Source organism: Sorangiineae bacterium MSr11954, assembly GCA_037157815.1.
GTDB classification, from domain to species: Bacteria; Myxococcota_A; Polyangia; order Polyangiales; family Polyangiaceae; genus Pendulispora; species Pendulispora albinea.
Map to the genome: position 1 here is coordinate 11058477 of CP089984.1, position 57671 is coordinate 11116147.

The 57671-nt window shown below is 67.8% G+C and carries 45 protein-coding genes and 1 pseudogene (2 of these 46 cut by a window edge); 18 read left to right on the top strand and 28 right to left on the bottom strand.

All coding sequences use genetic code 11. The features are described 5' to 3' along the window. Together dapF and LZC94_43360 are read right to left on the bottom strand one after the other, a co-directional pair. Positions 1 to 788: the 5' portion of a diaminopimelate epimerase gene (gene dapF, locus LZC94_43355; protein ID WXB14650.1), read on the bottom strand. It extends 43 nt beyond the left edge of the window; 788 of the gene's 831 nt are visible here — the first part of the coding sequence; the start codon lies at positions 786 to 788; its stop codon lies beyond the left edge, outside the window. A gap of 81 nt (positions 789 to 869) precedes the next feature. Beyond that, on the bottom strand, positions 870 to 1259 hold the full coding sequence (locus tag LZC94_43360; GenBank protein ID WXB14651.1) for a DUF167 domain-containing protein: 390 nt from the start codon (positions 1257 to 1259) through the stop codon (positions 870 to 872). A 111-nt stretch (positions 1260 to 1370) separates the two neighbouring features. On the opposite strand from LZC94_43360, the gene aroB reads away from it, so the two are divergent. The 5 genes from aroB (at position 1371) to LZC94_43385 (ending at position 6445) form a co-directional block, all read left to right on the top strand. Beyond that, positions 1371 to 2939: a 3-dehydroquinate synthase gene (gene aroB, locus LZC94_43365; protein WXB14652.1), complete on the top strand. Its 1569-nt coding sequence runs from the start codon at positions 1371 to 1373 to the stop codon at positions 2937 to 2939. Between the two features lie 322 nt (positions 2940 to 3261). Next, the gene (locus LZC94_43370) at positions 3262 to 3846 is read left to right on the top strand and encodes a hypothetical protein (protein WXB14653.1); all 585 of its coding nucleotides are present in this window, start codon (positions 3262 to 3264) and stop codon (positions 3844 to 3846) included. Between the two features lie 63 nt (positions 3847 to 3909). Then, positions 3910 to 4227, top strand: coding sequence for a cell division protein ZapA (locus LZC94_43375; GenBank protein WXB14654.1), 318 nt, complete (start codon positions 3910 to 3912; stop codon positions 4225 to 4227). Continuing rightward, the gene (locus tag LZC94_43380) at positions 4224 to 5474 is read left to right on the top strand and encodes an 8-amino-7-oxononanoate synthase (GenBank protein WXB14655.1); all 1251 of its coding nucleotides are present in this window, start codon (positions 4224 to 4226) and stop codon (positions 5472 to 5474) included. Before LZC94_43375 ends, LZC94_43380 begins: the two co-directional genes overlap by 4 nt. 35 nt (positions 5475 to 5509) lie before the next feature. Continuing rightward, the gene (locus tag LZC94_43385; protein ID WXB14656.1) at positions 5510 to 6445 is read left to right on the top strand and encodes a dethiobiotin synthase; all 936 of its coding nucleotides are present in this window, start codon (positions 5510 to 5512) and stop codon (positions 6443 to 6445) included. 24 nt (positions 6446 to 6469) lie between these two features. Here the strand turns inward: LZC94_43385 and mgrA are convergent, their stop codons facing one another. After that, positions 6470 to 7507, bottom strand: coding sequence for an L-glyceraldehyde 3-phosphate reductase (mgrA, locus tag LZC94_43390; GenBank protein ID WXB14657.1), 1038 nt, complete (start codon positions 7505 to 7507; stop codon positions 6470 to 6472). 155 nt (positions 7508 to 7662) lie between these two features. Between mgrA and LZC94_43395 the strand changes: the two genes are divergently transcribed. Then, positions 7663 to 8445 carry an arginase family protein gene (locus tag LZC94_43395; GenBank protein ID WXB14658.1) on the top strand — a complete coding sequence of 261 codons (783 nt, stop codon included), beginning with the start codon at positions 7663 to 7665 and terminating at the stop codon, positions 8443 to 8445. A 6-nt stretch (positions 8446 to 8451) separates the two neighbouring features. Here LZC94_43395 and LZC94_43400 read toward each other — a convergent pair whose 3' ends face one another. Next, the gene (locus LZC94_43400; protein WXB14659.1) at positions 8452 to 9081 is read right to left on the bottom strand and encodes an ABC transporter ATP-binding protein; all 630 of its coding nucleotides are present in this window, start codon (positions 9079 to 9081) and stop codon (positions 8452 to 8454) included. A 105-nt stretch (positions 9082 to 9186) separates the two neighbouring features. Here LZC94_43400 and LZC94_43405 point away from each other — a divergent pair, with 105 nt between their 5' ends. Then, the gene (locus LZC94_43405) at positions 9187 to 10149 is read left to right on the top strand and encodes a MoxR family ATPase (protein WXB14660.1); all 963 of its coding nucleotides are present in this window, start codon (positions 9187 to 9189) and stop codon (positions 10147 to 10149) included. Here the strand turns inward: LZC94_43405 and LZC94_43410 are convergent. Continuing rightward, positions 10121 to 10678, bottom strand: coding sequence for a hypothetical protein (locus LZC94_43410; GenBank protein ID WXB14661.1), 558 nt, complete (start codon positions 10676 to 10678; stop codon positions 10121 to 10123). The two genes, LZC94_43405 and LZC94_43410, sit on opposite strands and share 29 nt — an antisense overlap. Before the next feature lie 253 nt (positions 10679 to 10931). On the opposite strand from LZC94_43410, the gene LZC94_43415 reads away from it, so the two are divergent. After that, positions 10932 to 11765, top strand: a complete 834-nt coding sequence (locus LZC94_43415; protein WXB14662.1) for a DUF58 domain-containing protein — start codon at positions 10932 to 10934, stop codon at positions 11763 to 11765. 2 nt (positions 11766 to 11767) lie between these two features. Continuing rightward, positions 11768 to 13963 carry a DUF3488 and transglutaminase-like domain-containing protein gene (locus LZC94_43420; GenBank protein WXB14663.1) on the top strand — a complete coding sequence of 732 codons (2196 nt, stop codon included), beginning with the start codon at positions 11768 to 11770 and terminating at the stop codon, positions 13961 to 13963. Here LZC94_43420 and LZC94_43425 read toward each other — a convergent pair. After that, positions 13950 to 14453: a hypothetical protein gene (locus LZC94_43425; GenBank protein WXB14664.1), complete on the bottom strand. Its 504-nt coding sequence runs from the start codon at positions 14451 to 14453 to the stop codon at positions 13950 to 13952. The genes LZC94_43420 and LZC94_43425 overlap by 14 nt on opposite strands. 234 nt (positions 14454 to 14687) lie before the next feature. After that, entirely contained in the window at positions 14688 to 17300 is a 2613-nt protein-coding gene (clpB, locus tag LZC94_43430; GenBank protein WXB14665.1) for an ATP-dependent chaperone ClpB, read from the bottom strand. Between the two features lie 169 nt (positions 17301 to 17469). Between clpB and LZC94_43435 the strand changes: the two genes are divergently transcribed. Continuing rightward, positions 17470 to 18063 carry a Uma2 family endonuclease gene (locus LZC94_43435; protein ID WXB14666.1) on the top strand — a complete coding sequence of 198 codons (594 nt, stop codon included), beginning with the start codon at positions 17470 to 17472 and terminating at the stop codon, positions 18061 to 18063. Between the two features lie 76 nt (positions 18064 to 18139). Here the strand turns inward: LZC94_43435 and gyrB are convergent, their stop codons facing one another. From gyrB to dnaN, 3 genes are all read right to left on the bottom strand, one after another. Then, positions 18140 to 20677, bottom strand: coding sequence for a DNA topoisomerase (ATP-hydrolyzing) subunit B (gene gyrB, locus LZC94_43440; GenBank protein WXB20322.1), 2538 nt, complete (start codon positions 20675 to 20677; stop codon positions 18140 to 18142). A 339-nt stretch (positions 20678 to 21016) separates the two neighbouring features. After that, positions 21017 to 22147, bottom strand: coding sequence for a DNA replication and repair protein RecF (gene recF / locus LZC94_43445; protein ID WXB14667.1), 1131 nt, complete (start codon positions 22145 to 22147; stop codon positions 21017 to 21019). A 77-nt stretch (positions 22148 to 22224) separates the two neighbouring features. Continuing rightward, positions 22225 to 23358: a DNA polymerase III subunit beta gene (dnaN, locus tag LZC94_43450; protein WXB14668.1), complete on the bottom strand. Its 1134-nt coding sequence runs from the start codon at positions 23356 to 23358 to the stop codon at positions 22225 to 22227. Between the two features lie 510 nt (positions 23359 to 23868). Here dnaN and LZC94_43455 point away from each other — a divergent pair. Then, positions 23869 to 23970: pseudogene (locus tag LZC94_43455) on the top strand (hypothetical protein). Between the two features lie 133 nt (positions 23971 to 24103). Then, positions 24104 to 25006, top strand: a complete 903-nt coding sequence (locus tag LZC94_43460; protein WXB14669.1) for an MBL fold metallo-hydrolase — start codon at positions 24104 to 24106, stop codon at positions 25004 to 25006. Between the two features lie 145 nt (positions 25007 to 25151). On the opposite strand, the gene LZC94_43465 is transcribed toward LZC94_43460, so the two are convergent. The 12 genes from LZC94_43465 to LZC94_43520 form a co-directional block, all read right to left on the bottom strand. Further along, a complete protein-coding gene (locus LZC94_43465) occupies positions 25152 to 26720 on the bottom strand; it encodes a tetratricopeptide repeat protein (protein WXB14670.1) in 1569 nt (522 codons plus the stop codon). After that, complete coding sequence (locus LZC94_43470; GenBank protein ID WXB14671.1) at positions 26717 to 27358, bottom strand: RNA polymerase sigma factor; 642 nt, start codon at positions 27356 to 27358, stop codon at positions 26717 to 26719. Before LZC94_43470 ends, LZC94_43465 begins: the two co-directional genes overlap by 4 nt. Beyond that, positions 27343 to 28368 carry a hypothetical protein gene (locus LZC94_43475; protein ID WXB14672.1) on the bottom strand — a complete coding sequence of 342 codons (1026 nt, stop codon included), beginning with the start codon at positions 28366 to 28368 and terminating at the stop codon, positions 27343 to 27345. Before LZC94_43475 ends, LZC94_43470 begins: the two co-directional genes overlap by 16 nt. A gap of 396 nt (positions 28369 to 28764) precedes the next feature. Then, the gene (locus LZC94_43480; GenBank protein ID WXB14673.1) at positions 28765 to 29778 is read right to left on the bottom strand and encodes a hypothetical protein; all 1014 of its coding nucleotides are present in this window, start codon (positions 29776 to 29778) and stop codon (positions 28765 to 28767) included. 100 nt (positions 29779 to 29878) lie between these two features. Further along, positions 29879 to 31297, bottom strand: coding sequence for a hypothetical protein (locus LZC94_43485; protein WXB14674.1), 1419 nt, complete (start codon positions 31295 to 31297; stop codon positions 29879 to 29881). A 61-nt stretch (positions 31298 to 31358) separates the two neighbouring features. Next, the gene (locus LZC94_43490) at positions 31359 to 32135 is read right to left on the bottom strand and encodes a zinc ribbon domain-containing protein (GenBank protein WXB14675.1); all 777 of its coding nucleotides are present in this window, start codon (positions 32133 to 32135) and stop codon (positions 31359 to 31361) included. Next, entirely contained in the window at positions 32128 to 34986 is a 2859-nt protein-coding gene (gene ccsA, locus LZC94_43495) for a cytochrome c biogenesis protein CcsA (protein ID WXB14676.1), read from the bottom strand. The genes LZC94_43490 and ccsA overlap by 8 nt, the downstream gene beginning before the upstream one ends. A 57-nt stretch (positions 34987 to 35043) precedes the next feature. After that, positions 35044 to 36123 carry a pyridoxal phosphate-dependent aminotransferase gene (locus LZC94_43500; GenBank protein WXB14677.1) on the bottom strand — a complete coding sequence of 360 codons (1080 nt, stop codon included), beginning with the start codon at positions 36121 to 36123 and terminating at the stop codon, positions 35044 to 35046. Positions 36124 to 36129: 6 nt separating this feature from the next. Beyond that, positions 36130 to 36717, bottom strand: a complete 588-nt coding sequence (locus tag LZC94_43505) for a hypothetical protein (GenBank protein WXB14678.1) — start codon at positions 36715 to 36717, stop codon at positions 36130 to 36132. Continuing rightward, positions 36717 to 37847, bottom strand: a complete 1131-nt coding sequence (locus LZC94_43510; GenBank protein WXB14679.1) for a FliM/FliN family flagellar motor switch protein — start codon at positions 37845 to 37847, stop codon at positions 36717 to 36719. Before LZC94_43510 ends, LZC94_43505 begins: the two co-directional genes overlap by 1 nt. 5 nt (positions 37848 to 37852) lie before the next feature. Continuing rightward, positions 37853 to 41641, bottom strand: coding sequence for a tetratricopeptide repeat protein (locus tag LZC94_43515; protein ID WXB14680.1), 3789 nt, complete (start codon positions 41639 to 41641; stop codon positions 37853 to 37855). Beyond that, entirely contained in the window at positions 41638 to 45438 is a 3801-nt protein-coding gene (locus LZC94_43520) for a DUF3857 domain-containing protein (protein ID WXB14681.1), read from the bottom strand. Before LZC94_43520 ends, LZC94_43515 begins: the two co-directional genes overlap by 4 nt. On the opposite strand from LZC94_43520, the gene LZC94_43525 reads away from it, so the two are divergent. Further along, positions 45388 to 46422 (top strand): decaprenyl-phosphate phosphoribosyltransferase, encoded by a 1035-nt coding sequence (locus tag LZC94_43525; protein WXB14682.1) that lies wholly within the window; start codon positions 45388 to 45390, stop codon positions 46420 to 46422. The two genes, LZC94_43520 and LZC94_43525, sit on opposite strands and share 51 nt — an antisense overlap. 1 nt (position 46423) lies before the next feature. Continuing rightward, positions 46424 to 47191 (top strand): CPBP family glutamic-type intramembrane protease, encoded by a 768-nt coding sequence (locus LZC94_43530; protein ID WXB14683.1) that lies wholly within the window; start codon positions 46424 to 46426, stop codon positions 47189 to 47191. On the opposite strand, the gene LZC94_43535 is transcribed toward LZC94_43530, so the two are convergent. Genes LZC94_43535 through LZC94_43545 form a run of 3 tightly spaced genes read right to left on the bottom strand, consistent with a single transcriptional unit; the run spans position 47164 to position 50130 of the window. Further along, a complete protein-coding gene (locus tag LZC94_43535; GenBank protein ID WXB14684.1) occupies positions 47164 to 48390 on the bottom strand; it encodes an MFS transporter in 1227 nt (408 codons plus the stop codon). The two genes, LZC94_43530 and LZC94_43535, sit on opposite strands and share 28 nt — an antisense overlap. A 20-nt stretch (positions 48391 to 48410) precedes the next feature. Continuing rightward, positions 48411 to 49193 (bottom strand): TlyA family RNA methyltransferase, encoded by a 783-nt coding sequence (locus tag LZC94_43540; GenBank protein ID WXB14685.1) that lies wholly within the window; start codon positions 49191 to 49193, stop codon positions 48411 to 48413. Positions 49194 to 49209: 16 nt separating this feature from the next. Next, on the bottom strand, positions 49210 to 50130 hold the full coding sequence (locus tag LZC94_43545) for a helical backbone metal receptor (GenBank protein WXB14686.1): 921 nt from the start codon (positions 50128 to 50130) through the stop codon (positions 49210 to 49212). A 389-nt stretch (positions 50131 to 50519) separates the two neighbouring features. Between LZC94_43545 and LZC94_43550 the strand changes: the two genes are divergently transcribed. After that, the gene (locus LZC94_43550) at positions 50520 to 51665 is read left to right on the top strand and encodes a hypothetical protein (GenBank protein WXB14687.1); all 1146 of its coding nucleotides are present in this window, start codon (positions 50520 to 50522) and stop codon (positions 51663 to 51665) included. Positions 51666 to 51702: 37 nt separating this feature from the next. On the opposite strand, the gene LZC94_43555 is transcribed toward LZC94_43550, so the two are convergent. Continuing rightward, positions 51703 to 52071, bottom strand: coding sequence for a hypothetical protein (locus LZC94_43555; GenBank protein WXB14688.1), 369 nt, complete (start codon positions 52069 to 52071; stop codon positions 51703 to 51705). 450 nt (positions 52072 to 52521) lie between these two features. Next, positions 52522 to 53373: a hypothetical protein gene (locus tag LZC94_43560; GenBank protein ID WXB14689.1), complete on the bottom strand. Its 852-nt coding sequence runs from the start codon at positions 53371 to 53373 to the stop codon at positions 52522 to 52524. Positions 53374 to 53405: 32 nt separating this feature from the next. On the opposite strand from LZC94_43560, the gene LZC94_43565 reads away from it, so the two are divergent. Genes LZC94_43565 through LZC94_43575 form a run of 3 tightly spaced genes read left to right on the top strand, consistent with a single transcriptional unit; the run spans position 53406 to position 56348 of the window. Continuing rightward, the gene (locus LZC94_43565) at positions 53406 to 54230 is read left to right on the top strand and encodes a fumarylacetoacetate hydrolase family protein (GenBank protein WXB14690.1); all 825 of its coding nucleotides are present in this window, start codon (positions 53406 to 53408) and stop codon (positions 54228 to 54230) included. A 10-nt stretch (positions 54231 to 54240) separates the two neighbouring features. Next, positions 54241 to 55113 carry a formylglycine-generating enzyme family protein gene (locus LZC94_43570; GenBank protein WXB14691.1) on the top strand — a complete coding sequence of 291 codons (873 nt, stop codon included), beginning with the start codon at positions 54241 to 54243 and terminating at the stop codon, positions 55111 to 55113. Then, a complete protein-coding gene (locus LZC94_43575) occupies positions 55110 to 56348 on the top strand; it encodes a competence/damage-inducible protein A (protein ID WXB14692.1) in 1239 nt (412 codons plus the stop codon). Before LZC94_43570 ends, LZC94_43575 begins: the two co-directional genes overlap by 4 nt. Before the next feature lie 21 nt (positions 56349 to 56369). On the opposite strand, the gene LZC94_43580 is transcribed toward LZC94_43575, so the two are convergent. Then, positions 56370 to 57671: the 3' portion of a hypothetical protein gene (locus tag LZC94_43580; protein WXB14693.1), read on the bottom strand. Its footprint extends 162 nt past the window's final position; 1302 of the gene's 1464 nt are visible here — the last part of the coding sequence; its start codon lies beyond the right edge, outside the window; the stop codon is at positions 56370 to 56372.

Sequence of the window (57671 nt, forward strand, 5' to 3'; positions counted from 1 at the left end):
GGGCCGCGCATGCGCGCAGGGCCGCCCTCGGCGGTGACCCAAATCGTGAGCTGGCCGCCCGGGAGCTTCACCGTGACCGGCTCGCCCCACGAGGCGAGACCGCGCGCGCACGCCGCGCCCACCGCCGCGCAGGCGCCGGTTCCGCACGCGAGCGTGAGGCCGACGCCGCGCTCCCATACCACCAGGTCGATGAAGCTCCGATCTTTCACGTCGGCGAAGCCGATGTTGGCGCCCTCGGGAAACGCCTCGTGCGTGGCCAGCCGGGGGCCGATGCGGTCGATGATGGCGGCGCTGGGTCGCCGGAGCGAGACGGCGTGCGGGTTTCCAACGTCCACGCCGAGGAGGTCGACCTCGGCCCACTCGGAGGGCTCACCCGTGAGCCCGAGCCGAAGATCGCCCAAGATGCGCACGGGTCCCATGCCGACGGTGACGTCGGCGCCCAGCGCGTCCGGGGTGAGCCCGACCGCGCACGTCCGCGGGCCGGCGTCCGTCTCGTAGACCACTTGGTGTTGCGCACCGACGGCAGGACGCGTGCGCGCTACGTGGAGCGCCATGCAGCGAATGCCGTTGCCGCACATCTCGGGGATGCTTCCGTCGGCGTTGAGCACGCGCATCCGGGCGGCATGGTTCGCTTCGCGCGGCGGGAGCACCAGGATGACTCCGTCGGCGCCGATGCCGAAGCGGCGGTCGCAGAGCTGGGCCGCCTGTTCGGGGGAGACGTCGTGATCGCTCTGGGCGTCCACGATGATGAAGTCGTTGCCGATGCCTTGGTATTTGTCGAAGTCCATGACGGATCCCCGAGCGTACGATCATTTTGCGGTTGCGGCACGGATCGCATCCGCGCGGCGCGCTCGGATTTGCGCGCGCGCTCAAGGAGCGTTCGGACGGAGCCGCCGCTCGATCTCCGACGGCGAGAGACCGGTGACCTCCACCAGCTTTTCGCGTGAGCTCGCCCCGCGCGCCAGCCGAACGGATTGCCGGCCGACCCCGAGCACCTCGGCGAGAAAGCGGAGGAGCTCCTGGTTCGCCAGACCGTCGGCGGGCGGCGCGGCGATGCGGACGTCGAGCACGCCGTCGCGCACGCTGGCGATGGCGCTTCGTTGAGCCCGCGGTCGCGCATGAACGGCGAAGCGAGCCACGCCATCGGCGGTGGTGGTGACGGAGAGCGCGAGGCTGCGGGCCGCGTCGCTTTCGACGGGCGCGGGTGCATCCGGGTAGGAACTTCGGCCCGGGCGGACTACGCTCGACTTTCCGATCATGTCGCGATTTCGCGGGCCCACCTCGAGAGAATCGCACGGACCGCGCCCTCTCGCGAATGCGGGGACGGTCACCGCGCGCGAGCGACCCCTTCTTGGCCAGGAGTGAACAACGTGCGTTCGATTGTGCTGAGTGGATTCATGGCGACGGGCAAGAGCACCGTCGGTGCGCGCCTTTCGGCGAGGCTCGGTGTTCCCTTCGTCGACACCGACGCGGTCATCACCAAGGCGGCCGGCAAGTCCATCCCGGAGATCTTCCGCGACGACGGCGAGGCGGCCTTTCGCGCGCGCGAGCTCGAGGTCGCGCGCTCCCTGCTGCTCGACGGCACCCCCCGCGTGATCGCGTTCGGCGGCGGAACCGTCACCTCGCGCGAGGTCCGCCATCTCGCGCTGGAGCGGGCCATCGTGGTCACCCTCGCCGCCCGTCCCGAGACGATCGTGGCGCGCGCCGGGGATACCTCCGGCCGCCCCAACTTGATGGCCCCCGATCCGGCCGCGCGCGTGCGCCACCTGCTCGAGTCGCGCGCAGCGGCCTACGCGGAGTGCCACGCGACCCTGCAGACCGACGACGTCGACGCAGACGCCCTGGTCGATGCCATCGTCCACCTGGCCCAGCGCGACCCCATCGTGGTGCCGCTCGGCGAGCGAACCTATGTGGTCGACGTAACCTTGGACGATCCCGCGCGGGTCACCGACGCGCTGGCCCGCCTCGCGCCGTCCTCGCTTCTGGTCGTTACCGACGCCCATGTCGAGCGAGCCCGCGGGCGCGCGCTCGAGGCCGCGCTTCACCCGCTCACCCTTCCGCAGACCCGGGTGTCGCTCCCACCGGGCGAGGAGCAGAAGGTGCTGCCGACGGTGGGCACCATCTGGGATGCAGGCCTGGGTGCGGGCATCGACCGCAACGCGGCCGTCGTTGCGTTTGGCGGTGGGGTGGTGGGCGATTTGGCGGGCTTTGCAGCGTCGACCTTGTTGCGCGGCATCGATTGCGTCCAGATTCCGACCACGCTCCTCTCGATGGTCGACTCGTCGGTGGGCGGAAAGACCGGCTTCGATCACCCGGTGGGCAAGAACGTCATCGGCAGCTTCCATCAGCCGCGGGCCGTGGTCGTCGACCTGGCGCACCTCACCACCTTGCCGGAGCGGGAGATTGCCTGCGGCATGGCGGAGGTCGTGAAAATCGCCGCCATCGCCGACGCTCCCTTGCTCGACGCCATCGAAGCGGCGGGCGAGCTATCCGCACGGACCCTGGACCGCCTGGTGCCCATCGTCCGCGGCGCCATCCTCGCCAAGGTGCGCATCGTGCGCGACGACGAGCGCGAGGCCGGGCAGCGCGTTCTGCTCAACTTCGGCCACACTTTGGGCCACGCCATCGAGGCGAACGGCCGCTACTCACGCTACCGCCACGGCGAGGCGGTCGCGCTGGGGACGGTCCTCGAGCTGGTGGCCGGCGCCAAGCTGGGGCTGACCTCCCCGGAGCTAGTCACCCGCGTGCGCACCTTGCTGGAGCGGCTACACCTCCCGACGCACATCGACCCCGCCGAGCTCTCCGCCTCCTTCCGCTTCCTCGGCAGCGACAAGAAGCGCCGCGGCGGGAGCATCCGCGTGCCCTTCGCGACCACCGCTGGCCAGTCCCACGTGCAAGACATCACCAGCGAAAAGCTGCGCTGGGCGGTCACCGAGTAACGACGACACCCTGGCTCCGCGCCCGCGGCACGACGGGCGCGTTCGAGCATTTGCGGCCGCCGACGGATGCGTTCGAGCCGGCACGATGTTCGCGGGGCGCCTTTCCGGCACCTGCGGCGGGGGCCTTTCCGGCGTGTGCAGCAGGCGCGCACCTGGAGTCCACGTGACGTTTTCCCGCGTACGTTCCGGCACCGGCGACGGGCGTCTTCAAAGCCCCGCGCCGCTCGCGCGCGCTTGCGCGCCCTACCGGCCTTCGCGACACACCTTCCGCACCCCCGCGCGGACGACTGTGTACGAATTCATTGCCCGCAACGCGGAAGCGGTGGAACATCGCCCTCCCGTGCTCACCCGGCGAACCCTCCCCACGGTCGCGCTGTATCTCGCCGCAATCACTTGGACCTCCGGGCCCGCGCAAGCGGCACCGCAAATCAGCACAGGCGCGACCATCGGCGGCGCCGTCACCGATCTCCGCTTGGACGACGGCCCCCACTCCGCCTTTCACCTCGGCGCCCGGGGCGACCTGTTTCTCCTTCGAAACAGCGAGCGCGATATTGGCGTCGGCCCCTTCGTCGAAGTGCTGACCGCCGCCTTCGACACCCTGGAGACGGGCGGCGGCGCCTCGGTGCTGCTCCCCATCTTCTCGTCGTTTCCCGTGATCCTCTCGGGCGGCGCCTACGCCCGTCGAGCCCCATCGCTGGGTTGGGAGGGGGGCGTCTCCACGACCCTGTTCTTTGGGGCCATGGGGTACAACTTCCACTCCACGTATGAGATGCAGAACGGCCTCTTCGTCTCCGGCCGCTACGGCTTGGGGGACGGCCACCAGGGCGATGTCATCATTGGCGCACGACTGGATTTGATGCTTTTTGCACTCCCGGCCATCTTCCTCTACGAGGCCATCGCGCACTGACGCGCGACGGCGCGCGCTGACGCGTTTGTGGTGGGAAAGCCCAGGCGGGACTATGGTGGGTCGATGGATCGTCGCGCCATTCAGCTGCAGATCGGCGGACAACGCTACAAGGTGCACAGCACCTCGTCCGAAGCCGAACTGACCCGCTTGGCCGCAGCGGTCGATGCCAAAGTTGCCGAGCTCACCCCCCGCGGGCGGGCGCCGGCCGATCAAACGATCGTCCTCGCGGCGATCGCGCTTGCGCATGACCTCGAGCAAGAACGGGCGCGACGGCGAGTGTTCGAGGTCAAAGTTCGAGATCTTCTTCGACGCATTCTTCTGCGGATCGACAACGCGCTCGAGTCCAACACCGCGGAAGAGGAAGGTGCACGTTCCGAATGATATCCGTGGATGGTGGCGCAGAGAGCCAGGGCCGGGGAGTCGATCCCCACGACGACGAGGAGGCCCCGGCCATGTTTCACGTGAAACATTCTCTCGGCGATAGCGATATTCCCGTCTCCAGCCAGGTTCCCCCTGCCCTGGCCCATCTCTCCGACGCCATCGACGATCTCCGGCGTCGCGACCTGCTCCGTGAGCGCCACGCCCCGCTCGACCCGACCTCCGTCTCCTTCTGCTCCAACGATTACCTTGGCCTTGCGAGCGCCCCCCTCACGGGGCACACCCCCCGCGGCGCCGGCGCCTCCCGCCTCCTTGCCGGCGAGCGCGCCGCCCACGGCGATCTCGAGCGCGCCCTTTCCCGCTGGCTCCGCACCGACGACACGCTCCTCTTCTCCAGCGGCTATGCCGCCAACCTTGGAACCGTCGCCGCGCTCGCTCAGCCGGGCGATGTCATCATCAGCGACGCCTTGAACCACGCATCGCTCATCGATGGCTGTCGCCTCTCACGCGCCCAGGTCGTCGTCACCCCCCACCTCGATCTCGAGGCCGTGGCACGCGCCATCGACGAGGCCGGCACCCGCAGAGTTTGGGTCGTCGTGGAGTCCTACTACGGCATGGATGCCGACTCCCCCGACCTCCTTGCGCTGCGGGCCCTCTGCGACCGCACCGGAGCCGCCCTTATCGTCGATGAGGCGCACGCCCTTGGCATTTTTGGCCCCGATGGACGCGGCCGATGCGCCGAGGTCGGTGTCGTCCCCGATGTTCTCATGGGCACCTTGGGCAAGTCGTTTGGACACAGCGGAGCGTTCGCCGCCGGATGCCGAACCTTGACCACATGGCTCTGGAACCGAGCCCGCTCCTTTGTCTTCTCCACCGGCATCAGCCCTGCCCTCGCGGCCAGCGCCAAGCGCGCGCTCGACCAATCCATCGCCGAGCCTTGGCGGCGGCGGACCGTCCTCTCGCACGCCAACCACCTCCGCGAGTCCCTCGACGCGATGGGCCTCACGGTCCTGGGCTTCGGGCACATTCTTCCCATCGTCATCGGCGACGCCGCCGCAGCCGTCGCGGCGGCGAGCTCCTTGGCCGCCCATGGCCTCCATGTGCACGCGGTTCGACCGCCCACGGTGCCGATTGGGACCTCGCGGCTCCGGTTGACGGTGACCGCACGTCACACCGATGCCCACATTGAAAACGCCATCCGGGCTCTTAGCCTTGTCCTTGCCACTTCTCTCGAAGAGCCCAATCCTTAGGTAAGGGGCTTCGGTCTACGAAGGGGGGGTTCGCCTTGAAACGCATTGTCGTCACCGGCACGGGTAGCAGCGTCGGAAAAACGCATCTTACCTGCGCACTGGCGCGCTCCTTTGCCGCCCAGAAGCTGCGCGTCGCCGCCTTCAAACCCATCGACACGGGCATCGAGCCGGCAGGCGGCGATTATACCGATTCCGGGCAGCTCGCCGCCGTCTCAGCGTTTCACGTGAAACGTTGGCTCGACCCCGTCTACATATTTCGCGAGCCGCTCTCGCCCCATCTCGCCGCCCGCCGCGCCGGAATTTCCCTCGAGCTCCAGCCCGTCCTGGACGCCCTTCGTCTCTTCGACGGGCTGGACCTCAACATGGTCCTCGTCGAGCTGGCCGGCGGTCTCTTTAGCCCGCTCAACTCCAAAGAGACCAACGCCGACCTGGCGCTGGCCATCCACCATGCCGCCGTTCGCGCTTCCGCCACGGCCGCGCTCCAGGCTGCTCCGCTCACCCAACAAATCGCGGTCACCGCCCAGTCCGGCGCTGCAGGCAGCCCGGCCGCCGTGATCGATGCACCTGGCACGACCTCGGGCACCTGGTCCTCCTCGGCGGCTGTCTCCTCCGATAGCTTCCCCGCCACCAGCTGGTCGCGCGCAGACTCCTTTCCTCCGGGCGAGACACCCGCCAGCGGCCCTGCCACCCAGGATGACTCCCTGCCGCGCATCCTCCTCGTCGCACCCGATCGAAGCGGCGTCCTTCACGAGATCGCCGCCACCACCCGCGCGGCGGAGGCGCTCGGACTACCGCTCACCGGCATCACGTTGGTCATGCCGGAACATCCGGATGCCTCCACCGGCCTCAATGGCCCCGAGATTGGCTATGTCACCTCCGTGCCCTATCTCGGGACCTTGCGCCGCGCCCCCATCGACGTTCTCGCGAATGACCTCAAGCTGAGCGGCTTCCTCAACCGTCTCTTCGCGTAGGCATCCGCACCGCGGTGGCGGCGACTACGACTCGCTCGAGCGCGCCCAGAGGTTGATGCCCGCCTCGGTCGCGTGTCGGTCGATTTCCGACAGCTCTTCCGACGTAAAGCGGAGGTTCTGCAGCGCCGCCACGTTCTCCTCGAGCTGGGCCACCGAGCTCGCGCCGATCAGGGTGGACGTCACCCGCGCGTCGCGGAGGGACCATGCGAGCGCCATCTGCGCCAAGCTCTGCCCGCGTCTCTTGGCCACCGCGTCCAGCGCGCGGATCTTCGCCAGGTTCTCCGACGAGAGCATCGTGGAGCCCAGTGAGCTCGGACGGCTGGCGCGCGAGCCCTCGGGGATACCCGTAAGGTACTTGTCGGAGAGCATCCCCTGCGCCAGCGGCGAGAAGCCGATGCACCCCACGCCCTCCTGGGCCAAGACGTCGAGCAGCTCCCGCTCGATCCACCGGTTCAGCATCGAGTACGACGGTTGATGAATCAGCAGCGGCGTACCCATCGAACGTAGGATCTTTGCGGCCTCCGCCGTCTTCTCCGGCGAGTACGACGAGATGCCGGCGTAGAGGGCCTTACCCTGCCGCACGGCGGCATCGAGCGCGCCCATCGTCTCCTCCAGCGGGGTGTCGGGGTCGTAGCGGTGGGAGTAGAAGATGTCCACGTACGCGACCCCCATGCGGGCCAAGCTCTGGTCGAGGCTCGCGAGCAGGTACTTGCGCGAGCCCCAGTTGCCATACGGGCCGGGCCACATGTCGTAACCGGCCTTGGTCGAGATCACGAGCTCGTCCCGGTACGGACGCAGGTCCTCCGTGAGCAGCCGCCCGAAGTTCTCCTCGGCCGACCCGTACGGCGGGCCATAGTTGTTCGCCAAGTCGAAGTGCGTGATCCCGAGGTCGAACGCGCGCCGCACGATCGCGCGCCCCGTCTCGAAGGGCCGGTCGCCTCCAAAGTTGTGCCACAGGCCAAGGGAAATCAGCGGTAGCTTCAACCCGCTTCGCCCCGTTTGCCGGTAGGTCATGCGCTCGTAGCGGTCCGCGGCCGCGATGTACTCCGTTCCGTTTCCCATGCGGTCAACGTATCCGAAGCCATGCGTTTGCGCGAAATCCGATGGATTTTCGTACTCTGTTGCTCGGGCAACGACTTCACGTTTTCGTGGGTGGAAGGCTGAGGTACCTTCACCTGGACGCGTCTCGCACGTGTACCCTCGCCTCCCCGAGCACCATGAGCATTCTTCTCGTTCCGTACCATCAGGATGAGCGTCTCGCCGGCGCGAGCTTCCCCCTTGCGCCCGGTCGTGCTGTGACCACCGTCGCGCCCGAGCTTCCCCAGGGCGAGCTTTGGCCGCGCTTGCGTGCGCTCTACACGGCGGTGGCCGATGCGGTCGAGCGCGACATTCACGCGCGCGCGGACGACTCGCGGCGGGCGACGCCGATGCCGATCGTCGTGTCGGGCGACTGCCTCGTCTCCCTCGGCATCGTTGCGGGCGTTCAGCGCACGGGCGCCGATCCCGCCATCGTTTGGTTCGACGCGCATGGCGATATGCACGCGCTTCACACGTCGACCTCGGGCTATCTCGGCGGCATGGCGCTTCGCTTCGTGCTCGGGGGTCACCCGGAGCTCGCGGCGCACCACCTCGGGCTGCGCGCCATTCCGGAGGAGCGCGCGACGCTCGTCGATGCGCGCGATCTCGACCCGGCGGAGCGCGACTACTTAGCGACCGGCCGCGTTCGCCGGTGCCAGGTCGATGAAATTCGCCCGGACATCCTTCCGGACGGACCCTTGGTGATTCACTTCGATGTCGACGTCATCGATCCCGAGGAGCTCCCCGGCCTTCGCTTCCCTGCCCCGCACGGGCCCTCCGCATCCACCGTTCTCGCCGCGGTCCGGCGCATCCGCGATACGGGCCGGGTCGTCGCGATGCACGTCTCGTGTCCTTGGTACGTGCCCATGGGATCCCAAAACGACGTTCGCGCGCGCCTCCTCGAAGAAGCGATCGGCGGCTAGGACCCGCTAGGACACCACGCGACCGCGTTCGAGCCGCACGTGCACATCGCCCACGCGCGCGAACGCCGGATCGTGGGTCACCAGGATGACGACCGCGCCGCGTTTGGCCTCTTCGCGCACCACGCGCTCGAGCCGCTCCGTCGAGCGCGCGTCGAGGCCCGCGGTGGGCTCGTCGAGCAAGACCAACGATGGCGCGTGCACCAGCGCTTTTGCCACCGCGATGCGCTGCCGTTGTCCGCGGGAGTACGTTCGAATGGGACGATCGCCGAAGGACGCAAGATCGAAGCGTTCACATGCTTCGCGCCATCCTCGCTCGGCCTCGATGCCGCGCAGCTTCGCGGCCAGCATCACATTTTCGCGGCCCGACAGATCGCCGTAGGCGAGCGTCTCGTGGCCGACCCACCCGAGCACCGCGCGCACTTCGGCGTTCGTTTTCCCCAGCGCCCCGTGGTCGACCTCGCCCAAGGTCGGGCGGGCCAGGGTGCCGAGGATGCTCAGCAGCGTGGATTTTCCCGACCCGTTCGCCCCCTCGATGACCGACACGCGCCCCCCTTCGAAGCGCGCATTGACCCCTACCAGCGCACGAACCGGCCCATACGTTTTGGTCACCCCGCGGAGCTCGACGGATAACGACACGCGCCAGAGCCTCGCCTGACTGGAATCGCAGCGCAACCTTCCAATCGACTTCACGAAACGGCGCACGAGGCCGTGTTCGTTCGCGGGACGTGCTATTCTCAGCCTATGACCGCTGCGGCTGCGGTGATCTCCAACGAGCTGCCGACACTCCAGAAGCTACGCCACGCGGTCGAAAGCGCCCTCGAAGGGAAGCATGACGCCGTCGAGCTTGCCTTGGTCGCGCTGCTCGCGCGCGGGCACCTGCTCATCGAAGACGTACCCGGCGTCGGCAAAACCACCCTCGCGCGAGCCCTCGCCCGCTCCGTTGGTGGCGAGCTGCGCCGTGTGCAGTTTACAAGCGATCTTCTCCCCAGCGACGTGCTCGGCGTCTCCGTGTACGACCAGCGCTCCGGGGAGTTCGTCCTTCGCCAGGGGCCCGTCTTCGCCAACGTGCTCCTCGCCGACGAGATCAACCGCGCCAGCCCGCGCACCCAGTCCGCGCTGCTCGAGGCCATGAACGAGGGCCAGGTCTCCCTCGACGGGCAGACCATGCCCCTGCCCGACCCGTTCTTCGTCATCGCCACGCAAAATCCGCAGGATTTCGCGGGGACCTTTCCGCTCCCCGAGTCGCAGCTCGATCGCTTTTTGGTGCGCGTTCGCATCGGATACCCGCCCCCGCAGGTCGAAATGCGCCTCCTGCTCGAAGGCCACACCGACACCGCGCGCGACGTCTCCGTCGTCCTCGATCCCGCGCGCCTGGTGGCGCTGCAGCGCGAGGTGCACCGCGTCGCCTTCGATCACGCCCTCGGCAGCTACCTGCACGCGCTCATTCAAGCCACCCGCACCGCGCCCACCCTCTCACTCGGCGCATCCCCGCGCGGGGCCATCGCGCTCGCCAACGCCGCGCGTGCCCGTGCTCTCCTGCGCGGTCGCAACTACTGCATCGCGGATGACGTCCACGATCTCGCCGTCCCCGTGCTGGCGCATCGCATCCGCCTCGCCACCCACGCCGAGGGCTTCATGCCCACGCGCGACGAGGCCGAAACGGCGCTCCGCGAAATCATCGGTCGCGTTCCCGTTCCTCTCTGATCCGCCTCTGCGCCATGCCCCCGAACGCGGCTCCCACGTCGACCCCGGAACCCTCGCCAAAGGCGAGTTCGGCCGCCGCCGCGTCGGACGAGTCGGCCGCTTCGACGGCGCCCGAGTCGGCGGCGCCTGCACCGGCGTCGGGTGAGTCGCCCTCGGGGTCGGCTGCCGCCGCGGCCGGCGAGCCGTCTGCTTCGACGGCGCCCGCATCGACCGCGTCGTCTGCCTCGCTCGGGCGACCGTCCGCCGCTTCCACAGCGCCCGCATCGACCGCGTCGTCTGCCTCGCTCGGACGACCGTCGGCCGCTTCGACGGCGCCCGCATCGACCGCGTCGTCTGCCTCGCTCGGGCGACCGTCGTCTGCGCCGTCGACACCCGATTCTCCCGTTTCACCGCCTTCCGCCGCTGCACCGCCTTCCGCCGCTGCACCGCCTTCCGCGGCTGCACCACCTTCCGCCGCGGCACCGACTTCCGCCGCGGCGCCGGCGTCGGCCGGATCACCGCCCTCGACCGCGGCCTCCACGTCCCCCAAGCCAGCTCCCCCGGCACGCGACCCGCGTCGCGATCCCCGACGCCCCGACGCGCTCCACGCATCGCCTCCTCTGCGCACCTTCGTCAACGAGCCGCCCGCGCCCACCGGCATTTGGGGACGCATCCGTCATTTCTTCGTTCCACCGCGGAAGCTCAAATTCACACGCGAGGGAAAGTTCTTCGTCGGCATTACCCTTGGCGTCGGATTTGCGGCCATCAATACCGCCAACAATCTCCTTTATCTCCTCCTGGGAATGCTGCTCGCGCTCATCGTCGTCAGCGGCGTCATGAGCGAGATTTCTCTGCGCGATCTCACCGTATTGAGACGCCTCCCGCTTCGCGCCCAAGTCGGCCGCGCACACCTGGTCGAAATCGAAGTTTACAATCATAAAAAGCGCGTCCCGTCGTACGCCATCGAGGTCGAAGATCTGCGCTCGGGGCAGCCCGCCGACAAACGCTGTTTCTTCCTCAAAATCAGCCCCACATCCGCGCAAGTAGCCGCGTACCGGCGAACGCCCAGCAAACGCGGTCGCGATCTTCATATCGGCTTCCGCATTGCCACGCGTTTCCCCTTTGGTCTCTTCGAGAAGTCGCGCGAAATCAAAGCCGAAGGTGAGCTGATCATCTACCCCGCCGTGGACCCCGTGAAGCTCCGCCCCCACCCGCTCGGCCGCGTCCCCGGCACCGATGGAACGTTCGGCCGCGGCTACGGCGACGACTTTCTCGGCCTCCGCTTGATGCGCGACGGCGAAGACCCGCGCGACATCCAGTGGAAGAAGACCGCCGCCGTGGGCCAGCAGGTCCTCCGCGAGCGCGCCCGCGAGGCCCGCCCCGACGTCTCGCTCACCCTCGACACCTCCCGCCCCGAGAACGCCGGCGACGATTGGGATGCTCGCTTCGAGCGCCGCATCCGCGAAGTGGCATCCCGCGCGGTGGCGCATTTGAAGCGCGGCGACTCGGTCGCCATTCGAACCAGCTCCGGCGATGTGGCCCGAAGCGACCGATGCGCCGGCGCCGACCCCGTGCTCCGCTTTCTCGCGCTGGTGCCCTCGATCTCCACGCGCCTCGCCACCCGCCGCAAGACCTGACGATGCGCTTCGGACTCGTTCACCGCCTGATGACCGATGCCCTGGCCACCCTGGGCATCCTCGCCATCGTGAGCACCGCGGCCCTCAGCCCGTGGACCAACGCGCTGCTCATGTTTGGTCTCATCGGCGCGCTCCTGGTCCCCGAGCGCTGGCAAAGCCGCCCTGCCCTGCGCCACCTCGCCTCCGCCGGCCCGCTCGTCATCTTCGTCATTCAAGCCGCGCGCCTCGTCGCCGGCCGGCCCATGCTCGACGTCTCCGTCGAGTTTGCTGCGCTCCTCCAGATCGTACGCCTCGCGACCCGCCGCGGGGCCGCGCACGATCAGCAGATCATCGTCCTGGCGCTCCTGCACTTCGTCGCCGGCACGGTGCTCGGCGGAGGGCTCACCTACGGACTTTGTTTCCTCGGCTTCCTCGTCGTGGCCCCCGGTGCGCTGGTGCTCAGCCACCTGCGCCGCGAGGTCGAAGGAAACTACCGTCAAGGCGCGCGCGATCGCACCGGGCTCCCGGTCGACGTCCCCCGCATTTTGCGCAGCCGGCGCGTGGTGGGCCGCGGGTTCCTCGCGTCCACGTGCCTCATCTCGGTCCCCATCTTCCTCTTTACGGCGGCCCTCTTCGTCCTCTTTCCCCGCGTGGGGCTGTCGCTCCTTCTCCTGAACCACCCGCGCCCCGGGCGCATGGTCGGCTTCTCCGACCGGGTCGACTTGGGCGACGTCGGCGCGCTCCGCACGGATCTCTCGTCGGCCGTCGCCCTTCGGTTCGATGTGCCGGATCTTCCGGAGCCGCGGCCCTCGCGCATGGTCTTGCGCCTCCGCGGGACTGCCTTCGACGCCTATGACGGCCGCGCATGGCTTCGCACGCAGGCCGAACGACGCGTGGCCGACCGCGCCTTGCCCGGCTCCGAGATGTACCCGCTGGTCCGCACCCCGGACCCCGAGCACGATCGCCGCGTCACCTTCGACCTCGAGTCGCTCGATCCGCCGGTGGTCTTCCTGCCGCCGCGCACCATCGCCTTGCAGCTCCATGCGCCGAGCCAGCCCATCTTGGCCGACGCGCTCGCGCTCCAGCGCGGCCCCGAGGGCGAGGTGCGCTACTCCGGCGAGAACGCGCGCGGCCTTCGCTACGACGCCTTCCTCGCCAAGGACCGCGAGCCCATCACCGAATCGCTCTCCTTGCACGATCGCGCGCGCTACCTCGCGCTCCCGCCCGGGCTCCCGACCCGCCTTTCCATGCTCGCCCACGAGTGGACCGACGAGCTACCCAACGACTTCGCCAAGGCCAAGGTCGTCGAGGAGAAGCTCCGCACCACGTACAAATACGACTTTGGATCGCCGTCGGGCGGGACCAAGCAGCCCGTCGACCACTTCCTCTTCGAGTCCAAGCGCGGTCACTGCGAGTTCTTCTCCACCGCCATGGCCGTCCTCCTCCGCGAGATCGGCATCCCCACCCGCAATGTCACGGGCTTCGTCGGCGGAACGTACAACCGCTTCGGCCGCTACTACGCCGTTCGCCAGGCCGACGCGCACTCGTGGGTCGAGGTCTACATCGACGATCCGCTCCACCCCGGGTGGCACACGTTCGATCCAACACCCCCGGCCGGCGCGCAGCCGCTCGAGGACACCACGGGCGCCGTCGTCTACATGCGCGATCTCGTGGAGGCGCTCTCGCAACGGTGGAACCGCTATGTCGTGGGCTACGATCTGCGCACGCAGGTGCACCTCTTCGAGGACGCCACCCGCCGCTACGAGCGGTTTCGCGTGCAGACGGGGCTCAATCACGGCCCGCTCGGGTACCTCACGCGCGCACCCGTGCTGGCCGCGCTCCTGCTCCTCGCCTCGTTCGTCGCGTACATTCTATGGAAGCGCCGCCGGCGGGGAAGGCGAACCACGGAGCGCGCGGGGCCCAAGACGTCGACCGAGAAGCGCCTGGAGAGCGCCGCAGCCCTCTACCGTGCCCTCGATGGCGCACTTTCCGCGCAGGGCATCGGACGGCCTGCGGCGCTTCCACCGCTCGCCCACGCGGAGCATCTGCGCAGGAACCAACATCCGCTCGCCGACGAAATTTTCGCGCTGACCGAGCTCTATCTCGAGGCCCGCTTCGGGGGTGTGTTTCTAACACCTGAAGCAACGCGCGATTTTGAGCGGCGGGTGCGCATGATTCGCGCGACCCGCCCCGACAACACCAACGTCACACGAGTGTAACGTGTGTACGGTCGCCGTCGCGCGATGCGCGCGCGATTCCGCTCAAGGCGTCGGCCGAGGGACGCGCCATGCGCCCGTCGAACTCCAGATCCGGGCGGCCGCGTTCGATCCAGGCGACGACGACCGGCGCCTGGGCACGCTCCGTCACCTGATGGTCACGAAGCTCCACCAAGTCGATCCGCACGCCCTGGCGCAACTCGGCCGCGGTGACCGCGCGTTGCATCGACGCAACGGGCTTGGCACCGGGACGATGCGGATCGCGATGTCCATCGTAGGTCTGCACGATCAGCCGATAATCTTCGTCGGCCCGCAGATCTCGAAGTCCTCCGTCCGCTGCACGAACCTCGGCGTGCACCGTGGCTGCGGCAGCGTCGACACCGAACGTGGTGGCGGCGAGGATCGCCATCCACGAGACGTTCTTCTGCGCCAGGCGCGCGATGCGCGCGACCCGGGGCAACTTGCCATTCACCGTTCGCTTGCGGGATGCCATGGGAACGCCGACTACTTCTGCGAAAGGCGTGCCACTCTTGGAAACCACTCGGTTCCTTTCGCGCATGCTGTTTCTACGCGCCAAAAGCCCGAAGGTTTTGCGGCAGACGTGCTTCGGGCCCGCAACCTGGAACCAAGTTGCGAGCCCGAAGCCACCGCGACCCAACGCCTGTGAAGCAACCGGTGGGGGGCGTGTGTGTCTCAAGCGACACACAACGCATTTCCGCCCCGCCAACTAATTTTGGATCTCGGATCGAAATGTCAGCCCATCGCTCCCGCGGTCCACGAGGATGGTCGTTCCGGCCGGAAAATCGCCCGCAAGAACTCGCTTCGCCAGTGGATCCTCCAGGTAGCGCACCATGGCGCGCTTGAGCGGGCGGGCGCCGTACTGCGGATCCCAGCCCACCTCGCCGAGGTAGTCCTTGGCCGCATCGGTCACCTCGACCCTCAGGTCGCGCCGATCGAGCCGCGCTTGGAAGCGTCGCAGCTGGATGTCGACGATGGACCGGATCTCGGTGCGCTTCAGCGGCTCGAACACGACGATCTCGTCGAGCCGGTTCACGAACTCCGGCCGGAACGCTTTGCGCACTTCATCCATGGCCGCACGGCGGAGCAGCTCGCGCTTGTCGTCCGGCTCAAAGTCTCCGCGCGCTTCGATGGCCTGCATCTGCGCGGAGGCGATGTTGCTCGTCAGGATGATCACGGTGTTCTTGAAGTCGACCGTGCGCCCTTGCCCGTCGGTGAGGCGGCCGTCGTCGAGCACCTGGAGGAGCACGTTCCACACGTCGGCGTGGGCCTTCTCGACCTCGTCGAAGAGGACCACCGAGTAGGGACGGCGACGCACGGGCTCGGTGAGCTGGCCGCCTTCCTCGTAGCCGACATAGCCCGGCGGCGCGCCGATCAGGCGCGAAACCGTGTGCTTTTCCATGTACTCGCTCATGTCGAGGCGCAACATGGCGCGCTCTTCATCGAACAGGTACTCGGCCAGCGCGCGCGCCAGCTCCGTCTTGCCGACGCCCGTGGGGCCCAGAAAGAGGAAGCTCCCGATGGGCCTCCGATCGTCGCCCAAACCGGCCCTGGAGCGCCGCACGGCGTTGGCCACGGCCTCCACGGCCGCTTCTTGGCCGACCACCCGCTTGCGCAGGGCTTCTTCGATGTGAAGCAGCTTCTGCATTTCGCCTTGGAGCATCTTGGTGATGGGGATACCCGTCCACTTCGACACGATGGCGGCCACGTCGTTGTCCGTGACCTCCTCGCGCAAGTACGACGTCTTCTCCTGCACCTTGCCCAAGGTGCGCCGCAGCTCCTCGATGCGCTTGTCGAGCTCGGGGATCTTCCCGTACTTGATCTGCGCGGCCCGACCGAGATCGCCCACGCGCTCCGCGTTCTCCTGCTCGGCGCGAAGGGTCTCCAGCTCCGGCTGCGCCTTCCGAATCTGCTCGATGATCTCCTTCTCGCGGAGCCATTGCGCGCGCATGGCGCTCGACTTTTCCTCCAGCTCCGCCAGCTCCCGGCCCACAGCCTCGAGCCGCGCCTTGGAGGCCGGATCGCGCTCCTTCTTCAGCGCTTGCTGCTCGATCTGCAGCTGCATCACCTTGCGCTGAAGGGAGTCGATCTCGGACGGCATGCTGTCGACTTCCATTTTGATCTTCGCGGCCGCCTCGTCGATCAAGTCGATGGCCTTGTCCGGGAGGAAGCGCTCGGTGAGGTACCGATCCGAGAGGGTGGCCGCCGCCACCAGCGCCGCGTCTTGGATGCGGATGCCGTGGTGAATCTCGTAGCGCTCCTTGAGGCCGCGCAGGATGGCGATGGTGTCCTCCACCGTCGGCTGGGACACGAACACCGGCTGGAAGCGCCGCTCGAGCGCGGCGTCCTTCTCGATGCGTTTTCGATATTCGTCGAGCGTGGTCGCGCCGATGCAGCGCAGCTCTCCGCGCGCCAGCGCGGGCTTCAAGAGGTTCGCGGCATCCATCGATCCTTCGGCCGCGCCTGCGCCGACGATGGTGTGGATCTCGTCGATGAACAGGACGATCTGTCCTGCCGCGGTCTCCACCTCTTTGAGCACAGCCTTGAGCCGGTCCTCGAACTCGCCGCGGTACTTCGCGCCCGCCACCAGCGCGCCCATATCGAGCGACACCAGGCGCTTGTTCTTCAGCGACTCGGGCACGTCGCCGCGCACGATGCGCTGCGCGATGCCCTCGACGATGGCGGTCTTGCCGACGCCCGGCTCACCGATGAGGACGGGGTTGTTCTTGGTGCGGCGCGAGAGCACCTGCATCACGCGGCGGATCTCTTCGTCGCGTCCCACCACCGGATCGCTCTTTCCCTTGCGGGCGGCGTCGGTGAGGTCGCGCGTGTACTTGTCGAGCGCTTGGAATTTCCCCTCGGGATCGCGGTCGACCACGCGTTGACTCCCGCGCACCGTGGCGAGCGCCGCGAGCAAGCGGTCGTAGTTGACCTTACCCGATTGCTCCAAGAGCGATTGCACCTCGCGATCGCTCTTGGCCATGGCGAGCAGGTAGTGCTCGACCGATACGAAGTCGTCTTTGAGCGACTTCGCTTCGTCCTCGGCGCGGCGCACCATCTCCAAGGTCCGGCGTGAAAGACCTGGCTCGGCGCCGCCCGAAACCTTGGGAAAACCGTCCAACCGGCGCTCCGCCGCCGCGGCCAACTGCGCGGGATCGGCGCCGGCTTTCTGCAGCAACGGCCCGGCCACGCCGCCTTCTTGCTGGAGCATCGCGAGCAAGATGTGCTCGGGATAAAGTTCGGGGTTTCCTCGTCGCGCGGCCAAATCGAGGCCCTCGCGAAATGCCTCTTGGCTCTTCGTGGTCATACGGTCGGGACGCATGGGCTGTCCTCTCTTCGATTGTCGGTTTTGCGCGCAAGATAAGTCCCGCCGCCAACGTCGCAAGAGCAAGTGGCACGCCGGGTGTAGCGCCGGCATGGGCAGGCAAAGGCCGTCAAGGATCGGCCGGCGAAAGGGGCCGCATGTCGGAAGGCGTGGTATCGTAACGAACATGGCTGCTCATGCTCGCCGCCCGGCCACCTACGCGGACCTGCTCGCTCTGCCCGAGGACGTGCGGGCCGAGATCATCGACGGCCACATCGTAACGATGCCGGGGGCGCTGCCGAGACACTCGAAATCGCAACGAGCGATCGGCAGTTTCATCGGGAGGCCGTTCGATGACGACGATGGTTCCGGCGGGCCCGGTGGCTGGTGGATCTTTCTCGAGATTGATATCCAGCTCGGCCCCAACGTCGTACGACCCGATCTTGCTGGCTGGCGACGCGAGCGATTGCCTGACCCCGGCGACGTTCGCCCCATCCTTGTCGCACCGGATTGGATCTGCGAGATTCTGAGCCCTTCGAACACGGCGCACGACCGCGTCACCAAGCGCAGGATCTACGCTCGGCACCAGGTGCGTCACTATTGGATCGTCGATCCCATCGCACGCACCCTCGAGACGCTCACCTTGGAAGGGGAGCGCTGGGTGGATGCCGGAACCTTCGACGACTCCGAAACCGCCCGCGTCCCCCCCTTCGAAGCCGTCGAGCTCCCGATCGGGCGCCTCTTCCTGCCACGCTCGGAAGCAAACGACCCGCAGCCGTAAGACCGCGGGTCGTCTTTTTCGTCGCGCTGCAGCCAGCCCGCAGCCATAGCCGCGGGCCGACGGCGACGTTGCATCGTCAGATGTCGAGGTTCTTCACGTTGAGCGCATTGTCCTCGATGAACTCGCGCCGCGGCTCGACCTGATCGCCCATGAGGATGCTGAAGATCTGGTCCGTCTGCACCGCGTCGTCGAGGCGCACCTGCAGCATCACCCGCGCGTTGGGATCCAACGTGGTCTCCCAGAGCTGCTCGGCGTTCATCTCACCCAGACCCTTGTAGCGCTGCAGCTGCAAGCCTTTGCGACCGCGCTCGTCGATGTAAATCCAGAGCGCATCGGGGTCTTCGATCTCCCGCTCGCCCTTGACCGCCTCCGAGGCACCCGCTTCTTCGGCGGCCGCGCCCTCTTCGGCCTCTTCGCCCTCGGCCGCCACGTCCTCCGTTGCCGCGCTCCTTTTGCTCAGATCGCGCACGAAATAGGGCGCTGGGCCCAGCGAGCGCACGTCTTGTTCGATGGCGTAGAGCTCTTCGTACTCCGCGGACTCGACCAGGTTCCAATCGACCACCGTGGGGCGCGCGGCCGAGCCGGGGCGGGGGACGACCGAAATGCGCGCCGAGCCGTGCTCCGTCTCCCAGCCCACGTCGATGGTGAGCGGGAAAATGTCCGGGTACTTCTTCTCCAGGAGCTCCCGCACCTTCGGAATGGCCCCTTCGACCTTGGCCCGATCGCGGATCTCGTTCTTGCCAATGCCGCTGGCGCGAAGCACCGCGGCCACGATGCGCGCGTCGGCGCGTCGGTCGATCTTCGAGAGCGCGCGACGGAACATGCGCAGACGCTCGGCCAGGCGAAGCAGCGGCTCGCCCGAGACCGTGGGGCCGCGCGACGAGCGGACGGCCAGATCGCGCACGCCGTGCTCGAGGAAGTAACGGTCGAGCGCCGGCTGGTCCTTGAGGTACGTGTCCTTCTTGCCGCGGCGCACGCGGAAGAGCGGCGGCTGGGCGATGTAGAGGTACCCGCGCTCGATGATCTCCGGCATGTGCCGGTAGAAGAACGTGAGCAGCAAGGTGCGGATGTGGCTTCCGTCGACGTCGGCGTCCGTCATCAGCACGACTTGGTGGTAGCGGAGCTTTTCGATGTCGAACGTTCCGCCGCTCTCGGGTGAGCCGATGCCGCAACCCAGCGCCGTGATCAACGTCCCGATTTGCTCGGACGAGATCATCTTGTCGAGGCGCGCGCGCTCCACGTTCAGGATCTTTCCGCGCAGCGGGAGGATCGCTTGGAACTTGCGGTCGCGGCCCTGCTTGGCCGAGCCACCGGCGCTGTCTCCCTCGACGATGTAAATCTCGGCCACCTCGGGGTTGCGCGACTGGCAATCGGCCAGCTTGCCCGACAAGCTCGTGATGTCCATCGCCCCTTTTCGGACGACCTCGCGCGCCTTGCGGGCCGCCTCGCGCGCCTTGGCGGCGAGGATGGCCTTCTCCATGATTTTGCGCGCCGTCGAGGGGTTCTCCTCGAAGAATTGACCCAGCTTTTCACCGATGACCGCCTCGGTGATGCCTTTGACCTCGCTCGAGACCAGCTTCGACTTGGTCTGGGAGTCGAACGACGGGTCCGGGTGCTTGACGCTGATGACCGCGGTGAGACCCTCGCGGATGTCCTCGCCCGACAGCCCGTTCTTGACCTCCTTGAAGAGGTTCTGCGCGGTGCCGTACGTGTTGAACACGCGGGTGAGCGCCGCGCGCAGACCGGTGAGGTGCGTGCCGCCGTCCTTGTTGTGGACGTTGTTGGTGTAACAGTAAATCTGCTCGGCGTAGCTGGCGTTCCACTGCAGCGCGACCTCGACCCCGATGGGGTGGCCGTCTTCCTGCGGCTGCTCCGCGTTGATGTACACGACCTTGTCGTGCACCGGCTCCTTGGCCTTGTTGAGCAGCTCCACGAACTCCCGGATGCCGCCCTTGTACTCGAACACCTCGCGGCGGTTCTGCCCCTCGCTCGCGGCGATGTTTCCACCGCTGGGGTCGCGCTCGTCGGTGAGCGTGATGATGAATCCCGCGTTGAGGAACGACAGCTCGCGCAGGCGGCTCGCCAGGACGTCGTAGCTGAACTCCGTGGTGCTGAAGATCTCCGGATCCGGCTTGAAGGTCATCTTCGTGCCGGTCTTGTCGGTGTCGCCGATGACCGCGAGCGGCGCGAGGGGAGCACCGCGACGGTACTCTTGGAAGTGCACGTGGCCTTCGCGCTTGATCTCCATCTTGAACCACTCGCTCACGGCGTTGACGGCGCTCACACCCACGCCATGCAAACCGGCCGAGACTTTGTAGCTCGAGTGGTCGAATTTGCCGCCGGCGTGCAGCACGGTCATGACGACTTCCGCCGCGCTCACCCCGCGCGCAGCCATGATGCCGGTGGGGATGCCGCGGCCATTGTCATCCACCGTGACGGAGCCATCGAAGTGAATGGTCACGTCCATGCGGGAACAGAACCCGCCCAGGTGCTCGTCGACAGCGTTGTCAACCACTTCCCACACCAGGTGGTGGAGCCCCGAGCCATCGTGCACGTCCCCGATGTACATGCCGGGGCGTTTGCGAACGGCCTCCAGCCCTTCGAGCACGGTGATGTTTTCGCTTCCGTAGGTCGATGCCGGGCTTACCGGCCCGCTGTTTGGGGAGGCGGCGTCTCCGTTGCGTGACGTGGAACTGCCTTCGCTCACGGGTCCCGACGAGACCGTCTGCGGGGTTTCAGGGGGCGTTTCGATCATCTTGAATGGTGTTTGGGCGGACCGACGATCCGCTCGCTCGCGGCTCGGAGGTGGGGAATGGCTCAATGGTGAAAGTCGGCAGCTGGCTGCCGGGAAGCCCACGCGGTGCACGGGCCTCGATGGAGGTCAGGAGTATACCCTGCAACCCCATTTTTTTCCACCAAATGGCGCCGATATTTACCTAATCATTCCCGATACTTATACCAAATTGCCAGCACCCGGATCCGAGGGCGAAATAACGCCTCGTGAAACGGCGAAATCGACCCGTCCCACCGAGCTCGGATCGGGCAGTTCGTCCATTTCGATGAGCTCGGGGCGCGTGGTGGTGAGGAACACTTGACCCTGCTGCTCCCGCAAGAACGCAAAGAGCGAAACGGTGCGCTGGCGATCGAGCTCGCTCGATACGTCGTCCAACAAGAGAATCGGTCGGACGGATCGCGCGGCGCCAATCACGTCCATCTCCGCCGCCTTGAGCGCCAGCACGACGGCGCGATGCTGCCCTTGCGATGCCACCATGCGCATGCGGTGCCCTTGCAGGCGAAGCACGAGATCGTCCCGGTGGGGGCCGATGCTCGCACCGCGGCGTTTGACGTCCACCCGGCGGGTTCGAACCAGCTCGCGCCGGTAGCTCTCGGCGTCGTTGGGGGCCGAGGGCTCGTACGCCACGGTGAGCACCAGGTCCGGTGCAGCGATGCGCCCAAACGCCACCGACATCGACGCGGCCAGGTCCAACGACGCCGCATGGCGCGCCGCCATCACGGACAAGCCGTGGCGCACGATGAGCTCCTCCCACTGCTCCAGATCGCGCGCCTCGACCCCGCGGGTCTCGAGCGCCCGCTGCCGCTCACGAACCGCGCGGGTGTAGGCCAAAGTCTCGGCCAGGGATCCCGGCGCCAGGTACAGCGCCACCCGATCGAGCAGGCGGCGGCGCTCCACACCTCCGCCCATCGAGAGCGAAAGATCGCCGGGGTGAAAGAGCACGGCGGGGGTCCGAACCGCGTAATCGGCGGCGGTGGCGGGGCGCTTGCCGTCGATTTTGAGCAGTCGCTGCCCGGCGCGTAGCCCGACCGACTGCTCCCGCCGCTCGTCGGCCTCGGCGAGCACGGTTCGCACGCTCGCGATCTCGGCGCCGTGCTCCACCGAGTCCCCGGGCTTGGCGGTGCGAAAGCTGCGCGAGGTGGCGGCCAGGTAGATGGCCTCGAGCAGGTTCGTCTTGCCTTGCCCATTGTCGCCGTAGACGACGTTGAAGCGCGGGCTCGGCTGGAGATCGACCTTGGTCAGGTTCCGAAAGTGCCGAACGGAGATTTCTTCGATTCGGAGCGGGTGCACGTTCCGAACGCTTTACTGCGCGGTAGCTGCTCGAGCTACTTTTGCTGCCTTTGCGTTCGCGGTTGCCGGAGCGCGTCTCAAATGCGCATCGGCATGACGACCGCCAAGAAATTCCGGTCGCTGGCCGGGCGCACGACGGCGGGATCCAGCTCGCCGCTGAGCCCGAGAACGATCTCGTCCTCCTGCAAAGCGCCGAGGACGTCCAGGAAGTACTTGGCGTTGAAGCCGATGGTGATGTCCGCACCGGTGTAATCCACCGGCACCTCGTCGAAGCCATCGCCGCTCTCGGGCGACTCGCTGGTGATGCGCATGATCTTGCCGGAGATGCCCAGCTTGACCCCACCGGTGCGCTCGCTGGCCGCGATGCTCACGGCGCGGAGGGCATCGGCGAACTGTCCGCGGGGAACGCGAACCGCCTTGTCCGAGTTCTGCGGGATGACCTGCGAGTACGGCGGGAACTGCGCGTCCACCAGCTTGACGCTGAAGGTACTGCCGCCACCCTGGAAGAAGGCGCTGGAGCCGCTCTGGGTGATCTGAATCTGCGCCTTGCCGTCCTTGCCTTGCTCGGGGACGATCTCGTCACAGAGGCGGCGCAGCTCGAGGATGGCCTTGAGCGGGATCAACATGGTGGCCGAGGCCTGGCGCCCCGCGACCTTGACCTCCATCTTCGAGAGCCGGTGGCCATCGGTGGTCACCATGCGCACGACATCGCCATCCCACTCGAACAGGGCCGAGTTGAGGTGCGCGCGCGTTTCGTCGGTGGAGATGGAAAAATACGTCTTCTGAATCAGCTCGCGCAGGACGTCGACCTCGATGGCCAACGTGGGCGCTCCCTCGGCGGGGACGGGGAGGGGAGGGAAGTCTTCCCCCGGCATGCCCCGCAACGTGTACCGGCGGGCGCTCCCCGTGGCCTTCAAGGTGGTGGTGGCGTTGTCCTCGGACGCGATGCGGATGGGTCCGTCGGGCATCATCTTCACGCGCTCGAGGAGGTCCTTCGCGGGCACCGCCACGCTGCCCCCCTTTGCCACCTCCGCGGAGACTTTGCCCGCGATGGCTAGGTAGAGGTCTGTGGCGGCCAATCGCAAAGAATTTGGCCCTTCCACCGCGAGGAGTACATTTGAGAGCACAGGCATCGTGCTCTTACGCTCCGCGACCCCCTGCATCCGGGTAACGAGCTTCAACAGGTCCTTTTTGGCTACCGTGAGTTCCATTCGCTCCGCCAGGGTTCTTCCGTCTTACCCATTAGATGAGATCTCTAGTGGTGTCGATAGGGGCTGTGAGAAGCGTGGATAGTCAAATTTTTGACGTAATTTCCGTAGCTTGAGTGCTCCAAGGGCTGTGGACGGCTCCGTGTGGAAAACGGGGACGGCTGGGGATGAGTGTAAGGCTGAGACTTATCCGCAGGTTTATCCCCTGCGCTCTCCCCGCATTTGTCGGCATGTTGTCCACATGGGCTCGCACGGCAGGATGGGGTCGCTGCACGTCGGGGGTTGGACGTTCGTGACCAGATCGCCGGCGACCGAAATCGATCATGTGTCGGCTTCGACGGATTGGGCGGGTCGGTTGTTGCGTTCGGTGGGGTCGCTACCACTGGCGGAATGACATCGCACATTCCGTATCGGCCGGTGAACGTCGACGACGTTTCGGCGATCGAGGTTGGACCGGGTTGCCTGCGGCGCGATCTGCCGAGCGTGGAGGGGCTGCGCGCGTGGGTCGTCGACATGGCGCCCGGGAGCACGTGGCCGCACGTGGACGAGCACGAACACGGTGAGGAGGTCTTCGTGGTGCACGGGGAGCTCATCGAGGGTGAGCGCACCCATGGCGCGGGGACATACCTGCATTTCGCGCCGGGAAGTTGCCATCAGCCGCGGACGGAGACGGGGTTCGGCTCTTTGGGGTCAATCCGCTTTCGTCTGGGGAGGCGACACCCGCTGCGTCGGGGGGTGGTCGGTCGCGATGAGCGAGGGGCGAAAATCGATGCTGCGCGGGGCTCTGGGGCGCCGGAATTTGCTCACGGGTGTGGCCGCGGCTCTGGGGGGCTGCGCGATCCCGTCGGTGCGAGCGGCTGCTGCTGCGGCTCCGGCGACTACGGAACAGGGGCCCGCGCTTCGTGCGCAGCGGCTCACGTGGGCGGGGGTTCGTCTTCAGCTCGAGGCCACCACGTTGTTCCTCGATCCGCTCATCACGCCGGACGTGTGGGGTCCGGCGTTGAAGGATCCGATGGTCCCGTTCGACGTGAGCACGAGCTCGCGGTTCGTGCTGGTGACGCATCGCCACCCGGATCACTTCGACGTGGCGGCCGCGCGCAAGATCCTCGGTGAAAATGGGCGGCTCGTCTGTGCGCCGGAGGTGGCGGCGTTCGCGGCCTCCGTGGGGTTCAAGACGCGGGTGGCGCCACTCTACGAGCCGGTGTTGCTCGACGACGATTTCACGGCAACCGCCGTTCCTGCCGTCGATGGCTACGGCGATCCGCAAGTATCCTGGGTGGTGCGCGGTGGAGGGCGGCGCATCATTCACTGCGGCGATACGTTGTGGCACGGGTCCTGGTGGCACATCGGCCGTCAGTTTGGTCCGTTCGACGCGGCGTTCTTGCCCATCAACGGCGCGCGCTTCGCGTGGCGAAAGCCGGTGAGCGAGGTGTCTGCCGTCATGACCCCCGAGCAGGCGGTGGCCGCGGCCGTCGTCCTCGGCGCGCGTTTGATCGTGCCCATTCACTATGGCGTGGTGGGCGCCGATGGGTACAGCGAGCTACCCGATCCGGAGGGCGCGCTTCTTCAAGCGGCGCGGCGCCGGAACATGCCGGTGGAGATCGTGCGCCCGGGCGATTGGCTCACGTGGAAGGGCAGGGGGGTGACGTAGAGCATTCGGAAGCAGATAAGACAAGGAAGCGCGAGAAGAGCAAGGAAGCGCGAGAAGACAAGGAAGCGCGAGAAGACAAGGAAGCGAATGCCAAGAGCGACACGTTGCATGTCGCGGCGACGGTGTGTTTCGAGAACGTGGAAGGCTAACGATTCGTGCGCGCTTCGAGGGCGGTGACGCCGCGCGCGATGACCTCGGGAAGTCGGCCGCTTTGTTTCAAGGCGACGACGATGCGGCGCGCGCCATCCATGTCGCCGGCGTCGGCGAGGGCGCGGCCTTGTTCGAGCAAAGCTTGCTCACGGTACGGCGAGGCGGGCGACGTGGTGAGGAAGCGCGCCCACGCATTGGCGCGATCCTTCGGCGAGGGATAGCTGCGCGCGAGCAGGAACATGGCGTCGGAGGTCAGCGCGGGATCGCGCGCGGTGGTGACCAACGACGAGAGGCGACCTTGGGCGGTGGCGACGTCGCCGCGGGCCAGCTCCAGCTCGCCCACCGTGAATGTGGCCTTGTCGCGGTATGCTGGCGAGCGGGCGGAGAGCATGAGCGCGCGCGCTTTGGTCTCCGCGCCGGAGCGATCGCCTGCGTGCAGCGCCGATTGCACCGCTTGCCAGACGGCTGCGTCGTTCGAGCCTTCCTCGGCGGAGGCGGAAGGTGCGGGGGTCGTGGAGGGTGCGTTGCTCGGTGCGGCGGGTCCGATGGCGGCGCTCGCCGGCATCGAGGGGTTGGTCGCGGAGGCGGACTTCGACGTGCTGGGCGATGCCGACGAGGGCCCGGAAGGTGACGAAGGCGATGCGCTTGGAACGGGAGGGATGACGATCTCGCCGCCGCTGCGAATTTCCGCCGTTTGGCCGGCTTGCAGGCGCACCAACGGAGCGTTTCGCTCGTTCGATTGGACGGCCACCAGGCCCGATTCGACGACGATGCTCGTGCGGCCCGCGGTCACATCGAAGTGCCAGGTCGACGCGATTTCCGGCACCGCGCGCATTTTGGCGTGCGGGCTCTGCACCTCGGCCTCACCCGATGTGCGCATCTGCGCGTGGCCTCGTTCGATGCGGACGGCTTGCGTATCGGCCTTTTCGCCCGCCAGGCCGACGACGCGCGCCGGGCCGGTTACCTCCATGGACGAGGCGACGTCGGTGGCGTCGTCGGGCATGGCCCAGCTCAACATGAGCGACGCGCCGCGTGGGACGTCGACCGCCGCGTCGAGGGCGCTGTTGCCCGGTACGCCGGAGCGCGTGCACGCCGGGCAATCGCGCATGACCAGGACCGAGTGCCGGTAGCGGCTCGTCGAGGCCGACGGCGCCGAGGGCGCCACCGGCGCGATCGAGGCTACGGCGGACGGCGCGAGGGCGGACGGCAGCACCGAGGCGGAGGGGAGCGCGCCCGTGGGGGCCGCGTCGGGCCAGCGCGGCCCGAAACGCAGGACCAGGAGCGAGGCGATGGCGGCACCCACCAGCGCACTTCGCCAGCCGAAGGTCGGGCGAGGCCGCGCCCATGCGCGCACGAGTCGTTGCTCGCTGGCGGCGCGCGCGCGTTCGTCGTCTTCGAGCGCTGCAGAGCGCCATGCTCGTTGCGCGGATTGGATCACCTGGGCGGTCTCCTGGCAGCTCGTGCACGTCTTCAGGTGCTCGTGGAAATCCGGTGCATCGAGCTCCCCGCGGAGGGCGCTCGCCACGTGGTTGGCGTCGAAGTGCTGCGGGCAAAGGTCGCTCATGCCCCACCTCCCGGATCGCTCGCTTCGGAACGTTCACCTTGTCCGGGCGAGGACGACTCGCTCCGAAAACATGGGTCCTTCGCCAAGAGGGCGGTCAGCTCGAGCCGCGCGTGGCGCAAACGCGAGCGCACGGTGGGCTCGGGGCACTCGAGGATCTCGGCCACCCGCGCGACCGGCAGCTCCTCCAGATCGCAGAGGACGATGGCCGCGCGCTTGGGTGCGCTGAGGCGGTCGAGGGCACGGTGGAGGCTGCGCGCGCGCTCGCGCTCCAAGGTCATGGCGAGCGCCGTTTTGTGCGGCTCGTCCTCGGGCTCGTCGTTCGATTCACCGAGGGTGAACCACTTGAGCCATCGACGCGACCAGCGCCAATGGTTCATCGCCTGCCGTGCGCACACGCGATAGGTGTAGGTCGAAAACTCGGCGCGCCCTTCGAAGCGGTCGAGGGCGCGAACGATGCGTTCGAGCGCGGACTGGGTGAGGTCCTCGAGATCCCGCGTCGGCCCCACCAAGCTCCGCATCTGCCGCCGCACCATCGCGACCAGATCGGGCCATGGCATGGGCGGAGCAAAGAGCTCTGCTTCGTTGCGCTCTCCGCCTTCCGCCGCCATCGTGATGGTGAGGTTTACCAGGCGTTCCATGCGCAACCAATGGCTAGGGTGCCGTAGACGACTCCGGTATACGAATTAGGGCCCGTTACACCGATTCCAATGGACGCCAGCGGATGGATATTGCCCTCCAGCGGGATCTGTACCGTCGTGCCGAGCTGTCCATAGGCGAGGGCGCGGTGCTGGGAATCCGAGCTTGGCGACGAGGACGGCGTTCCACCTGGAGTCGAGGCGGGGGCGGTCGAGTAAACCCAATCGCGCCGCGCATAGCCCACGCCTCCCTCGAGCCATAACGAAACGGCATTTCGTGTTCCTGGGACGGTCCACGCGACCCCCGGGCCGAGCCGGAAGCGGATGAAGTTCGAATCGTTTTCATAACCGCCGACGGACACGCTATCGGGTCCGCCGTATTCGCCGGAGAAGGCGAGGAACAACCGCACGACGCGCGGGAGCAGCCACGAAAACGTATTGCCCGAATCCATGATGCGCAGCGCCCCGCCATACATGAGAAACGAAGGCGCCGAGTACGGACCCTTGGGGAGGAAGAGGATCTGCCCTGCGAGCGAGATGCCGCCGACGTTCGGACCGGGCGCCATATCCTTGTTCGGCGCCGTATCCCGATTTTCGTTCGAGGGCGTGACCAACTTGGCATTCGCCGGAATGGCGTCATACGCCGAATCGGCCATGGCCACGTCGGATCGCGCGACCCAGAGCGCGGCGGCGCGCAGACGTTCATCCGTGTCGCCCTGAACCTCGATGTGCCAGAGCCCCGTCCCCACGCCATCGTGCGCCTCGAGGGTCCAGTGGTCGGTGCCGCTGCAATGCAATGTCAATTGGCGCGCGTCGGCCGTGGCGATTCGTTGTGCGCTGACTTCGCACGTATGCCCGGCCGCATCGCACGCAAGCGTGATCGCTCGGGCGAGCGCGGTGCTCCAATTCTCACACGACGCGGAGTCGACCCACCATGACGTGGGCCGCGCCGTTCCTGCCGCCGCACCCGGCGACACGGCGAAAAGCATGAGAAATGTGGCAGACGCGGCCATGTGCCCGCGCCGAACCGCTCGAACCATGCCCTTCTTCGACACCACAACGCCGCGCCATGATCAAAAAAAGTGACGGGCCCGCATACTACATTGTGCGCAGCCCCGTTTACCAGGCGTTCCAGGCGAGACCAACCTCGGCGACATAGACGCCAACCGTCGTGACCGCATTGGAGCCAGGGGCCATGGCGCGATGCTCCACTCCGGATGTAGAGGTACCCGCGCTCGATGATCTCCGGCATGTGCCGGTAGAAGAACGTGAGCAGCAAGGTGATGCCGGGTCGACCCACCAGGGCGTGGGCGCCTGTGCGGTTTGGCAGTGGGCGGGCGTGAGCGGCGCAAAGAAGGTCACGGCCGCGATCATGCTCGCGAGGAGGTCGCGGGCGGCGGTGGAGCGCATCACCAGGCGCTCCACGCTGCGCCGATTTCCACGGTGAAGTGAGCGTTGCTGGCGTCGAGGTTGAGACCGGGATCCATGATGCCGAGCGCCGCGGAGGCAAAGGGCCGAAGCGAGCCTCGAAGCGGGGCGTAGGCGGTGACCCCGAGCTGCCCGTAGGCGAGGGGGCGGTATTCGGAGACGGAGCCCGCGTCGATGGCGACCGTCTTTCGCTGCACGCCGAGGCCAGCCTCGAGCGACAGGGCGAGAATGTCGTGCGTTCGTGGAATGGTCCAGGCGATGCCGGGGCCGATGTGCACGCGGATCCGTTTGGCGTCCTCGAGGACGTGCGTCCAGCCGTACTCCCCGGCCAGCGCGAGGTACAACCGGAGCGGGCGCGGGATCAAGCCGAAGAACTCACCCGCATCGACGATGCGTGCGCCGAGGCCGTAGGCGGCGTATGCGAAGCTCGGATCGAAGAGGCTCCTGGCGGCCAGCGCGAATCCGGTCTTCGTGTCCGGCTCGTCTTCGCTCGTCGTTCGCGGCGCGATTTCGTGCTGTCTCGATGGGTCCCTGGACGTCCGGGGTGCGGCGGACGAAGGCGTGACGATCCGGGTGTTCGCGGGCAATGCGTCGTACGGCGACTCCGCCATGGCGGCGTCGGATCGGACGACCCAGAGCGCGGCGGCGCGCACCCGTTCGTCGAATTCGCCGCGCACCTCGATATGCCACAGGCTGGCGCCGGTGCCGTCGTGCGCTTCGAGGGTCCAGTGATCGCCGCCCCCGCAGCGAAGCGTGATCTGGCGGGCGTTCGCGGTGGCGATCTTTTCCGCGCTCATCTGGCACGAGCGCGCAGCGGCGTCGCACGCCAAGGTGATCTGGCGCGCCAGCGCGGTGCTCCACTCCGAGCAGGACGAGGGATCGATCCACCACGGCGTGGGGCCCTCCGCGGCGGCGGCCGTCGACCGCGCGCCGAAGGATGCCGCGATGAAAACGACGACCGCGGCCGTGGCCGGGCCCCGAACTGCTCGAAACATGTTGTCTCAGACACCCCGCGTTGGGGATCTGATCAAAGAAAGAGACGAGCGGAAGTTTCGGCCCGATCGCACGGTGCCTCGCGCGCGCGGCCCGCGAACCTCAGGACGCCAAGGTGCGCGCGATGGCGTCGACGAGCTCGCGCCGGGTGCGTTCGTACGTCTTTGGGCCGACGTCGCCCGCGCGGTGGGCGCGTTCGAGCTCCTCGAGATCGAAGAGGAGCTGCTGGCGTGTGCGTTTGGCCTCGCTCTTGGGGATCACCTTGCGCGAGCCGCGCGCTTGGTACGCGTAGGCCAGGCCGAGGATGACGCCCAGCGCTGCGAGGCCGGTGGCAAAGAAGCGCGCAGGACCCGGCGTGGGGATGTCGCGCAGCGAGACGGCCAGCTCGCGCAGCGGTGGATCGCCGCGCTGGAGCTCCTTTTGCGTCTCGAGGATGCGGCCGCCCTGCATCTCGTTGTTCAACGCGGCCGCGGGGAAGCCATCGACCCTGACCTGCATGTCTTGCGACGCTGCTGCCATGACGCGCGCCGCCGCGATATGCGGCGGAAGGCCGATGCGAAACTCGGTGGACGACTCACCCGCATACGGCAGCTGCCAGCGGAAGACCACGGAGTGCTGCCCCGGACCGAACGTGCCCCGCATGCGCACGCCGCGCTTCTCCACGGCGTCGACGCCTTGGTCGCTCATGCTCTGCTCACCGTTGAGCGCGGTGAACTCGGGCGGGAGGGTCATCACCAAGTCTTGGGGAACCCACGCCGACTTTCCGAAGTTGTAGACGTTGATCGCTTCTTCGAACTGAATGCGATCGTCCTTCAACTCGACGTAAACGGTTCCCTGCATGACCACCAGCGCTTGCTCGATGTCGCTGGTGACCGGGAAGACGTGGAGCTTCACCTTCATGCCCCGCATCTGCGGAAGCTGAAAGGGCGTGGCGGCGAAGCTCGCGCCATCCTTCGGTACGCTCACGCGGTAGGCGAAGCCGGTCCCCGTCTCCAGGCCATCGAAGCGCACGGCGCCTGCGTCGTTCGTGCGCTGGTTCACGTGCTTGCGGTTCTCACCCTTGGCGATCGATTGCTGGATGATGCCGAGCGTGACATCGACGTTCGAGAGCGGCTTGTCCTCGGCGTCGCGGATGTCGATGGCGATGGACCCTGCGGGGAGCGCCGCGTCTTCTTCGACATGGTCTTGCGGCGCGCGGAACATGCCGGCCCCGCCTTGGTGCGGGTCGCCGCCTTGGTGCGGGTCGCCGCCTTGGTGCGGGTCGCCGGCCCCGTGGGGATCGTCTGCGTCGGACCCGTCGTCGGCGCCCATGTTGGGGTGCCCGGGGGGAAGCGGCTCGTTGCCCGTCACCGGCCCCGGGTGATCGCCTGCATCGCCGCTGCGTCGTCCCGCATCCAAAGGCGCGCGCGCATCGGCGCCGGCGTCGGTCGATCGGGGAATGAGCGAGGACGCCGCGGGCGCCGGCGGCTTCTGGGCCATCGCGGGTGCAATCGCGCCGCACGTGAGCAAAACGACGCCCATCCAGCGCGCCGCACGACGTTCACTCCGACCTCGCGGTCGTCGTCTACCTCGCGGACTCGGTTCAAACTTCGGCATGGGCCGCCTCTTGGAGCGCATTTCCGCACTTTTTGCAAAAGGAAGCATCCGGCTCGTTCGACGTCGCACACTTCGAACACGCAATGCGCACCGGCGCCTCTGCGCCCGAGTCGGACTCCCGAAGCGCCTCGGGTTCGCGAAGCGCCTCGGCTTCCCGAAGCGACTCCGCCTCGGGCTCCGCCTCCTGCCCCGCCGCGCTCGCAGCCGCCGACTCGAGCCCCCTCTTCGCCAAGTGCTTGCGCACCAGGTCCTCCGCCTTCGCCCGATACGGCGCGACCTCGGCGTCCAGCTCGCGCAAAATCGCCTTCGCCTGATCGCGGTAGTGCGCGGCGATCGACTCGTAATCCTCGTCGTCGATCTTCCCGATGGCGCGCTCATGCTCCAAATCCTTCAGCGCACGCAGCACCGCCCGTTTGCGCTCCTCCGCCTCGCTGAAGCGATCCGAGCGCGAAATCAGCTCGAGATCCTGGGGAAGGGGAGCATCGCCCCCCAAGGTCCGCAAGCTCGCCCACAACAAGGCCACCGTTCCTACCAACGCGCCCCCGGCCAGCACCAGAAACGCCGGCCCCACGCTGACCACCACCCCCACCACGATGGCCGCACCGAGGGTCGCGAGCGGCAACCCGAAGGCGATGGCGCGCCCGAGGCGTCGTTCGGCCTCGTCGGCCCCTGCCTCGGCAGGCGCTCTACCTTTGGCCGGGGCGGCCGGCTCGAGTGCGGCGGCCGGCTTGGGGGCGGCGGCCTGAATCGATTTTTCAGTCATCGAGTTTGCGAAGCTCCTCATCCAAGCGAGCGTCGTACTCGTCGCGCTTCGCTCCATCCAAAGGACGCGCCGCGAGCTTTGCGCTCCCCGCGTCCGGAACCCCCACGGCGTTCGACCTCCAGCGGCGGAACAGCGCGAACACCCCGATGCCGCCCGCCGTGATGGCGACCAGCGGTACCACGTAAATGGCTCGGAGCGCGCCGCTGTTCGGCGGGACCGCCAGCGAATCCAGGCCGTACTCCTTCGAGTAGGCGAGCACGATTTGATCCTTCGTCTCGCCCGCCGCGAGCTTTGCGCGGATCGCTTCGCGCGCGTCCTCGGCGTTGCCGCACGCGCAGGTCGAGAGCAGATCGCGCGCGCACCCGCCGCACATGCAGCGCACCGCGCTGAAGACCTCGCGCTCGCGCGGGTTCTCGATGTGCACCGTCCCTGCGTGCAAGCTCGATGCGCCGCCCCCGCCGCGCGTCTGCGTTTGTGCGTGAGCGGTCGCGGGGAGCACCGCCAGGATGATGCCGAGCGTGATGCTCCCGGTGGCTCCGGCCACGCCGCGGGCGACGGCCCAGACCCGCGACTCCTCGGCCGCCAGCTCGGGCCACATGCACACGATGCTCCCGAAGATGAGCACCATGCACCCGATCCAGATCCAGCTCACCAGCGGGTTGATGTGGAACTGCAAGCTCGCGAGCTTCGTCTGCGGGTTGATGGCGCCGACCACCACATAGAGGTCGTCGCGCAGCGAGTGCAGCATCGCCACCTCGGTGGTGGGCGACTCGGGCATCTTCTTGTAGATGAACTTCGCCGGGTTCACGTAGCCCACGAGCTTCCCGCCCTTGGTCACCCGGAAGTCGGCGAACACCATGCGCTTGACGTTGTCGACGTCCATGCGCGGGCCCATGTACTCGAGCGAATAGTCGTCGAGCTGGTAGACCTGCCCGGGGCTCATCGACGCTTCGCGATCCACGTTCCACGAGTGCCCGGTGAAGCCGAGCACCATGAGCGTGATCCCGAAGTGCACCACGTATCCGCCGTAGCGCCTCCGCGCCGACGCCGGCAATGTCATCAACGTGTAGAGGAAGCCGGGGAAGAACCCCGCGTACCAGAGCCACGCCGGGGTGCCCTCGCTGGCGCGGCTCTTCTTGCGCGCGCGGAAGAGGAGCACGAACTCCTGCACGATGACCGCCGCGTTGAAGACGCAGAGCGAGAAGCCCAGCACCGGGGTCACGGCGTTGAAGGCGCGCAGCACCTGGCCCAAGGTGCCGGGGTAAATGGGATCGCTGAACACGATGGCGGGGAAGCCGAGCCTCGCGCCGATCGCGAAGTGGAGCGCGATCGCCACCACGAAGGCGATGGTGGGCGCCATGAAGTTCTTCTTGAGCGCGTCGTTGCTGGTCTTCTTCCAGCCGAAGAGCGATCCGGCGCCCATCAGGAAGAAGATGACGAGCCCGATGGGCTGCACCCACGCGTTGTAATAAGGAGGACCGACGGTGACCTTCTCGTTCCAGAAGGCCTCGCTGATCATCGGGAAGGTGGTGGCCACCAGCACGAACACCATGAACCCGAGCAGCGCCCAGTTGTTCATGACGAAGGTGAACTCGCGCGAGAAGATCGACTCGATCTCGGGGCGCTCGGACTCGGTGTCGAGCCCCATGGTCATGCGGCGGAAGACGATCTCCACCCCGGTGTACACCACGCCGCCGAGCAAAAGCGGGATGGTCAGCACCGGCCAGGGGAGGAAGTGCGAGAGCGCCCAGGCGCCGGGGGCCGCGATGCCGAGCATGGCCCACCCGGTGATGAGCGCCGCCTTGCGCAGGCGCGGCGTGGGCGGGAGGCTGCGGAGCTCCGGCCAGCGGTAGAGGATGAGGGTGAGGACCACCGCCACCACCAGCACCAGGAAGTAAACGAAGTACGTGCCGATCGACGACTGCGCGAAGGAGTGGACGCTGGCGATGGCACCGGAGCGGGTGAGGAAGGTGCCGAAGATGGTCATGAAGAACGTGAGGCTCACCAAGGAGACGTTCCACAGCTTGAGCATCCCGCGGCGCTCTTGGATCATCACCGAGTGCACGAAGGCGCTGGAGGTGAGGAACGGCAGAAACGCCGCGTTCTCCACCGGGTCCCACGCCCAGTAGCCGCCCCACCCGAGCTCCTCGTACGCCCAGAGCATGCCGAGCGTGTTGCCGATGCCGAGGAACAACCAGGAGAAGAGGGTGAACTTGCGCGCCGCGACGATCCACTCGGTGTCGAGCCGGCCGGTGACCAAGGCCGCGACCGCGAAGGCGAAGGGGATGGTGCACCCGACGAAGCCCACGTAGAGGCTGGGCGGGTGGATGATCATGTAGAAGTTCTGCAGGAGCGGGTTCAGTCCCTCCCCGTCTCCGCGCGCGCCCCCGATGCCGGTCGAGAAGGGGTTGGCCGCGAAGGCCATGAGCACGCAGAAGAAGAGGACGACCCCCATCATCGTCGCGATGATGTACGGCTGCAGCGCCAGGTGCTTTTTACCCAGCGAGAAGATGCACACGCCGATGTAGATCGAGAGGAGAAAGAGCCACCATAAGAGCGAGCCGTCCTGTCCTCCCCACAGCGCCGTGAGGAGGAAGCCGATAGGCATCGATCGATCCGAGTAGTGCGCGACATAGCGCAGTCGGAAGTCGTGGCTCAAAAAGGCGTACGCGAGGCAGAGCACGCACGATGCGATGAGGACCACCGTGCCGTACGCACCGAAGCGTGCAGCTTGCAAGGTTCGCGGGCGACCGGTGGCGCCGGCCGCCACCGCGACACCGAACGTGTAGCTGGCGACGACCATGACGCACAGAAGAAGGGTGCTACCGAATAGCGGGAACGTTTGCCACATAGGGACCTCGGCCAGCTGCGGGTGGTTGCGCAGCAAGAAGCTGGCCGTGAAGTCTAGTCAGAGCGCACGGAGAATGCGACCGAGACGGTCGAGCGCTTCATCCAGGCGTGGATCGTCGAGGGACCATGAAAGTCGAAATCCGTTGGGCACTTCAAAAAAGGACCCCGGTACCACCAACGCACCGTGCTCGTCGGCGCCCCGCTCCAGCGCCGGGCGCAGGTCCCCCGCCCCCGGGAGGCTGGCTAAACCGAAGAGCCCGGATTGCGGCCCGCTCCACGCAAAGCGCGGTTGCTTCTCCGCCAGCCATGCCGAGGTGCGCGCCCGCTTGTCCGCGAGCAACCGTTTCGAACGCGCCGCGAGCTCCTGAACATGGCCTAGGGCATGGATGAACAGCTGCGCATGCGAGACCGGGAGGGCTCCCACGCTGGCGAGCAAGGTGGTCTCGGCGCGCGCGATCACGTCGGCGGGGCCCAGCAACCATCCAAAGCGATGGGGCCCCAAGCCATAGCACTTCGTCAGGCTCGCCGCCGTGACGATGTTGTCCGCCAGGTGACGCGCGCTCCCGGACCATACGCCGTCCTTGTCGGCGAAATCGTCGAAGGGCGCATAAACCTCGTCGACCAGCAGATGGCCGCCGCGCAGCCCGATGAGGCGCGCCACCTCGCGCAGAGCGTCATCGCTGGCGCGGGTGCCGGTCGGGTTGTGCAGGTTGGTGATGACCACCAGGCGCGTGCGATCCGTGAGCTTCGCCGCCACGACGTCCGGATCGAGGGCGTAGTCGCGGCCCTCGGGGCGTGAAAAGCGGATGACGCGCGCACCCACGCCGGCGGCGATGGCGAGGAGCGTCTCGTAGGCCGGTGACTCGACGAGGATCTCGTCGCCCGGGGTCAAAAGGGTCGCGTGGGCGAGCCAGAGTGCGTGCGCCGTGCCGAGCGACGGGACGGCTTCGCCGGGTGGCCGCGCGTTGTAGCGCGCGATGGCGGCGCGAAGCAAAGGCCATGCGCGTGTATCGTCCAGATCGGGCGGGGGTCCGAGCTCGGAGAGGGGGAACACCGTCATGCCGCTGATGGCGAGATCGAAGGGCTTGCGCCCCAAGTGCTGCACGGCCCACTCGAGGTACTGGACTCGGGGAAACATCGCTCCTCAGTCTTTCCGCTTCAAGGTGAAGTGCCCCTCCCGAATGACGTGGGCGTCGGGGAGCGAGAGCTTCATGGTCCCCTCGAGCGCGCTCATGGATCCTTTGCCAAACAGTGTGCCGCTAAATCCGCGATCGCCAACGTCCTTGCGCACGATTGTGGCGGACAGCGCATCTTCGCGAAACGAACCGTAGACGACCGTCGCCCCCAGCGGCCCCTCGAGCCGGCCATCCACCCGTCCCGTTCGCGGATCGATGGTCAACTCCATCGGCCCTTCGCCCAGGCCCTCCGCGGACTCATCGCCCCGCCACTTGGTGCCGGCATACTCGGGGCCCTCCGGAACGTACATGGTTCCGCGCGCCGTTTTGTAGGTGCCGGCCAGGTGGACGGGCTTTGCCTCGGCCGCCGGATCCTTCGCCGTGGCGGAGCCGGCGGATGTCGAAGCGTCAGGGGCGGAGGCCGTCGACCCGGTCGCGCTCGGAGTTGGTCCGCTCGTCGTGGCGGGCGATTTGTCGCAGGCGAGCAGCAGGAGCAGCAGAGAGGAGGCGAGCGCGGCGAACGACGCGGGGCGCGCGGCGATTCGGGTAAGCCCCATCAGCCTTTTTCCTCGAGGATGCGCACGCCGAGCTCCCCCTCGATGTCCACCAGCTCACCGCGCGCCACCTCTTGTCCGCCCACCCGCAGGAGCACCGAGGAGCCAACCGGGCGGCCCAAGGTGATGACATCGCCGGCGCGAACGCTCGCCCAGTCGCGCGCGCGCATCTCGGCGGAGCCGACCTCCACGCGCACCACCACCGGGATGTCGCCGGCGTTCTCGACCAAAATATTCTCTTCGCGGGCCATCGAGAGATCCTCCACCGAGCCACCTACCACGAGGGTGCCATCTTCGCCGAGCGTCGCCGAAAGGCCCCGGTCCGAACCCGGCGCGCACAGGACCACGGGCCCCGTGAGGTGCGCCCCGGTTCGCGTGACCAAAAAGCGACCCGGGATCCACGCCGCGCCCGGGGTGAGCGCCGACACCTCGGAGACGGTGGCGATGGAGATCGAGGCGAGGATGGGCATCGCCAGCGGGATGTCGCCGAGGGCGGTGAGCTCGGCCCGATTCCACGCCGGCTCGCCGCGCGGGGCGAGCATCGGATCGCGGAGGTCGAAGGCGACGCGCGCGAGAAACACCTCGTCCTCCAGGACGACGGTGAAGGTCGCGGTCACCGCGTCGGGGAGCACCTCGGCCTGCGGCACGGCGACGCGCGCGTCGGTCTTGCGGATGCGAAGCGGGTGCTCGCCCGCGCCGCGCCGCAAGGTGGTCACCACCACGGCCGCGAAGGCGCCGTAGACGGTCTCGGGCGGCGGGGCAAATGGATCGAGCGACGCCGTGCGCACCAGGGGCCGCCGGATCGCGCGCGCCGCGCACTGGGTGGCCAGCGCGCCCTCGACCTCGAGCCACGCGCGCACGGCGCCCGTCTCGTCCTCGAGCACCACGGTGACGGCGCTCGGCTCGCTGCGGACGGCGCGGGCTCCGTCGCGCACGTTGTGCAAGCGCACATCGACGCGCGCGTCGAGGATCTCCCGCAGCGCGCGCTCCATCTTCTCGAGCGTGCCATCGGGCCCGAGCAACCGGCGGAGCCCGCGCATCGCGTCGAGCGCGCGCCGGCTCGTGCCGTCGAGGGACTCCCAAGGAAAGCGCCGGATGCTCCCGCTCCGGCTCGATCGCGCCGACGAGCCCATGGCGCTCACCGTCCCAGCATGATTTCGCGCTCCACGAGCTGATCGGCCTCCTGGGAGAAGCGCTGGAAGCGCGTGTACTCGTCGCCAGGCTGCACGCGCCCCGCCGGGATGTCCACCACGCGATCGAGGTACAGCGCATGACCGCGCACGGTGTCGCCCACGCGCACGATCCGCTCGCCGTCGCGCACCTCGCCGACCGGGAGGCTCGAGGGCATGCGCATGGTCTCGGGCACCACCACCTCGAACTTCACGTCCACGTGCGACGAGCCGCTGATCAGCTGCGGCGTCTGCCGCTCCGAGAGCGCCGCCAGCTGCGCGAGCCGCATGGGGAACAGCTGCTTGAGCGACAGGCCGCCCGAGACCGCCCGCGCCAGCTGCGGCACCTCGGCGTGGACCCGCACGACCAGCGGCGCATCCAACGTTTGCTTCCCCTCCACCGACACGTCGCGCACGCGCGCCCCCGGGAAGTTGCGGCCCACCAGCCGCGTCTCCACGAAGTCGCGCACCTGCCCCGCCGCGATGCGATCGAACACCGCGCGCAGCGACGCGCCCACCTTGCCGCGAAAGCTCTGCGCGAGCTCCAAGGTCGCCGAGCCATCCTCGCGCAAGAGCGCGCGCCCCTCGAAGCTGACCCCGTCGAGATCGCCCCCGGTCGCCGTCTTGTCGAGCGGTGTTCCCGGGATCAAGCGGTACGCGGGCTGACCGCGCAACCCCGCGGCCAAGTACCCAAACGGCGCGAACTTGTCGCGCACCGTGAGCCAGCGGACGCCGCTCTCCGTGGGGATGCGCAGCACCACCGAGTCGAACACCTCGGCCTCGCTCATCTTTCCGAGCGGCGGCGGGGCCAGGCGGTTCTTCACCACCGCGAGCTCCAGCGGGATGTTCAGCTGGCGAAGCAGGTGCCCGAAGGCCGACTGGAGCGATCCGCTCCGGCCGGTGAGCGCGCGGCGCCCGTCGTTTTCGTTCCCCTCCTCCACGGTGGTGAGCACGTGGTGGTAGAGGCGCTCGGCGCGCGCCGAGGTGCTCTTCTCCGGCACCCCTTTTACGATCTCGCGCGCCATCTTGCCGAGGCGCGGATCGAGCGGCGTCTCATCCGACGCGAAGTCCACCAGGCGGGCCAGCGACTCCTGCAGCGACTGCCCCCAGCCAATGCGAACGCTGGGCAAAAACTCGGTGGGCGGAACGGCGTCCGGCTCCTCGGGCGCCGGCGGGCTCTCGTCCACCCGCCACCTGCGCTCCACGAAGGTCCCCAAGGTCTTCACCTTTGGCTGCCCCACATTGCCGCGCGTCTCGATGTCGAGCGGGCGATCCTTGGGGGTCAAGGTCACGAACTCGCTGCGCCAGTAGCCCTTGTCGGCCTCGCGGAAGAACCAATGCGGGCCCTTGTAGGTCTTGCCCTTTTCGCCGTCGCCCCGGAACGAGGTGACGTGCTCCAGCTCGACGTAGTCGCCGATCTCCAGGTGCGGCAACGTCAACGTCGGCTTTCCCTCCACCGGCTCCGGCTCCAGCACGGTGCCATCGGGCTTGATCACCCGCAGGCGCAGCACCAACCCTTGCGGCGGCTGTTGCTCCGACTCTTTGCCCACGGCCTCCTGCGACTGCATCCGCTGAATCTCGTGCTCGAGCATCTCGCTCGAGCCATCGGGGTGCACCCACAGCGCCGAGTAGTCGAGCACGCGCGCGGCGTTGCCGGCCATCTTCTTGCCGCTCTTCTCCCACCGCTCGAAGTCGCGGATGACGGCGCGCCCGTCGATCCGATACGGCTCGAGGTTGGTGGCGCCCTCCACCACCGTGATGGCATCGCGCAGCTCCGCGATGTTGGCGCCGGCTTGAATCGACTCCGCCAGCGCGCGCCGCAGCGCACCGCGATCGCCCTTCGAGAAGGCGCGATCGGCCAGGCGGAACCGGGCCGTGGCGTCCTGCGGATTTTTGGCGAGCGCTTTGTCCAGCTCCGCGGCGGCGGCCGCCGGATTGCCCGCGCGCGCCAGAACGTCGGCGATGCGGCTGGCGATCTCTTTGCGATCGGGGCGGCGCTTGGCGAGCCTTCGCAGCTCGTCGACCGCCGCCTTCCAGTCGTGGCGCGCGAGGGCCCGGTCCAGCTCCACCTCCGTCTCGGGGTCGAGCTTCTTCACCCGCTCCGCGATCGAATCGGCCTTCTCCAGCGGGCCGTCCTCCTCGAGCGCGTCGAGGTAAGCGCGGAGCGCGTCGGCGTCGTCCGGAAAGCGCTGGCTCAAATCGGCGAACGCGCGCATCCGCTCCGCGCGCCAACCGAGGCGCCCATAGACCCGCCCGAGCCCCTCCAGGATCTCCGGCTCGCCGCGGAACTCGTCGGCCAGCTTGCGCAGCGGCTCCACGCCCTCGACCAGGCCCTTCTGCTCGCCGAGATCGAGCGCCAGCCAGGCGCGCGAGTACCAGAGCGACGGATCGCGCTCCACCGCGCGCGTGCGGAAGCGGCGCTCGTTCTGGCGGCGCGTCTCCTCGGGGTAAATGGGATCGCCGTGCGCAAACCCGGCGGCGGCTTGGAGCGCGACGGCGCCCGCGTCGGCCGGCTCCACGTATGGCTCGACCAGCGCGCTCGCCACGTCGTCGAGGCCGTCGATGCTGGCGAGGCTCGCGGCCAGGTACGCTTGCAGCGGCGAGCTGGCCTTTCGCGCCTGCACCATCGGGTCGAGCGGGTTGACGTTGGGGAGGGGGGTCGCCTTGGAGAGACCGTAGGGGCGCGAGCCGTCCACGTCGGTGACGATGCCCGCCGGCTTTCCATCGGGCTGCAAGAAACGAAACGACGTCGAGTCGTTCAGGAGGCGCGCCAGCACGCGATGCCGGCCCGGCCCCACGCGCGCCGCCGCTCCAAAGCGCTGCCACACGCCCCACTCGCGCAGATCTCGCTCGAGGATCGGCACGTCGTCGATCCACACCTTGATGGCGCCCGCCACCGCCAGGATCAGATCGCGCTCGGTGTCCGTCGAGAAGAACGCCTCGGCGTAGTACACGCCTTTGCCGGCTTGTTCGGGCGAGCCGGCCAGGCACCGGTGCTGCTCGACCTTCAAGACATGGGGACGCGTGCCGCGGAACGGATCGGGCTCCCACGACGGAGGCCACGGACGCGGCTCCTCGGCGGCAAAGGTGCGCCTTCGATCCACCGACGTGCCGCGCCCGAACGGGCCCGCGAGCCGGATCTTGCGGCCGCAGCCCGCGCGTGCGGTGTACTGCGCGTCGTAGGCGTCGTCGATGACCGCCGCCTTGTCGAACGCCTCGGCGTTGGACCAGTCGGAGAGCTCGGCCACCGCGCGCCAACCCAGCTTGCCCGGTCGCGCGAGCAGATCCTCCAACGTCTTTTTGTGGCGCGTATAGAGCTCGGCCACCGAGCCGCGCTGGGCGCGAAGCCGGTTCGTGGCGAACCAAGCCACGAGCCGCCCGTCGGGATCGTCGCTCTGCCGCGCCGCGACCAGGGTCGCCGCGTAGTTGTCGGCCGCCGAGCGCGGATCGCCGTGCATCTCGTCGTAGACCCCGAGCGCCAGGCTGCCGTACAGCCCCTCGTGCTTCATCTGGCGCAGGCGCCCGGCCGCGTTCTTGGCTTGGCCCGCGTCGCCGCCGGGTGCCACCATTTCGAGCAGCGCCCAGCGGCCCACGGTCTCGGCGTCGCCGGACGCGCGCCCTTGATCGCGGGCGCTCGCGAGCGACGAGGGGCTCGCGACCTGCGGCGTCGCGCTGCCACAACCCACGGCGCTGGCCAGGGCCAACGCCGAAATCACACCCAGACGCATCGATGCCTTCGAGAAAGACGATTTCTTCATTTCACGCCCAAGACGAGACGTTGACCCAACGCACGATCGATCGATTCGCAGAAAGCCCGGAACGCCGGGTACTCGCTCGCCCGGATGCGCGTCTTGGTCAAGGTGACCACGGTTCGTACGTGCGCCGATGCCGCCGTCACGTCGGCCTCGACGCGGAAGCTGCCGAACGGGCTCGAGCCCTCGGCCTTGGTCGGCGCGCTGATGATTTTGGCGCCCGCCGGAATGCGAACGGTCCAATCCGATTCATCCGTCGACTGCGCCCGCAAGCGCACGTCGAGCCGCCGCTGCGACAGCGACGCGTAGTCGCGCACCGCATGATCGCTCGGCCCCACCGGGATGCTGAGCCGATCGCCTTCCTTGCGCGCGAACTGCGGCACCTTCGCCTTGGCGTGGATCCACACCTTGGCCTCGATGTCCTCGAAGTTCGCGGCCTCCAGCGACCCCAGCTCGATCCCGGCGAACTCGCCCGACAGATCCTCCTGCACCCGCTGCTTGCGCGTCGCCTCCGCCAAGTAGCGCTGCCGCCACATCGCGGCCGACACCCCCGTCACCTCGGCGCGCCAGTCGATCTGCGCCGTGCCGTCGGGGTTGACCGTAGCCTCCAGCACGCGCCGCCCCACGCTCTCGTTCGCCGGCGGATCGGGCAGCTGGACCAGCTTCGGCTTGCCCTCGTTGATCTGGATGGCCAGCGACCCTCGATCCATCGACGGCAGCTCCATCGAGCCGGTGTATTCCGCCGTGCCGTCGAGGTACAAATCGAGCGAGGGGACATAGGCGATGGCGTGATCGAAGGGCGCCAGGCTGGCCGGGTAGGTCTCGAACCCGCCGCGCATGCCCGAGCGCACCACCACGATGGTGGAGGGGATGCCGAGCTCCTTCAGCATGGTGACGATCAAGGTCGCCTTGTCTTTGCAGTCGCCGAAGCCGCGCGCGAAGATCTGCGCGCACCGGTACGGCTTGTAGCCGTGAATGCCGAACTCCAGCGCCACATAGCGCGTCTTCTGCACCACGAAATCGTACACGGCGCGCACCTTCTCGCGGTCCGTCTTCAGCCCGCGGGTGACGTCCGCCACCCGGCGGCGCACCTCTTCGTCGGCCACGAATTGGTCTTTGACCAACCCCCAGTACCAACGGCCCATGTCGTCCCAGCTCTTGTAGGTCGAGACGTGCACGTGGCCCAGCAGCTCGGAGTAGGGCGGCTGCAGCGGCTCCGGATCGATGGCCGGGACGTTCTTGGCGACGAACTGATAGATGCGCTGGTCGCCCGCCACCTTGGTCGTCGACTGGATGCCCGGCACATTGGGCTTGTTGAAATAGAATGTGCGCGAGGTGGGCGTGATGAGCACGTACTCCGCGTGCCCGATGTTCTCGCCCGCCTGCATGTAGCGCACCTCGCCGAAGTAGTCGGCGTATGCGTTGCGGGCGGCCACGTCCTCCACCCGGTACTGCAGCTCCACCACGTCGCCGGGTGCGAGCCGCGGGAAGCGCACGTAGAAGGCGCGCGCGCTGGTGTACATGCTGATCGACGGGTTGTTCACCGGGCCTTCGCCGCTCTCGGTGGCGTCTTCGACCTGGCCATTGGCGTGGTAGACGTGCGCGCCGCGCAGCTGCACCTCTTCGCTGTCCGCCTCGAAGCTGAATCCATATTCGCGCGCGTCGGTGGCGGCGCGGTCGGTCAGCGGCTGGTACACGATCTGGTGAAAGCGGCTCGCAAGTCCGTTGGGGAACACGGTGGTCACCTGCAAATCGACCAACGTGCGCCGGTTCTCCCCGCGCGAGGCCGCGTTGCGCCCCGCCAGAAACTCCGAGGACGGCCGCGCGTACCCCTCGTCGGGCCGCGGCTTCGCCGGCTCGAGGTGCGCCAGGTATTCGCGCACCTCTTTCGACTGCGGCTTCAGGAGCAGCACTTGCCGCAAGAGCTTTTGCTGCTCCTCGGGGTGGCCCGCCAGCCCCTGCGCCTCGGCCAGCGCCCGCAAGGTATCGGTGTTCTCGGGCGAGAGGTCGAGCGCCTTCTTGTAGAGCGCGATGGCCCGCGTGCGGTTGCCCATGAGCAGATAGCTCTGGGCGGCCGACGCGAGCAGCGGCGCGCTGTCGGGGCTGAGCGCGAGGAGCCGATCGATCCAGCGCTCCGCGCCCTTCGTATCGCGCTGCGCGATGGCCAGATCGATGTGCCCGCGCACGAAGGTGATGTCGTCGAAGCGAAGCTGCGCGTAGCGCTCTTCCAGGTCGGCCGCCTCCGTGGTGCGCTCCATCTGCCGCAGGGCGCCCACCGCAGCTTGCACGATGGCCACGCTCTTCGGCTGCCGCGCGAGGGCCCGCTGGATGAAGGCCAGCGCCGTATCGCGCAGGTTGGCCTCGGCGTAGAGCTCGTAGCGGCCGAGCACCGCCTCCACCTGGTCCGGATCGATGGCCAGCGCGCGATCGAAATACGGAACCGAGTCGCGCCAGTTGGAGCCGGCCCGGGCATGCCGCGCGCGCGCCAAGAGCACGTCGATGTGCTCCGCGGGGCTGCCGCCGCGCTTGGCCAGCGCCTCGGCCTTCTCGATCCAGATCGCCCGCTGGTTCCGGTTCTCGGCCAGATCGCCCGCCAGCAAGAGCCGGCGAATGGTCGGCGCCTTCTCCGCCGCCTTGCGCGCCAGATCGCGCGCCCTTCGCTCCGCCGGATCGTCCGACTGCGTGAGCTGCAAATACCGCGCGAACCCCTCGAGCGCCGCCGGATCGTTGCCCTTGGCGAGCCGCTCGAACGCCTGCAGCGCACCCTCCACCTTCGATGCCCGCGCAGGCAGACCCGAAGACGGCGCCGCACCTTCACGCGCCCTCCCGCCCCGGGGGAGGGCAGGGGAGGCGGCGGCCTCATTGGCGTGTCCCGGATCCGCGTCCGTCACGATCCCCGCATCGGGCTCACCGCGCTCCCCCGCGAGCCGCACGGTCAACATCGGCGCATCTTCACCGCCGCAAACCTTCACGAGGAGCCGGTTGTAGCCGCTCTTCAACGTGACATTGGTCGCCCATCGATCCGAGTCGATGGACCGGTACTTCTCGTCGCGAAGCACCTCTTCGCCGTTCCACCACACGCGCATCGCGCCCGCGCTCCCCGCCCAGATCGAGATGGGCCGCGAAGCGCCCGACGCCAGCTTCTCGTCGCGCGCGTAGGTGAAGGCATACGCGCAGACGTTCTGGGTCGGCTCGATGAGGCCACCGAAGTCGAGCCAGCCGTACGGCGCCGTGGCGGGGGAGACGCGCCAGCGCACGGCCCGCTCCTTCCCCTCGTAGCTTTTCGCCAGCGAAGGGGTCTCATCGCCGCCTTCGCCTTTCGGCTCCGGTCCGAAGTTGCGCTCGAGCCCTGCTTTGCCCTCGTTATCGAACGCGCCTGCCACCAGAAAATGCGCGACGTACCCCAGCTTGGCGATGCGCGCGCGCGACCCGTCCAGATCCCCGCGCCGCCTTCGCGCGTAAGCCTCGAGGAGCCCCGCGTACGCCCGCGTCGGCGGCGCCACGGCGGTGTCTTGCGCCACGCTGCGCAGCACCTCTTCGATTTCGGCGGGATCGCCCGCGTTCCACTCTTGCCAGAGACGGCGAAGGGCCACGTACGCGTGCGGTCCGCGCGCCGAGACGATGTCTTGCCGGAGGCGGGTCAGGTTGGCGAAGCGATCGCTCGTGTCCGCCGCAGCACCGCTCGGTACGAGGAACGTGGTGGCGAGCACGCCAATGCCGAAAAGGACGCGCAGAACGACCGCGGGTAGCACATGAACCTGGGCATGTACGCGGCGCTTGGCGGTTTGAGTAGGGGCAGTCACGAGAACTCCGAGTTGAACAGCCGTTGTACTATCGAAAGGACGCCAGTACTAAAGAGCGATCCAATGTTGGCCGGCCTGATCAAGACCGTTCGCCCTCATCAATGGGTAAAAAACCTGTTCGTGATGGCGCCCATGTTTTTCCACAAAGACGTCTTTGTCTCTACCCCCGCCGGCCCCGCCCTCAACTTGTTGGTCACCGGCCGGGCGTTGGCGGCGACGGGCGTTTTCTGCCTCTTGGCCGGCGCCGTCTACACCATCAACGACCTGGCGGACGTCGAAGCCGACCGCGTGCACCCCGTCAAGCGCCATCGCCCCATCGCCGCCGGAGAGGTTCCCGAGGCTCTGGCGTGGCTGATGGCCGTTCTCCTCGTGGTGCTCTCCCTCGGCGTGGGCTTCCTGCTCCATTGGAAATTCTTCATCTGCGCCGTCATCTACCTTTGTCAAAATATCGCCTACACCTTCAAGTTGAAGACCATCGCGGTGCTCGACGTGGCGTTCATCGCCTTCGGGTTCGTGCTGCGGGTTCTGGCCGGAGGGTTCGCGACGGATACGCAGGTGAGCAATTACATGCTCGCCTGCACAGCGCTGCTCGCGCTGTTTCTCGGCTTCGGCAAGCGGCGTCAGGAGCTGTCGAACGAAAACGCGAGCAAGCAGCGCGCGTCCCTCAAGGCCTATTCCCCGATGGCCCTCAATATTCTCATGGCCATCACGGGCGGCGCCACCGTGGTGACCTACATCGCCTATACGATCGACCCGGTCACCTGTGCGTTCTTCAACACCACGTCCCTCTGGATGACCGCCCCCTTTACGGTCTTCGGCATTTTCCGCTTTCTTTTCCTGGTCTCCGGTCGCGCTGGCCGCGGTCAGCGAAGCGAGAGCCCCACCCAGGAAATGCTGCGCGACGTCCCGTTCGTCCTTAATTTGGTACTCTGGGTGGTGGTGGTGGTCGCAATCGTCTATCGGCTCCGTCCCTCGGTGGGCTGACATGGCCAGCTCCGAAGCCAAAGCCCTCGCCGAGAAGCCCGGAGCTTGGATCGATCTCGCCCTCACGCTCCCCATTTTTCTCGCGTACCACGCCGGCGTCGTTTTTCTGAAGATTCAGAACGCGACCGATGTGGTCACCCCCACCCTCGTCCAGCTGGCCGAGGGCAACCGGGCCATCTACCTCCTCATCACCGCAGCCATCGGCGTGGTCTTCGCCGGTATTTTTGCGTGGCTGGGGCGCGGGCAAGCGTTTCGCACCGGCAAGTTCATTCAGGTCATCGTCGAGGGGGCGCTCTACGCGGTGGTGATGCGCGTGGCCGGCTCCTACGCCGTCACCGAGCTCCTGCAGGTGGTCACGCCCTCCGCGAGCCTCTTCGGTCTCATCACCGAAAACCGCCGCTTCGTGGGTGCCATCACCTCGCTGGGCGCCGGCTTCTACGAAGAGCTGGCCTTTCGCGTGGTGCTCTTCGGCTTGGGCGCCAAGCTCTTGGTGTGGTTCTTCACCCGCCAAGAGGTGCAGCTGGTGAAGCAAGGGGGCGCGCGCCTCTCGCTGCGCGCGGCCGTCATCATGTTCGTGTGGATGCTGGTGGCGGCCGCCATCTTCAGCGGCGTGCACTACACGGGCGCGATGGCCGACAAGTTCCTGCTCACGTCCTTCATCTACCGCATGGTGATCGGCGTGGTGCTCACCCTCATCTACCTCACGCGCGGCTTCTCCACCGCGGTGTGGGCGCACGCGCTCTACGACATCTGGGTGCTGGTCTTCTGATCGCGCGCCAGCGCGATGGTACAGGTGAGCGCGATCAACATGCCGATGGTGGCCGTGATGTACGGCGAGCGCGGCCCGTAAGCGCCGTAGACGAAGCCGCCGCACGCGGGCCCGATCACGCGCGCCAAGCTGGCCGCCGATTGATTCGTGCCCAAGATGGCCCCTTGCTCGGTGGCCGAGGCGCGCCGCGACACGTACGAGGAGACGGTGGGCTGCGTGATGCCGTTGCCCACCGCCAGCAAGAGGCTCGACGCGTAGAGGAGCCCTTTGCCCGCCGACGGCGCGAAGACCAGGCCGAAGAAGGCCACCGCTTGCACCATCACCCCGACGGGGATCAATGTCGGCTCGGAGTAGCGCTTGGTCAGGGGGCGCATCAAGCCACCTTGCACCAGCGCGGCGGTGACCCCGATGGCCGCGAGCAAAAGGCCGCTCTGCAGCTGGTCCATCCAGAAGACGTCCTTGTTGTAGTAGCGGAACGTCTGCTCCATGTTCGTGAAGGAGAACACGATGAGGAAGTTCACCAGGATGCCCGCGAAGATGCTGTTGTCGCCGAACGCGCGCTTCGCGGCCTCCACGTTGAGCGGCGAGAGCGAGCGCACGGGCTTGGCCGCGCGCTTCTCCTTTGGTAGCGACTCGGCCAAGCCGAGCAGCACCCAAACGAAATTGATCACGCCCAGCGCCGCGGCCGCGAAGCAGGTGACCGCGCCCGTGTGGCCGTTGATGGTGATCTTGGCCAGCACCCCGCCGAAGCCCGGCCCCAAGACGAACCCGAGCCCGAACGCCATGCCGATCATGCCCATGCCGCGCGCTCGCTCCTCCGGCTTGGTCACATCGGCGATGTAGGCGCTGGCCGTCCCCAAGTTGGCGGTGGCGATGCCGCCGAACATGCGCGCGGCGAAGAGCCACCCCACGTGGTTGCCGTAGGCGATGCCGAGCCCGAGCCCGAGCATGGTGAGCACGTTTGCGGCGACCGACCAGACCAGAACGGGACGGCGTCCCACCCGGTCGGAAAGTCTTCCCCACACCGGGACGAACAGAAACTGCATCAGCGAGTAAACCGCGCTGAGCAAGGTCCCGACCAAGGCGGTGGTGTGAAAGTTGTCCCGTGCCTCCTCGGCCAAGAAGGGGATGACCAAGCCAAAGCCGAGAAGATCGAGAAAAACGGTGAGGAAAATCGCACCGAGGGACGGACGTCGCATCGAACTTGCGCGGGACTGTGTCATGGTCCTGTCGGCGTTGAAAGACGGCCGCTGCAAGGTGCAGACCTCCGCGCGTGCACGAACGCTTCCCGGTTCCCTTTCGGGCCCGGTAGCACCGAGTCGCATTGGCCGAGGATATCGAATCCCACTACCTCGATGGCCCGGACGGCGCCGGCGATGGCCTGCTCGCGCACGGCATCGTCGCGCACCACCCCTTTGGTCCGCGTGGCCTCCTCGCGCCCCACCTCGAACTGCGGTTTGACCAGGGCGACCAGCTCGCCACCCTCGCGGGTCACCCGTGCGATCGCCTCGGTCAGCCGATCGATGCCGATGAACGAAGCATCGACCACCGTGAGATCCACGGCGCCGCCGATGCTCTCGGCCGTCAAGGTGCGCGCGTTGGTGCGCTCCATGACGACCACGCGCGGATCGACCCGCAGCTTGTGGGCGAGCTGTCCGTAGCCCACGTCGACGGCGATGACCGCGCGCGCGCCCCGCTGGAGGAGGCAATCGGTGAACCCGCCGGTGGACGCGCCCAAGTCGAGGCAGCGCAAATCGGTGGGGCGCACGCCGAACGCGTCGAGCGCCCCTTCGAGCTTGACCCCGCCGCGCGACACATAAGGATGATCCGCACCGCGCACGACGATGGGCGCGTCGTCGGCGACGGTGGCGCCCGCCTTCTCGACGCGGGTGTCGCCCACGTAAACGGTGCCCGCGAGCACCATGGCCTGCGCGCGCGCCCGCGAGGGGGCGAGACCGCGGTTGACGAGGAGCTGATCGACACGGATCCGGGGCTTGGCCATGGCAACCGGCACCTCTTTAGTGGATGGCGGCGTCGGGGTGAAGCGCGCGCGCCAAAACGGCGACCCCCTCGATGACGCGCGGTCCCGGGCGGAGCACGCTATCGTCGACGATGGGGACCACCCGCCCGCCTTTCACGGCGCGAAGCTCGCTCCACCCGGGTGCATCGCGCGTGATCCGCTGGTGGCCGTGCGATCCAGCCACGGCCGCGTTCACGACCACGTCGGGGTCCAGGGCCAAGATCTGCTCCATGCCGAGGGTCGGATAGACGGCCCCGTCGCGTACCGCGTTGTCGCCCTCGGCATGGTCGATCATCTCGTTGGAGAAGCTCTTGGGGCCACCGACCACGATGGGCTCGAGGCCGAACACGATGAGCACGCGCGGGCGCGGCCGGCCTGCCACGGCGGCGCGCACCTCGGCTTCGCGGGCGTGCATGCGGGCGATCAGCGCCTCCGCCTCCTTGGTGTGACCGGTGCGGTTGCCCATGCCGAGGAGCATGGCATCGATTTGAGCGAATGATTCGGTCTCGGGAAAATACCCCTCGGTGCCGAACGCAACGAGCCGATCGAGCAGCTGCACCCCCGCGGGGCCGCGTCCGCCGACCACGAGATCCGGCTTCAGCGCCAAGACGGCTTCGAAATTGGGGTCGGCGTAGCCTCCGACCTGGGGCAAGGCCAGGGCTTCCGGCGGAAAATCACAGTAGCGCGAACGCCCGACCACCACGTCTTTTGCGCCGATGGCAAAGAGCGCCTCGGTCGTGGACGGCGAAAGGGAGACCACCCGCTTGGCCACGCGCGCCGCGGCGTCGATCTTGGCCGCCGGCGGCGAATCCTGGTGTTTTCGGGAGCAATGGCAGCTCAGCGCGATCAGGACGAGGGAGACGGCGAGGGCGACGGTCAGGGCAGGGCGACGCGACCCGGGGGGGACGAAACGGGGCATATCGCCCGGCACTCTACTCGAGACGCCATGCGGCACGCCGGCGGCGGTGCGGCACGCCGGCGGCGGCGCGCCGGAATCGGCGGGGGGTGCGCGCCGGAATCGGCGGGCGGCGCGCCGGAATCAGCGGGGGGTGCGCGCCGGAATCGGCGGGCGGCGCGCCAGAATCGGCGGGGCGGGCGCGATGAATGGCGGGCGGCGCGCCATGAAATGGCGGGTGCTGGACGGGCGCCCGGAAAAGGCGGATCCGGGAATTTGGTCAACAACGTCCCGGCGCATTATCATTTCCGCCGATGCGGCGTGGTCGCAAACACGCGCAACTTCTTTGCAAATGGACATCTGGCGGTCCAAAACGGTCTTGAAACGGTAAAACGGTTAAAAACGGTAGTGGTGTGACGCCCCACGAATTCGAAGAAATATCCCTAGTCATCGACGTCATTCGGAGTGAAACGAAGGCTCCGGAGGGCTGCTTTGCGAACGCCATCCGCCGTTATGTCCAAGGACTGAACTGGCCGCCCACGTTTTACGTCAACCCCGCGTACCGCGCGGAGCTGCGCGTGCTCTTGCGCGGTCTGCAACTCAAGCCGCGCGAGCGCGAGGACATCGTGGCGATGAGCGTGGCGCTGCTGGAGCTCATCTCCAGCGCCCACGCCGATGTGCGTCTCACCTGGCGCCAGGCCTTCACGGGGGAGCCGGGCGGCGGGGGGCTGTATCCTCCTTCTGCGCCCAGCCCCGAGGAGTACGAGCGCCGTGAAAAGCTGCTCGCGCGCCGCTGGGCCGTGCACCACCTTTTGACGCACGGCCGCGAGGCGAACGAGGTCGCCGTCGACGTGTTTCTGCAGTCGGAGCTGGAGCAAGCGCTGCGCGCGCGGGTGGACGCCTTTTATGGCACGCCGCGCGAGAAGGCGAACACCATCGACGAGCACGAGCCCATCTTCGCCGAGCACCGCCACTGGGCGCTCAAGCCTTCGTTCCGACTTACCTCGCTCATCGCGATGGCGTGGGAAGAGTCGTGGCACTTCAACTCCGTCACGCCGAAGCACGATAGCCGCCCGGGCGAGTTCACATGGACCCCGCTCGACGAAGCCACCACCATCCGTTATTGCGAGAGCGCGATCATCAAGGCGCGCTACGTCTACGCGACCGGTCGCGATGCTGCCGCGGCCTTTTCGCGCTTGCGCTCCCTCGAGGTGTTCGAGCCCTCCGAGCTGGTGACCCTGGCGCGCGCGGAGCCCGATGCCGTGGCGCGCCGGCTGTACGTGTTGAAAATGGGCCTTTCGGCGACCCCGCGCGGCGTGTTGGTGCGCGAAAAGCGGGAGCCCGAGGCCGACGTTCTCGCGTTCCTCGCCGACACCATGGGAGCCCCCGAGCCCGAGCTCCGCGACGCCGCCGTCACCGCGGCCAACTTCCTCAAATGGGACATGCTTGCTCTTGCGATGGAAGCCATCGTCGAGGGCGACGAAATCTCGGAGCTGCGCACATTGGCGGCCCGCACCTTGCGCGAAATCCGCCGCTACGCGCACGCCATGGATGGCTGATGCGAGCTCGCACGCGCGGCCACCGAATGGCGCCGGCTCAAGGCTCCAAAGGCTCGAGCGGCTCCAGTGGTTCGAGCGACAACTCGGCGTCCTCTGCACGTTTGGTGGCGCGGGCGCGCCGATAGATCGCCCACGCCTCTTCCGAGAGGCGGAGCGCTTCGTTCTCGTCCGCCTCGGCGCTCGACTCGCACAAGAAGAGGCGAGCGAGCTCGAACAGTAATTTGGATGACGCACGCCCTTTGGGTCGCGCTCCATCCGGCTTTTCTTCGCGGCGCACTACGCTGCCTGCTGGTTCCCAATCGATATGGGTGGGAGATACCTGCTGCTCATCGCGTGAATGGACGGAAGTGTGCGCCGATATATTTATAAGTGGTTGCACAAAAGCCTTTTTGACCTCGGTGGTCATGATGACATCGGCTCACGGGCACACGCAGAATTTCAGCACGGCAGTGCAGTTACTTCCGGTTACTTCGCCAACCGTCGCATCTTCCGCCTTACGTGGATTCTACAAGTATGCTTCCTGGAATGAAAATTACGAGGCTGCTCGAAAGCGAATATTATTTCGCATGCGAGTTGGAATACGCGCCCCGCGCTTCCGCCGCGGCAGTCTTCACATGGATTCACAATCCGCGTTGATCCGACAACGCGGCCACCGCTCGTGCCGCAAACCGTTCAACGGTCGTGAGGCGCTCCTTACCTTAATGCTTCGCGGGTCGAGCGGCATCCCCAGCTCGATGCTTCACGGGTCGAACGGCACTCCCAGCTCGATGCTTCACGGGTCGAACGGCACTCCCAGCTCGATGCTTCGCGGGTCGAGCGGAGGGCTCAAGCGCGCCTCCGTCGCGCCGTCAAACACCTACGGCGCCAGCTCGAGACGCGCCGTTTGCGGCAGCAGACCCGCTGCCACGCCGCGGGCGTAGAGCTCGCGGATGGCGTGGATCACGTCGGGCTTCATTTCGCGCGTGTCCTCATTGGCATACATGGCGAGGTAGCGATCGAGCAGCGCGCGGTCGAGCGGCAGATCGGGGCGCTTTTCGGCGGAGAGGAGGGACTCGAGCATTTCGTCGCGGTGCTCGAGGGCCCATGCGATGGATGCGCGGCAGAGACGGGAGACCTTGGCGATGGTCTCTTCGCCGAGACCGCGGCGGATGGCGTTGCCGCCGAGGGGCAGGGGGAGCCCCCCGGTGGCGGCGGCCCACGCTTCGCCCAGCTCCAGCACCCGGTGGAAGCCCTCGCGCTCGTAGGTGAGGCGACCCTCGTGGATGAGAAGAACGGCGTCGACCTCCCCCGAGCGCAGCGCGTCGAAGGCTTTCGAATAGGGCGCGATGGGGATCACCACCGGCTCGAACGCAGGGCCCACCAGGCGCAAGGTCAGGTATGCGGTCGTGCGCAGCCCCGGAACGCCGATGCGCTTTCCGGCGAGGCTCTCGATGCTCCGCGGCTCGCGCGCCACGACCACGGGACCGTAGCCGCGGCCGACCGAGGCGCCATGGGGGAGCAAAAGCCAGTCTTGGGCGATGGTCGCGTAGCGGGCGATGGATACGGCGAGCACGTCCACGTCGCCGCGCTCGGCGCGCTGGTTGAGCGACTCGGTGTCCTCGCGCTCGGCCACGAAGGTGAGACCCTCGCCATCGATGCGCCCTGCGAGCAGGGCCCAGAACATGAACACATCGTCGCTGTCGGGGGAGAAGGCGAGTCGGATCGGCATGGTGGCCTCGGGATGATACGATGGCTCCCACCATGCGCATCGTCCGTTTTTCCCCCCCGCCGTCTACCGCCCCGAACGCGCAGGATCCGCGCGAGCCGGTGTTCGCCATTTTGGACGATGCGCGCCCCGCCGGTGAAGGTCGGGCGCCGCGAGCAGGGTCCCTCCGGGTGCTCTCCCGCGCGCCGTGGCTCGGGGGCTCCCCCACCGGCGAGGTCGTCCCGTACGACGACCGCGTCGCGCTCCTCGCCCCCGTGGCGCCCTCGAAGATCCTCTGCGTGGGGCGCAATTATGCTGCGCACGCCAAGGAGCTGGGCAACGAGGTTCCCAAAGAGCCGCTGCTCTTTCTCAAGCCCCCGTCGGCCCTGATCGGCCACGAGGGCACCATCGTGCTACCGCCCGAGAGCACCCGGGTCGAGCACGAGGCGGAGCTCGGTGTGGTCATCGGCAAGCGCTGCCGCGCCATCGCGCCGGAGCAGGCGCGCGCGCACATTTTCGGGCTCACCTGCACGGGCGACATCACCGCGCGCGATCTCCAGCGCTCCGACGGCCAGTGGGCGCGCGCCAAAGGTTTCGACACCTTTTGCCCCGTGGGCCCCTGGATCGAAACCGATCTCGACCCCCGGGACGTGCGCATCGCCTGCACGGTCAACGGCGCGACCAAGCAAGATGGGCGCACCGCGCAGATGATCTTCCCGGTCGACGTTCTCCTCGCCTACGCCAGCCGCATGATGACCCTGGAGCCCGGCGATCTCGTGCTCACCGGCACCCCCGAGGGCGTCGGTCCCCTCGTGCACGGCGATCGCATCGAGATCACCGTCGAGGGCATCGGCACGCTCGGGTGCGCGGTCCGAAAATAGCGCGCGGCGCATGTCCGAGCCTGCTCCTCCGACCGAGCCCGCGCGGCGCGGCCTGCACATGGCCCTGGGCGCCGCCATCATCGCGCTGGTGACGGCGGCCGTGGTTCTGCGAAAGACCGGATCGCACGTCGAGTGCGGACCGGGGTTCGTCGCGCGCGCCCCCCGCTGCCTCGGTTGCCCCGCGCCCCTGATCGCGAGCGCCGGCGGCTGCGATGCGCCCGATGTGCGCGTCGAGGTTCCGGCGACCACATTTACGTTGGGCCCCTCGGACTGGGAGGCGCAAGGCCGGGTGGCGCCGCGATTGGTGCATGTTGCACCTTTTGCGATCGACGCGTACGAGGCCACGGTGGCCAAGGTCGAACGTCGCCCCTCGCCGGATGGCGCGCGGGCGGCGAGCAACCTCACCCGCGACGAGGCGGCGGCGTACTGCGCATCGCGCGGCGGGCGTCTTCCCACCGAGGACGAGTGGATGGCCGCGGCTGCGGGCGATCGTCCGCGGCGGTACCCGTGGGGGGATACGGGGGCGGTGTGCCGGCGGGCGGCTTGGGGGCTCGATCGCGGTCCTTGCGCGCACGGGGCCTTGGGGCCGGACACCGTAGGAGCGCACCCCGATGGCGATACACCCACGGGAATTCACGATTTGGCGGGAAATGTTGCGGAGTGGGTGGCTTCCGACGCTTCGGGAGGGCCAAATTCGCCTGCCGGCGGCGCCTTTGGGGTCGCGCGGGGTGGAAGTTACCGCACGGAGCTTGCTACCGAGCTCCGCACCTGGAGTCGGATGGAAATTCCCCCGTCATCTCGAAATTTGGAGGTCGGCGTTCGATGCGCCTACGAAGGCTCGTCCGGCGCCGCGATTCCGGGTTACCCTCGTCGATCCCCATGACGTGCGCCGTTCTCTCCATCGGGACCGAGCTGACTCGCGGCGAGCTCGTAAATTCCAACGCCGCGTGGCTCTTCGCCAGCCTCACCGATCTTGGCTTCGACGTCTCGCTCGGCGCCACGGTCGACGACGACGAACCGCGAATCTTGCGCGAGCTCGAGCGGCTGGCCCAAACGTCGCGGGTCATCGTGTGCACCGGCGGGCTCGGGCCCACCACCGATGACATCACCACCTTGGCGGTCGCGAACTTGCTCGGCGTCTCCCTGGAGCGCGACGAAGCTTCGCTCGAGCACATTCGCCGCCGCCTCGCCAAGTTCGGCCGCACGCTGACCGAGACCAACGCCAAGCAGGCCGATTTCCCAAAGGGCGCCGAGATCCTCGCCAACCCCGTGGGCACCGCGCCCGGCTTCAGCGTGCGCATCGGCACCGCGCTCGCCTTCTTCATGCCGGGCGTGCCGCGCGAAATGAAGCGGATGTTCGAAGAGCAAGTGGTGCCGCGCATCCGCGATCTCGCCCCCAACGACAGCTACCAGATCCGCCTGCGCACCTTTGGATTGCCCGAGAGCACCGTCGGCGAGCGCCTCGATGGCGTCGCCCAAGCGTTTCCCGGCATCACCATCGGCTACCGCGCGCACTTCCCCGAGATCGAGGTCAAGGTGCTGGCCCGCGGGGCCACCCAAGCCGCCGCCCGCGATCTCTGCGAGCGCGCCACCCTCGAGGTGAAGCAGCGCCTCTCCGACGTGATCTACGGCGAGGCCGACGACACCTTCGCCGGGGTGACCGGCCGTCTGCTCCGCAAAAAGGAGTACACCCTCGCGGTCGCCGAGTCGTGCACCGGCGGGCTGGTGGGCCACCTGCTCACGCGCGAGCCCGGCGCCAGCGACTTCCTCCTGGTCGACGTGGTCACCTATGCCAACAGCGCCAAGACGCGCTTGCTCGGCATCGACGAAGAAGTCATCCGCGGCCACGGCGCCGTCAGCAGCGAGGTGGCCTGCGCCATGGCCGAAGGCGTCAAGCGCGTCTCCGGCGCCGACGTGTCCCTCTCCCTCACCGGCATCGCAGGCCCCAGCGGCGGCTCGCCCGAAAAACCCGTGGGCACCGTCTTCATCGCCGTCGCCGGCCCCTCCGGGGTCAAGGTCGTCGAGCGCCACTTCCCCGGCGACCGCCACCAGATCCAAACCCTCGCGGCCTATGTCGGATTGAACCTCGTCCGCCAAATGTGCGGCGCCCCCGGCTGACGGCACCGGGGGCGGCTCGCGCTACGGAGCCGGCGTCGCCGCCCCCAGCTCCGCCAGCCACTTTTGCATCAACGCGCAATCCGACGTCTCCTTCGACGCCGCCGCGCCCATCTCCGTAGGCCCCACCGCGATCATCAAATCGCGCCCTTTGCGCAAGACCGCGATCGGCCCCAGCCCTTGCCGCGCCACGCACGCCGAAGATGCCGGCTGCTTCTTCGCCGGCCCCACCTTCGCCTCGATGGCCGGAACGAGCGCGGCATACGCCTTCTCCGCGTACGCCGCCGGCTTACCGCGCGGCCCCGCGTCATAGCGAATGCGCCAGGCGAAGGCGAACTCGTTCTTCCCTTTTTCGAGCAGAACGCCCCGATCGCCGCCCCAGTGCGCGGCCACCGTGTGCGCCGTCTCCTCGTCCATCCACTCCGCGAAGTAGATGCGGACCCCGAGCTCGCCGTAGACGTCGGTCTCCTTCTCGTTCCACCCGGCGCCCAGCGCATTGCGCGTGGGCACGCTCACCTCGATGGCCGGCTCGTGGGCCTCGTATTTGTCGATGTGCAGGATCTGCTCGCTGGTCACCGGCGCCTTTTCCCACGCGCGGTTGACCGCCTCCCAGCCGCCCTTGCGCCGCAGCGCGTGCACGAACAAGGTCCCGTCGAGGTACGGCGCGATCAGCCCCGCGCGCATCACGTGCGGCGCCGACGAGCCTGGCCCCTTTTCCATGCCCTGCGCGATCGACGAGGAGAAGAGGGCCTCCGGCATGTCCAGCGCCGTGCGCCCCGTGCCCTCGATGATCACGTCCAGCATCGCGCTCGTCGCGTCGCCCTCCGCCAGGGCCGAGCGCGCGCTCGCCTCGTCGCCATGTCCCGGCTTGTATTTGCTGCGGGCGGCCAGGTCCCAGTTCTGATCTTGCAGCGCGTGCACCAGCTCGTGCGCGAGGGTGGCCTGCGCGTTCTCCTCGTCGAGATCGGCGGCCATGTACATGGTGCGATCCGCCGGCTCGTAGTAGCCCGCGATCTGCGCCTCCAGGAGCGCGAACATCTCTTTTTCGTAGTCGAACGCCACCGGCACGAACCCGAGCAGCTGCAGCACCAGCCCCTCGTCGCGGATGGTCGCAGGTGGGAGCTCGCGCGCCACGTGCTCTTTCACCCGGGCGAGGAGCCGCTCGCGCGCCAACGTGCGCCCGGGCACCTCTTTCTTCGTCTCGAGCCCGCGCACCCCGCTGACCTTCTTCAGCATGCGCGCGATGCGGCGCTGCTGCTTGGCGGCTTCCTCGGGGCCGACGTCGTCGGGCGGTGTGGCCTTGGGATCCGCGGGCGGGGGATCGGC

What these genes read in the sequence shown, in the direction of transcription:
- clpB (WXB14665.1), bottom strand. Translation starts at nt 17,300, where the DNA reads ATGCGTCCCGACCGTATGACCACGAAGAGCCAAGAGGCATTTCGCGAG.
- LZC94_43560 (WXB14689.1), bottom strand. Translation starts at nt 53,373, where the DNA reads ATGCCGATCCGACTCGCCTTCTCCCCCGACAGCGACGATGTGTTCATG.
- dnaN (WXB14668.1), bottom strand. Translation starts at nt 23,358, where the DNA reads ATGGAACTCACGGTAGCCAAAAAGGACCTGTTGAAGCTCGTTACCCGG.
- LZC94_43425 (WXB14664.1), bottom strand. Translation starts at nt 14,453, where the DNA reads ATGGCATCCCGCAAGCGAACGGTGAATGGCAAGTTGCCCCGGGTCGCG.
- LZC94_43405 (WXB14660.1), top strand. Translation starts at nt 9,187, where the DNA reads ATGACCGCTGCGGCTGCGGTGATCTCCAACGAGCTGCCGACACTCCAG.
- LZC94_43480 (WXB14673.1), bottom strand. Translation starts at nt 29,778, where the DNA reads ATGTTTCGAGCAGTTCGGGGCCCGGCCACGGCCGCGGTCGTCGTTTTC.
- LZC94_43380 (WXB14655.1), top strand. Translation starts at nt 4,224, where the DNA reads ATGATATCCGTGGATGGTGGCGCAGAGAGCCAGGGCCGGGGAGTCGAT.
- LZC94_43485 (WXB14674.1), bottom strand. Translation starts at nt 31,297, where the DNA reads ATGGGCGTCGTTTTGCTCACGTGCGGCGCGATTGCACCCGCGATGGCC.
- LZC94_43555 (WXB14688.1), bottom strand. Translation starts at nt 52,071, where the DNA reads ATGACCACCGAGGTCAAAAAGGCTTTTGTGCAACCACTTATAAATATA.
- LZC94_43415 (WXB14662.1), top strand. Translation starts at nt 10,932, where the DNA reads ATGCTGCTCGCGCTCATCGTCGTCAGCGGCGTCATGAGCGAGATTTCT.
- LZC94_43395 (WXB14658.1), top strand. Translation starts at nt 7,663, where the DNA reads ATGAGCATTCTTCTCGTTCCGTACCATCAGGATGAGCGTCTCGCCGGC.
- LZC94_43540 (WXB14685.1), bottom strand. Translation starts at nt 49,193, where the DNA reads ATGGCCAAGCCCCGGATCCGTGTCGATCAGCTCCTCGTCAACCGCGGT.
- LZC94_43360 (WXB14651.1), bottom strand. Translation starts at nt 1,259, where the DNA reads ATGATCGGAAAGTCGAGCGTAGTCCGCCCGGGCCGAAGTTCCTACCCG.
- LZC94_43510 (WXB14679.1), bottom strand. Translation starts at nt 37,847, where the DNA reads ATGGGCTCGTCGGCGCGATCGAGCCGGAGCGGGAGCATCCGGCGCTTT.
- LZC94_43545 (WXB14686.1), bottom strand. Translation starts at nt 50,130, where the DNA reads ATGCCCCGTTTCGTCCCCCCCGGGTCGCGTCGCCCTGCCCTGACCGTC.
- LZC94_43530 (WXB14683.1), top strand. Translation starts at nt 46,424, where the DNA reads ATGGCCAGCTCCGAAGCCAAAGCCCTCGCCGAGAAGCCCGGAGCTTGG.
- LZC94_43460 (WXB14669.1), top strand. Translation starts at nt 24,104, where the DNA reads ATGAGCGAGGGGCGAAAATCGATGCTGCGCGGGGCTCTGGGGCGCCGG.
- LZC94_43525 (WXB14682.1), top strand. Translation starts at nt 45,388, where the DNA reads ATGAACCTGGGCATGTACGCGGCGCTTGGCGGTTTGAGTAGGGGCAGT.
- mgrA (WXB14657.1), bottom strand. Translation starts at nt 7,507, where the DNA reads ATGGGAAACGGAACGGAGTACATCGCGGCCGCGGACCGCTACGAGCGC.
- LZC94_43500 (WXB14677.1), bottom strand. Translation starts at nt 36,123, where the DNA reads ATGTTTCCCCGAGTCCAGTACCTCGAGTGGGCCGTGCAGCACTTGGGG.
- LZC94_43570 (WXB14691.1), top strand. Translation starts at nt 54,241, where the DNA reads ATGTCCGAGCCTGCTCCTCCGACCGAGCCCGCGCGGCGCGGCCTGCAC.
- LZC94_43505 (WXB14678.1), bottom strand. Translation starts at nt 36,717, where the DNA reads ATGGGGCTTACCCGAATCGCCGCGCGCCCCGCGTCGTTCGCCGCGCTC.
- LZC94_43375 (WXB14654.1), top strand. Translation starts at nt 3,910, where the DNA reads ATGGATCGTCGCGCCATTCAGCTGCAGATCGGCGGACAACGCTACAAG.
- LZC94_43420 (WXB14663.1), top strand. Translation starts at nt 11,768, where the DNA reads ATGCGCTTCGGACTCGTTCACCGCCTGATGACCGATGCCCTGGCCACC.
- LZC94_43465 (WXB14670.1), bottom strand. Translation starts at nt 26,720, where the DNA reads ATGAGCGACCTTTGCCCGCAGCACTTCGACGCCAACCACGTGGCGAGC.
- LZC94_43575 (WXB14692.1), top strand. Translation starts at nt 55,110, where the DNA reads ATGACGTGCGCCGTTCTCTCCATCGGGACCGAGCTGACTCGCGGCGAG.
- LZC94_43435 (WXB14666.1), top strand. Translation starts at nt 17,470, where the DNA reads ATGGCTGCTCATGCTCGCCGCCCGGCCACCTACGCGGACCTGCTCGCT.
- LZC94_43470 (WXB14671.1), bottom strand. Translation starts at nt 27,358, where the DNA reads ATGGAACGCCTGGTAAACCTCACCATCACGATGGCGGCGGAAGGCGGA.
- LZC94_43490 (WXB14675.1), bottom strand. Translation starts at nt 32,135, where the DNA reads ATGACTGAAAAATCGATTCAGGCCGCCGCCCCCAAGCCGGCCGCCGCA.
- LZC94_43535 (WXB14684.1), bottom strand. Translation starts at nt 48,390, where the DNA reads ATGCGACGTCCGTCCCTCGGTGCGATTTTCCTCACCGTTTTTCTCGAT.
- LZC94_43565 (WXB14690.1), top strand. Translation starts at nt 53,406, where the DNA reads ATGCGCATCGTCCGTTTTTCCCCCCCGCCGTCTACCGCCCCGAACGCG.
- ccsA (WXB14676.1), bottom strand. Translation starts at nt 34,986, where the DNA reads ATGTGGCAAACGTTCCCGCTATTCGGTAGCACCCTTCTTCTGTGCGTC.
- LZC94_43475 (WXB14672.1), bottom strand. Translation starts at nt 28,368, where the DNA reads ATGGCCGCGTCTGCCACATTTCTCATGCTTTTCGCCGTGTCGCCGGGT.
- LZC94_43515 (WXB14680.1), bottom strand. Translation starts at nt 41,641, where the DNA reads ATGAAGAAATCGTCTTTCTCGAAGGCATCGATGCGTCTGGGTGTGATT.